The organism is Alteromonas sp. BMJM2, assembly GCF_027257845.1.
Taxonomy (GTDB): domain Bacteria; phylum Pseudomonadota; class Gammaproteobacteria; order Enterobacterales; family Alteromonadaceae; genus Alteromonas.
Genome location: NZ_JAPVOT010000001.1, coordinates 461,373 through 519,043, shown reverse-complemented (window position 1 = coordinate 519,043; position 57,671 = coordinate 461,373). Strand labels below are relative to the sequence as shown.

General features: G+C 44.0%; 44 protein-coding genes (1 of these 44 only partly in view). 21 read left to right on the top strand and 23 right to left on the bottom strand.

Annotated features, from left to right (window positions below; all coding sequences use genetic code 11):
• Positions 1 to 25: 25 nt before the first annotated feature.
• The 4 genes from O9X84_RS02225 to O9X84_RS02210 all read right to left on the bottom strand — a co-directional run bounded on the left by O9X84_RS02225 (position 26) and on the right by O9X84_RS02210 (position 4,885).
• On the bottom strand, positions 26 to 2,098 hold the full coding sequence (locus tag O9X84_RS02225) for a putative bifunctional diguanylate cyclase/phosphodiesterase (protein WP_269517897.1): 2,073 nt from the start codon (positions 2,096 to 2,098) through the stop codon (positions 26 to 28).
• Between the two features lie 144 nt (positions 2,099 to 2,242).
• Positions 2,243 to 2,692, bottom strand: a complete 450-nt coding sequence (locus tag O9X84_RS02220) for a tellurite resistance TerB family protein (protein ID WP_269517896.1) — start codon at positions 2,690 to 2,692, stop codon at positions 2,243 to 2,245.
• A gap of 85 nt (positions 2,693 to 2,777) precedes the next feature.
• Positions 2,778 to 4,442, bottom strand: a complete 1,665-nt coding sequence (locus O9X84_RS02215) for a fused response regulator/phosphatase (RefSeq protein ID WP_269517895.1) — start codon at positions 4,440 to 4,442, stop codon at positions 2,778 to 2,780.
• 137 nt (positions 4,443 to 4,579) lie between these two features.
• Positions 4,580 to 4,885 (bottom strand): STAS domain-containing protein, encoded by a 306-nt coding sequence (locus O9X84_RS02210; RefSeq protein WP_269517894.1) that lies wholly within the window; start codon positions 4,883 to 4,885, stop codon positions 4,580 to 4,582.
• A gap of 162 nt (positions 4,886 to 5,047) precedes the next feature.
• Between O9X84_RS02210 and yciH the strand changes: the two genes are divergently transcribed.
• From yciH to pheA, 3 genes are all read left to right on the top strand, one after another.
• Entirely contained in the window at positions 5,048 to 5,380 is a 333-nt protein-coding gene (yciH, locus tag O9X84_RS02205; protein WP_269517893.1) for a stress response translation initiation inhibitor YciH, read from the top strand.
• A 49-nt stretch (positions 5,381 to 5,429) separates the two neighbouring features.
• The gene (locus tag O9X84_RS02200) at positions 5,430 to 6,230 is read left to right on the top strand and encodes a response regulator (protein WP_269517892.1); all 801 of its coding nucleotides are present in this window, start codon (positions 5,430 to 5,432) and stop codon (positions 6,228 to 6,230) included.
• A gap of 350 nt (positions 6,231 to 6,580) precedes the next feature.
• The gene (pheA, locus tag O9X84_RS02195) at positions 6,581 to 7,762 is read left to right on the top strand and encodes a prephenate dehydratase (RefSeq protein ID WP_269517891.1); all 1,182 of its coding nucleotides are present in this window, start codon (positions 6,581 to 6,583) and stop codon (positions 7,760 to 7,762) included.
• 127 nt (positions 7,763 to 7,889) lie between these two features.
• On the opposite strand, the gene tyrA is transcribed toward pheA, so the two are convergent.
• Together tyrA and O9X84_RS02185 are read right to left on the bottom strand one after the other, a co-directional pair.
• Positions 7,890 to 9,035: a bifunctional chorismate mutase/prephenate dehydrogenase gene (gene tyrA, locus O9X84_RS02190; RefSeq protein WP_269517890.1), complete on the bottom strand. Its 1,146-nt coding sequence runs from the start codon at positions 9,033 to 9,035 to the stop codon at positions 7,890 to 7,892.
• A 317-nt stretch (positions 9,036 to 9,352) separates the two neighbouring features.
• Positions 9,353 to 10,441 (bottom strand): 3-deoxy-7-phosphoheptulonate synthase, encoded by a 1,089-nt coding sequence (locus tag O9X84_RS02185; protein WP_269517889.1) that lies wholly within the window; start codon positions 10,439 to 10,441, stop codon positions 9,353 to 9,355.
• A 409-nt stretch (positions 10,442 to 10,850) separates the two neighbouring features.
• Here O9X84_RS02185 and O9X84_RS02180 point away from each other — a divergent pair, with 409 nt between their 5' ends.
• Both O9X84_RS02180 and O9X84_RS02175 read left to right on the top strand, forming a co-directional pair.
• Entirely contained in the window at positions 10,851 to 11,885 is a 1,035-nt protein-coding gene (locus O9X84_RS02180; RefSeq protein WP_269517888.1) for a metal-dependent hydrolase, read from the top strand.
• A gap of 237 nt (positions 11,886 to 12,122) precedes the next feature.
• Positions 12,123 to 12,839: an enoyl-CoA hydratase/isomerase family protein gene (locus O9X84_RS02175; protein ID WP_269517886.1), complete on the top strand. Its 717-nt coding sequence runs from the start codon at positions 12,123 to 12,125 to the stop codon at positions 12,837 to 12,839.
• Between the two features lie 130 nt (positions 12,840 to 12,969).
• Here O9X84_RS02175 and rplS read toward each other — a convergent pair whose 3' ends face one another.
• The 6 genes from rplS to O9X84_RS02145 form a co-directional block, all read right to left on the bottom strand.
• Entirely contained in the window at positions 12,970 to 13,329 is a 360-nt protein-coding gene (gene rplS / locus O9X84_RS02170) for a 50S ribosomal protein L19 (RefSeq protein WP_032094606.1), read from the bottom strand.
• An 18-nt stretch (positions 13,330 to 13,347) separates the two neighbouring features.
• Positions 13,348 to 14,064: a tRNA (guanosine(37)-N1)-methyltransferase TrmD gene (gene trmD, locus O9X84_RS02165; RefSeq protein ID WP_052010028.1), complete on the bottom strand. Its 717-nt coding sequence runs from the start codon at positions 14,062 to 14,064 to the stop codon at positions 13,348 to 13,350.
• Positions 14,065 to 14,109: 45 nt separating this feature from the next.
• Positions 14,110 to 14,631 carry a ribosome maturation factor RimM gene (rimM, locus tag O9X84_RS02160; RefSeq protein ID WP_032094546.1) on the bottom strand — a complete coding sequence of 174 codons (522 nt, stop codon included), beginning with the start codon at positions 14,629 to 14,631 and terminating at the stop codon, positions 14,110 to 14,112.
• A 23-nt stretch (positions 14,632 to 14,654) separates the two neighbouring features.
• A complete protein-coding gene (gene rpsP / locus O9X84_RS02155) occupies positions 14,655 to 14,906 on the bottom strand; it encodes a 30S ribosomal protein S16 (RefSeq protein ID WP_032094545.1) in 252 nt (83 codons plus the stop codon).
• Between the two features lie 254 nt (positions 14,907 to 15,160).
• Positions 15,161 to 16,540 (bottom strand): M20/M25/M40 family metallo-hydrolase, encoded by a 1,380-nt coding sequence (locus tag O9X84_RS02150; protein WP_269517885.1) that lies wholly within the window; start codon positions 16,538 to 16,540, stop codon positions 15,161 to 15,163.
• An 89-nt stretch (positions 16,541 to 16,629) separates the two neighbouring features.
• Positions 16,630 to 17,502, bottom strand: a complete 873-nt coding sequence (locus O9X84_RS02145; protein ID WP_269517884.1) for a mechanosensitive ion channel family protein — start codon at positions 17,500 to 17,502, stop codon at positions 16,630 to 16,632.
• A gap of 428 nt (positions 17,503 to 17,930) precedes the next feature.
• Between O9X84_RS02145 and O9X84_RS02140 the strand changes: the two genes are divergently transcribed.
• The 3 genes from O9X84_RS02140 (at position 17,931) to O9X84_RS02130 (ending at position 23,960) form a co-directional block, all read left to right on the top strand.
• Positions 17,931 to 19,706 (top strand): ABC transporter transmembrane domain-containing protein, encoded by a 1,776-nt coding sequence (locus tag O9X84_RS02140; RefSeq protein ID WP_269517883.1) that lies wholly within the window; start codon positions 17,931 to 17,933, stop codon positions 19,704 to 19,706.
• 86 nt (positions 19,707 to 19,792) lie between these two features.
• On the top strand, positions 19,793 to 20,848 hold the full coding sequence (locus O9X84_RS02135; protein WP_269517882.1) for an efflux RND transporter periplasmic adaptor subunit: 1,056 nt from the start codon (positions 19,793 to 19,795) through the stop codon (positions 20,846 to 20,848).
• Entirely contained in the window at positions 20,841 to 23,960 is a 3,120-nt protein-coding gene (locus tag O9X84_RS02130; RefSeq protein WP_269517881.1) for an efflux RND transporter permease subunit, read from the top strand. The genes O9X84_RS02135 and O9X84_RS02130 overlap by 8 nt, the downstream gene beginning before the upstream one ends.
• A gap of 210 nt (positions 23,961 to 24,170) precedes the next feature.
• Here O9X84_RS02130 and O9X84_RS02125 read toward each other — a convergent pair whose 3' ends face one another.
• The 6 genes from O9X84_RS02125 to ffh all read right to left on the bottom strand — a co-directional run bounded on the left by O9X84_RS02125 (position 24,171) and on the right by ffh (position 33,223).
• On the bottom strand, positions 24,171 to 25,442 hold the full coding sequence (locus O9X84_RS02125; protein ID WP_269517880.1) for an alpha/beta hydrolase: 1,272 nt from the start codon (positions 25,440 to 25,442) through the stop codon (positions 24,171 to 24,173).
• Between the two features lie 77 nt (positions 25,443 to 25,519).
• Positions 25,520 to 25,912: a TerB family tellurite resistance protein gene (locus O9X84_RS02120; protein ID WP_269517878.1), complete on the bottom strand. Its 393-nt coding sequence runs from the start codon at positions 25,910 to 25,912 to the stop codon at positions 25,520 to 25,522.
• A 266-nt stretch (positions 25,913 to 26,178) separates the two neighbouring features.
• Positions 26,179 to 27,396, bottom strand: a complete 1,218-nt coding sequence (locus tag O9X84_RS02115) for a phosphoenolpyruvate carboxylase (protein WP_269517877.1) — start codon at positions 27,394 to 27,396, stop codon at positions 26,179 to 26,181.
• Positions 27,393 to 28,028: a hypothetical protein gene (locus tag O9X84_RS02110; RefSeq protein WP_269517876.1), complete on the bottom strand. Its 636-nt coding sequence runs from the start codon at positions 28,026 to 28,028 to the stop codon at positions 27,393 to 27,395. The genes O9X84_RS02115 and O9X84_RS02110 overlap by 4 nt, the downstream gene beginning before the upstream one ends.
• Positions 28,025 to 31,723: an ATP-binding protein gene (locus tag O9X84_RS02105; protein ID WP_269517875.1), complete on the bottom strand. Its 3,699-nt coding sequence runs from the start codon at positions 31,721 to 31,723 to the stop codon at positions 28,025 to 28,027. The genes O9X84_RS02110 and O9X84_RS02105 overlap by 4 nt, the downstream gene beginning before the upstream one ends.
• Positions 31,724 to 31,807: 84 nt before the next feature.
• A complete protein-coding gene (gene ffh / locus O9X84_RS02100; RefSeq protein WP_269517873.1) occupies positions 31,808 to 33,223 on the bottom strand; it encodes a signal recognition particle protein in 1,416 nt (471 codons plus the stop codon).
• A gap of 300 nt (positions 33,224 to 33,523) precedes the next feature.
• Between ffh and O9X84_RS02095 the strand changes: the two genes are divergently transcribed.
• Together O9X84_RS02095 and O9X84_RS02090 are read left to right on the top strand one after the other, a co-directional pair.
• Complete coding sequence (locus tag O9X84_RS02095) at positions 33,524 to 34,315, top strand: cytochrome C assembly family protein (protein WP_269517870.1); 792 nt, start codon at positions 33,524 to 33,526, stop codon at positions 34,313 to 34,315.
• A 140-nt stretch (positions 34,316 to 34,455) separates the two neighbouring features.
• The gene (locus O9X84_RS02090) at positions 34,456 to 35,748 is read left to right on the top strand and encodes an HlyC/CorC family transporter (protein ID WP_269517869.1); all 1,293 of its coding nucleotides are present in this window, start codon (positions 34,456 to 34,458) and stop codon (positions 35,746 to 35,748) included.
• Positions 35,749 to 35,846: 98 nt separating this feature from the next.
• Here the strand turns inward: O9X84_RS02090 and O9X84_RS02085 are convergent, their stop codons facing one another.
• On the bottom strand, positions 35,847 to 36,059 hold the full coding sequence (locus O9X84_RS02085) for a hypothetical protein (RefSeq protein WP_269517867.1): 213 nt from the start codon (positions 36,057 to 36,059) through the stop codon (positions 35,847 to 35,849).
• 168 nt (positions 36,060 to 36,227) lie between these two features.
• Positions 36,228 to 36,743, bottom strand: a complete 516-nt coding sequence (gene sixA / locus O9X84_RS02080) for a phosphohistidine phosphatase SixA (RefSeq protein WP_269517866.1) — start codon at positions 36,741 to 36,743, stop codon at positions 36,228 to 36,230.
• Between the two features lie 167 nt (positions 36,744 to 36,910).
• Here sixA and O9X84_RS02075 point away from each other — a divergent pair, with 167 nt between their 5' ends.
• The 3 genes from O9X84_RS02075 (at position 36,911) to O9X84_RS02065 (ending at position 44,872) form a co-directional block, all read left to right on the top strand.
• Positions 36,911 to 39,658: an insulinase family protein gene (locus tag O9X84_RS02075; protein WP_269517865.1), complete on the top strand. Its 2,748-nt coding sequence runs from the start codon at positions 36,911 to 36,913 to the stop codon at positions 39,656 to 39,658.
• A gap of 204 nt (positions 39,659 to 39,862) precedes the next feature.
• A complete protein-coding gene (locus O9X84_RS02070; RefSeq protein WP_269517864.1) occupies positions 39,863 to 44,419 on the top strand; it encodes an EAL domain-containing protein in 4,557 nt (1,518 codons plus the stop codon).
• Positions 44,420 to 44,704: 285 nt separating this feature from the next.
• Complete coding sequence (locus O9X84_RS02065; RefSeq protein WP_269517862.1) at positions 44,705 to 44,872, top strand: hypothetical protein; 168 nt, start codon at positions 44,705 to 44,707, stop codon at positions 44,870 to 44,872.
• A 145-nt stretch (positions 44,873 to 45,017) separates the two neighbouring features.
• On the opposite strand, the gene O9X84_RS02060 is transcribed toward O9X84_RS02065, so the two are convergent.
• Entirely contained in the window at positions 45,018 to 45,215 is a 198-nt protein-coding gene (locus O9X84_RS02060) for a hypothetical protein (RefSeq protein ID WP_269517860.1), read from the bottom strand.
• Positions 45,216 to 45,939: 724 nt separating this feature from the next.
• Here O9X84_RS02060 and O9X84_RS02055 point away from each other — a divergent pair.
• A complete protein-coding gene (locus O9X84_RS02055) occupies positions 45,940 to 46,098 on the top strand; it encodes a class IIb bacteriocin, lactobin A/cerein 7B family (protein ID WP_269517859.1) in 159 nt (52 codons plus the stop codon).
• A 287-nt stretch (positions 46,099 to 46,385) separates the two neighbouring features.
• Here the strand turns inward: O9X84_RS02055 and fadJ are convergent, their stop codons facing one another.
• On the bottom strand, positions 46,386 to 48,557 hold the full coding sequence (gene fadJ / locus O9X84_RS02050; protein ID WP_442864485.1) for a fatty acid oxidation complex subunit alpha FadJ: 2,172 nt from the start codon (positions 48,555 to 48,557) through the stop codon (positions 46,386 to 46,388).
• 1 nt (position 48,558) lies between these two features.
• Complete coding sequence (fadI, locus tag O9X84_RS02045; RefSeq protein WP_269517858.1) at positions 48,559 to 49,869, bottom strand: acetyl-CoA C-acyltransferase FadI; 1,311 nt, start codon at positions 49,867 to 49,869, stop codon at positions 48,559 to 48,561.
• A 420-nt stretch (positions 49,870 to 50,289) separates the two neighbouring features.
• On the opposite strand from fadI, the gene O9X84_RS02040 reads away from it, so the two are divergent.
• The 7 genes from O9X84_RS02040 to O9X84_RS02010 all read left to right on the top strand — a co-directional run.
• The gene (locus O9X84_RS02040; protein ID WP_269517856.1) at positions 50,290 to 51,246 is read left to right on the top strand and encodes an AAA family ATPase; all 957 of its coding nucleotides are present in this window, start codon (positions 50,290 to 50,292) and stop codon (positions 51,244 to 51,246) included.
• A gap of 3 nt (positions 51,247 to 51,249) precedes the next feature.
• A complete protein-coding gene (locus O9X84_RS02035) occupies positions 51,250 to 52,212 on the top strand; it encodes a DUF58 domain-containing protein (RefSeq protein WP_269517855.1) in 963 nt (320 codons plus the stop codon).
• On the top strand, positions 52,212 to 52,733 hold the full coding sequence (locus O9X84_RS02030; RefSeq protein WP_269517853.1) for a DUF4381 domain-containing protein: 522 nt from the start codon (positions 52,212 to 52,214) through the stop codon (positions 52,731 to 52,733). The genes O9X84_RS02035 and O9X84_RS02030 overlap by 1 nt, the downstream gene beginning before the upstream one ends.
• Positions 52,733 to 53,767: a vWA domain-containing protein gene (locus tag O9X84_RS02025; RefSeq protein ID WP_269517852.1), complete on the top strand. Its 1,035-nt coding sequence runs from the start codon at positions 52,733 to 52,735 to the stop codon at positions 53,765 to 53,767. The genes O9X84_RS02030 and O9X84_RS02025 overlap by 1 nt, the downstream gene beginning before the upstream one ends.
• On the top strand, positions 53,764 to 55,746 hold the full coding sequence (locus O9X84_RS02020) for a vWA domain-containing protein (protein WP_332108307.1): 1,983 nt from the start codon (positions 53,764 to 53,766) through the stop codon (positions 55,744 to 55,746). The genes O9X84_RS02025 and O9X84_RS02020 overlap by 4 nt, the downstream gene beginning before the upstream one ends.
• Positions 55,747 to 57,537, top strand: a complete 1,791-nt coding sequence (locus tag O9X84_RS02015; protein ID WP_269517850.1) for a BatD family protein — start codon at positions 55,747 to 55,749, stop codon at positions 57,535 to 57,537.
• A gap of 125 nt (positions 57,538 to 57,662) precedes the next feature.
• A protein-coding gene (locus O9X84_RS02010; RefSeq protein WP_269517849.1) for a DUF885 domain-containing protein crosses the window boundary here: on the top strand, positions 57,663 to 57,671 show its beginning. 1,845 nt of this gene lie beyond the right edge of the window; only the first 9 of its 1,854 coding nucleotides appear in the window; the start codon lies at positions 57,663 to 57,665; its stop codon lies beyond the right edge, outside the window.

Genomic DNA, 57,671 nt, shown 5'->3' with positions numbered 1-57,671 from the left:
TTAGAAACACTTTTATTACACGATTCTACGACTTAAATTGATTTTCATCGTAGAAAGGCGCCAAGCTGAGTAACGTTTTCAACGGAACCGGTTTACTAAACATAAAGCCTTGTACGTTATCGCAACCATGATGTCGTAGGTAGTCCCACTGCTCATAGGTCTCAATTCCTTCGGCACACACGGTCAGAGACAAACGTTTTGCTAAATCGATAATCGCACCGGTTACTAACCTGCTGCGCTCAGAGGTTTGCAGCTCCATAACAAATTGCCGATCAACTTTCAGTGTGTCGATAGTAATTTGTGTTAAATAACTCAATGAAGAATATCCCGTTCCAAAGTCATCTAGGGCAATGGAGCACCCCATATTACTCATTCGCCTAAAAAACTTATTAGACAGCTGGAAGTTCTCAAGATAGGCGCTCTCTGTTACCTCAAACTCCATATTTTCAGGATTTACATCGTAAACATTTAACGTGTTGTATATGTAGTCAAAAAGCTGTGCGTTTCTGAGATCGTGCCCGGATAAATTAACCGACACTTTAAAATTCTGAGGAGCCCAGTGTTTAATATCGGGAAGGTCTATGCATACACGCTTAATTATCCACTGTGTAATGGCAGTAATCTTGCCTCCCTGCTCGGCAATTGGAATAAACTCATTGGGCATGACAAACCCAAATTCCGGATGTTGCCAGCGAATAAGGGCTTCAGCGCCAACAATATGACCGTTATTGTCTACCTTCACTTGGTAATAAACGATAAACTCGTCTTCGCGCAACCCCTGTTCTATGCCATTTGCAATCTGAAGCTTACGTTTATGAGATTCCACCATGTCTGGCGTAAAGAGCGTGTAACTTCCTCGTCCCCTTGCCTTAGACCTATACATTGCTAAATCGGCGTTACTCATGAGGTCACTAAGCTCAAAACCTGCATCACTCGCTTTTGCCACCCCAACGCTTATTCCTACGGTTAAAGAAAGGCCCTGCATTTCAAAAGGCTCGTCAAATGCAGCAAGTAGACGTATTGCTAACTGCTCAGCGGCATAATCGTTTACTTCTCTATCTGGAAGAACGATAAACTCGTCACCGCCTAAACGGGCAAATAAATCGTCATTGCGCAATAGGCGCTGAACTCTGTCAGCAACTTCAATCAAAATCAGATCACCCGTTTCATGACCTAATGAATCGTTAATGCCTTTGAATCCATCTAGGTCAAAGAACAACAGCATTATGTCTTCGTCGTTCCGCTTTGCACGGGCTAACTCAAGTCTCAAATTATCAAGCACGTATTGTCTGTTAGGAAGCCCCGTTAAGCTGTCGTAGTTAGCTAGCCTCGCCATGGTTTCTTGTTGATCAAACAGCGTCTGCTTTTGTTCAAAATTTATCAATAGCTCAACCTCAATAGTATCAAGCAAACTATTGATATTTGACCCCAGTTGACCAAACTCGTTTTGCGAAGAAATAGAGCTTCGCAGTGCATAATCTTTTGTTTCAAAAAGATCCTGCGTAAACCGCTTAAGCTCAAACAATGGCGTAATAAGCCGATGGGTAACCAACAGACAAATCCCAACACACAACAAACCAATGGCAAAAATAAGAAAACCTTGGCGCACTAGTGCTCTTGAACTTTGTACGGGTACAGCAGCGCGAGCGTCAGCATGAATAACTACATGACCAAGAGGATAAGTACTCGTTCCCACAAGGTTGTGCGTAGTAATCACGTCGGTGGAGTGAAATGTTACGCCATAGGGAATGTCGCGAGGCGAAGAAGGAATGGAAGAACCAAAATCAGACTCCTTTCTCAGCACTACTGACGTAATTGAATCGTAGTTAGTATCGTAAAGCGTAGCTGATATGAGGTAGTCATGCTCTCTTACTGATTTAAATATTAACTCATATCTGTCTACATTATCTGACCCGGTGTCGGCAAGTACGCTCAATTGTGACGCCAAACTATTGCTAAGTGCGCTGATATTGTTTTCTACTACCTGTTCCACCTGTGAATTGTGTTCAACCTTGTTGATCACAAATACAGCGGTAGCAAGCGCAGACATCGATATTGCTATTACAATACCCATGGTTAATTTTATCGATTTAAACACCAACACAACCTTGTTAGACGAAACAGTAACGTAATGGACGGCAGATGAGTTTACCCGCTAAAGGGGTAAAATAATATGTGAAGAAGCGTAAAAGACAACTCTTTTAACGCCATATTTGGCGCAATATTCACTAATAGACAAGGCTCAATCGTCTGCCTGGCGCTCCTTTACATCCAATTTTGTTTTGATAAATTGACTGTGAGGCACATAAAGTAAATCTGCGATTTGCCTTATTGTACTCTCCTCAAGAGGCGCCAAAGTTTTGTCTGCATATGCTATGGTCCATAGGCTGCGAATGATGTTTGCTTTTTCTTCACTCCCACAGTGTTCGTTAACTACTCTGGTAAACTGAACCACATCAATAGCATCTTCAGATGTTTGATTCCCTTCTTCTAGTAAGAGGGCCAGCGCTTCATCGTCAATATTTACATGCTTTTTGAGTTGCTGTTGATACGCTTTTCGCTCGTCTTCTGTGACTTCGTTATCGGCATTCACTATTTCGCTCAATAGCGCTGCCGTTGCCAGTTCAAAAGAATATGCCGGTTTCTGTTCTTTTGTTGCATCTTCAAACAAGGTTAAGAATTGTTTAAGCATCGTAGCTCCTGTTGCGATTTTTGTACTTTTAACCTTAACTGCATAACAACGAAAGAAGTTATCGTTTAGTGGTCTAAAATTAGCGCTAACAAGGGCCTGTTTCGAGCACACAAGTTACTTTGCGCCCTCCGTCTTCAAAACCCACTTTTGAGCACAAAGCATGCACCATTGCTAAACCTCGACCAAATGACTCGTCATTATTCACATTTTTTAAGCTGTCCCAGTCAAATCCATTCCCACTGTCTACCACTGAAACTTGTATTTTTTGTTCACTAGGTAAAGACTTAATTCGTATTATTATATTAGCCTCATCAAGCTTTTTCAGTGCTGCTTCTCGCAATTCATAATAAGCATGAAAGCCTTCGCTAGTGCTTTTCATTTCTGAATTGAGTTTTAGGACACCATGCTCTAAAGCGTTATTGAATAATTCGGACAGAACAGTATATAAAACTGAACGTATACTTTGAACTCCTTCACACTGCCCTGCTATCTGTAATACTCGTTGCAATACATCGGGCTGCTTTAATAAATCAGCAGTCAGCGCGACTTCATGGGTAGATGGCAAGCCAAGCTGACTTTTCACAGTTGGTAGGAGTTGGATTGGCTGGGCAGAAAAAATGACAGCAGAGACATCATCGTCAAATGAATCATTTACATTAAATAATAAAGCACTCTCGTATAACGCCTGTGCAGTTATGACTTCATTATTAATGAGTTTTGTCTTAATAACATCATTAATACCATCCTCTAACAGCATGTTTTTCTTGCTATCCATCACTTCTATCAAGCCGTCGCTCACAATAATTAACTGCTCATTATGAGCTAAGTGAACCGTATCACATGCCATGTCAAATTCGTCATCATCTAAGATACCAAGTGCCATATGCCGAGAGGGCCGCTGTCGTAACTCAGATGCCGCTTTTCCAGTAAGCATTACGGCAGGCATGCCACCTTGCCATAGCGTTATATGCGAGCCTGTCGAGTCAATCTCTCCAATTACCGCTGCCATAAACATATCGTGGGGAAGAAACTTTAGTAAAATATTGTTCAGCTCTCTAGCAACTTCAGCCACAGTTACGCCTTGCTGAGACATTTCCTGAAACGCTCTAGTGACCGGTAATGCACCCACAGCAGACGCCAAGCCGTGCCCTGTAAAATCTCCAACGACGAAATAAATGCCGCCGCTTGGGCTTTTCTCGCACAAAAACAAATCGCCATTGAAGCTATCTGCTGGTTTTATGCAGTAATCAAAATAGGAAAGCACCCGGGGATCGTTGACTATTGCATTACTGAAAATATGCTCAACAATAGCGTGTTCGCGAGCGACCCTTTGGTTGAATAGTAATAGCGCCTTATTTTGCTGCTCTATGCGCTGACTCAACGCTCTGATTTTTAAGTGTGCTCGAATTTTGGCAATAAGAATGTGTCTATCGAAGGGCTTAGTCGCAAAATCATTACCGCCAACTTCTAAGCACTTAACAAGGCTGGCTTTATCTTCTAGTGCGGTGATAAAGAGAATAGGGAGATATTCCTTCGACGTATGCTTGCGTAGCTGAGGCACTACATCAAAGCCGCTCATATCTGGCATAATAACGTCGAGTAAAATGAGATCTGGCGATTCTGATTTGAATTTTTCAATGGCCTGTGAGCCATTTTCAGCCTCAATACAATCTTCATAGCCCTCTGCGTTAAGCATATTTAAGAGCAAAATACGATTGATTGGCTCATCATCGACAATAAGAATTTTCATAGTACCTATCCTTAACACTAGAGAGTTCACCGACATTTATTCATGCGCTGAAACACTTTATTTCCTAATGCAGCAGTACTCTAATTGTCTAATTCAGTAGTACTCTACCTTCTAGTACTTAAATTTTTTGTGCCTTCCTAGCGAAGTTTAAACTTTTTGTCGAAACGTGAAATTTCTAGAATTTTACTCACCTGTGGGCGAGCATTTTCTATGCTATACGCGTAGTTGCCACTCTTGAGCGACTTCTGCATGTTTAACAACATACCTAACGCTGAGCTATCCATATACTCTGTAATTGATAAATCCACAGCGATTTCTTTCGTTTTATCAGGCAGGTCGCTATAGGCATTTCTAAATTCCTCAACGTTACTAAAGTCGAACTTTTCTCCCACCCTTATAACTAAAACCTCGCCGTCTTGGCGATACTGCGATGTGATTGTCATTGAGTCTCCAATGTCATTTGTTAAGAAAAATTTCATCATATGTCATCAATTTTGCTATCCTTGATGGTAGTACAAGATTGCAATAATTTCGCAGACATTCTGGCATTCAGCATGACAGTTTTTCTGGGAAATAAAAGGTTAAGTTTAAAGTTAGAGGCAAATATGCAAGATTGGCAAGATGCACTTTTGGTTTACAGTACTGAAAGCGGTAAAGTCAAACCGGAACAGAAGCCCCATTCTCGCTCAGTGTCAGAAGATGGTATCGTTCGTATTCACCGAGAAACAAAGGGCCGTAAGGGTAAAGGTGTGTCTCTTATCAAAGGGTTAGACATGCCACCTGCAGACCTAAAAAAATTAGGTTCAGAACTCAAAAAGAAGTGTGGCTGCGGCGGAGCGGTTAAAGACGGCGTTATTGAAGTTCAAACCGATGATCGGGAAAAACTTCGCCAGTTGTTAGAAGAAAAAAATTATAAGGTAAAACTTGCAGGAGGATAATGTACATCCCTCCTCCTTTTTCATAAACACATAACAAAAAGAGTCTGAAATGGAAAAGCTGTCAATTTCTGATTTACATATTATTTTGGTAGAGCCTTCTGATACACAGAGGAAGATAATCACTACCTTATTGCTTAAAGAAAGTGTTAAGGAAATTGATCCTGTTAGTACATTCGGTGAAGCAAAATCAGCCATCCGCGCACACGGCGCCGACTTGGTCGTTAGCTCAATGTACTTTGAGGACGGAACCGCCCTGGAACTGCTTAAATTCATAAAAGAGAGTGATGAGTTTAACACTATCCCATTCATGTTAGTTTCAAGCGAAAATCGAATGAGTAAGTTAGAAGAATTTAAACAGGCCGGCGTTGCAGCTATTCTGCCTAAACCATTTGAACCGCTTCACCTTTCTAGAGCACTAAATGCAAGCCTTGACCTTATCAATCACGATGAGCTTGACTTAGACCTGTTTGATGTACATGACGTGAGAGTATTATTGGTAGACGATAGTAAACTGGCACGCAACCATATTCGTAGAGTGTTAGAAGGTATGGGATTACAACGAATTAAAGAGGCCGAAAACGGTGCTATGGCGTTGACATTTATCAAAGATGAAGCTTTCGATTTGGTAGTAACCGATTACAACATGCCGGAAATGGATGGAAGAGAACTATCTGAATTCATCAGGTTCAACCCAGAGACAACGCATATCCCAATTATAATGGTTACATCAGAATCTGCTGACAGTATGCACATGGCAAACATTCAGCAAACTGGCGTGAATGCCCTATGCGATAAGCCCTTTGAGCCTACAGAAGTAAGGCAGATGCTTTCGGCCCTATTAAGTCACTAAACTAATAGGTTTTTATCACTATATTGAGCTATTGAATGAGGCGATAGCTCAATTATTGCTGGTAAAGCTGTGGTTTCTAGCTACTCCGCCTCCCGAATCTAACCTTTAAAATTTATTTCAACTTTTGCGAAGAAATAATTTACGTAGCTTGTAAAAAAGAATTGACAGATATAGGTAATACACTTACATTCGCAATATGAAAACGAATAAAAAGCACGTAGCCATCTTATTTTTTGCGTTTACATCCTTTAACTAGGGGGGCGCAGCTACATGCATAAGAACCTCCCTTCAGGGAGGTTTTTTTTTACAACTTTTAAAGTCACAGATTTAGATTTTTATACGGGAATATTATGTCAGACAATGCACTAGATGCTGTTAGGAAGCGTATTACTGCGCTTGACAGTGAATTATTAAACTTATTGGCTGAAAGAAGAAAACTCACCAACGAAGTAGCCGAAACAAAAATCAAACATCACATCCCCGTACGAGATCAAAAACGTGAAGAGCAGCTTCTCGTACGTTTAATTAAGGAGGGACAGCGAGTAAACTTAGACCCTCACTATGTAACGCAACTCTTTCATGTGATCATTGAAGACTCAGTGCTTAATCAACAGGCTATGCTTGCTGAACGGGCAAACCCAGGCAGTACCTTACCCCTCAATCGAGTCGCTTTTTTAGGTGATAAAGGGTCATATTCCTACCTTGCTACCCAAAAGTATTTTTCTCGCCGCCCTGGTGAGTTATTAGAGATTGGGTGCCAGAGCTTTGCTGAAATCATCCACAAGGTAGAAAATACTGAAGCTGATTACGCCGTATTACCTATTGAAAACACTACCTCAGGCAGTATCAACGAAGTTTACGACCAACTCCAACACACTCAATTGAGTATTATTGGTGAACTCACGCACCCTATTCGCCATACTCTATTGGTAGGTACTAACACTTCAATTGAAAAAATTAAGACACTGTATGCTCACCCTCAAGTTTTTACACAGTGCAGTCACTTTTTAGCGGAGTTGGGCAACGTGGAAGTAAAAACCATGGACAGTACCTCTTCTGCAATGCTTACGGTGAGTGATTTAGCGCGTGATGACGTGGCCGCCATTGGTAGCGAAGCAGGTGGAAACCTTTATGGTCTTACAGCGATAAAAAGTAATTTAGCCAATCAAAAAGAAAACCACAGCCGCTTTATTGTTGTGGCAAGAAACGCAGTGACTGTACCGCTGCAAGTTCCGGCAAAAACCACACTTGTTATGTCAACAATTCAAAAGCCGGGTGCGCTCGTTGAAGCACTACTTGTATTGCGAGAAAATAAGATAAATATGACGAAGCTAGAGTCTCGCCCCATTCCAGGGAACCCTTGGGAGGAAATGTTTTACATTGATGTTGAAGGCAACGTGGAAGATGGCCCTGTGCAGATCGCGTTTGCTTCGCTACAAAGCATTACTCGTTATATTAAAGTACTTGGTTGCTATCCTAGCGAGGAAATAAGCCCTACTAAGGTGGCTGCGGCAAGCGCTCTTGCGCAGTAACTAAAAACCGCCGTGACAATCATAAGGTTATTGATTTCGCGAAGACCAAAAAAGCGAGGCATCAAACGATACCTCGCTTTTTTATATTGATTAACTCAAAAACCTTTTATGCCTACTGAGCGAGATTTTATTTGTCTCTCAATAGCTGCCCATCGTCAGCTTTCAGCAATAACTGTTTACTATCCACTAAACATTTTTTTGCATAATCGCCAAACCAGCCGCCAACTTTCATAAACTGCTCAACAAACCCTTTCTTATCACCACTTTCTAACAGTGATAACGCTAATCCAAAGCGCTCGTAAAATCTTCGCAATAGTGCAAAATTATCGGGGTTATTAAAAATAATGTCGGCGTATAACTGAGGAGACTGAGCAAACAATCGTCCAACCATAGCCAATTCTAAGCGATAGATAGGCGAGCTGAACATGGTCAGTGAGTCTAAATTGGGGTTTTCACCTTTAAGATGTTGGCCATACACAAACGTGTTGAAGTGGCGCATAACCTGTATATATGCCATAGCCTCATCGTGCTCTTTTGCGCTAGAGTTGTGAACAGTCGCGCCCCAGATTCGCATTTGCTCTATTAACCACTCATACTTATCACTGCCGCGACCTTTACACACCACCACCACCTGCTTAATCATACCCGGGGCGTCAGGCCCAAACATGGGATGTAATCCCACCACAGGCCCTTTGTGAACACCAAGCATGGCGTTTAGCGGCATTGCTTTTATACTGGTAATGTCTGCAAGAATACAGTTATCAGGTAGCATGGTTAAGCGCTTTATAACCGCTTCGGTTAAATTGATAGGTACTGCCACAATAACTAGTGAAGCGTTTGACAACAGTGTATGCGCGCTTCCATTTTCCCAGTCGTCTTTTTCAACAACGCCCACGTTGTATTTACTGCGCTGAAACAAACTAACAAACACTCGTCCGAGTGCACCCCCACCACCAATAACAACCACATTGTCAATATCTGGTTTCACGCAGCGGTATTCATTGTTTTGGGTATGATAAGATTCGCGCATAACGCGGCGAAGAAGATCTTCGGTTAAATCAGCAGAAACGCCCATTTCTTCAGCTTGTTGTCGCCTTGAAGCAATAAGGGCTTTCTCCCGTTCGGGAACGTAAACAGGCATTCCCGCTTGCGCTTTAATCTTCCCTACTTTGGTGGTGATTTCATTGCGCTTTGAAAGCAGTTCAACGAGCTGGGTATCCAGCTCGTCGATGCCTTCGCGCAGTGATGCCAATTGCTGTGAAAAATCGGCCATTGTGGTTTATCCTTGAATCAAATGGCACTAGGGCGTGTTGATCTTTGTTGTACGAGTTTTGGGCTAAATGGAAGCATTTTAATCGCGAAACAGTCCTGTAGGCCTAGTGGGCTAAGTCAAAGGGCCCAAATAAAAAAGCGGCGACAAAGAGTGAAATGCTTCCATAACGCCCCCTTCGGGCAGCGCCTGTGAGCTATTTACTCTGCGTTGAATGGTTTCGATTTAGCCTGCTAGACCTTCAACCATTCGCCTTGTCTAAATAGCTCACAGACCGCTGCAAAAATGTACAGCAAAGATCAACACGCCCTAGCAATTTGTTATGCTACTGTGCGCTTATTTTGACGTAAGGGTAGCACAGTTATCAATTTATCTCTGGTTTGAGATATGAGGTTTTCAGTGCTTTCCCAATCAATACAGCCATCGGTAATTGAAACACCATAGTCTAACTCCTCGTATTTCTTACCTTCTGCTTTTTGATTGCCAGGCTTTAAGTGACTCTCGAGCATAATGCCGATAATAGATTGATTACCCTCCAAAATTTGATTGACCACATTTTGCGCAACTAAAGGCTGACGACGGTAATCTTTTGAAGAGTTAGCGTGGCTGCAATCAACCACTAAACCTGCCGTAAGATTCGCATCTTGCATCTCAAGTTCGCACTCAGAAACGCACACTGAATCGTAATTAGGCTGCTTCCCGCCACGAAGAATAATATGCCCATCTGGATTCCCGCTAGTACCAATGATACTCACTTGGCCTTGCTTATTAATTCCCATAAAACGATGGCCTGACGCAGCTGACTTAAGCGCATTGATAGCAATACCTAAACCGCCGTCTGTGCCATTTTTGAAACCCACTGGCATGGATAGGCCACTTGCCATTTCTCGGTGAGTTTGCGACTCTGAGGTACGCGCACCAATAGCTGACCAGCTAAATAACTCAGCGAGGTACTGGGGGCTGATAGGATCGAGTGCTTCGGTTGCAACCGGAAGCTCTAATTCTGCTAACCAAATTAAAAGTTCTCGGGCTTTGCGTAAGCCAGCTTCAATATCGAACGTGCCATCGAGATGCGGGTCGTTAATTAAGCCTTTCCAGCCTGTCGTAGTACGAGGCTTTTCAAAATAAACGCGCATCACAATAAATAGCGTGTCTTTACATGACTCATGAAGTTCTTTTAGCTTCAACGCATACTCTTTGGCCGCTTCCACATCATGGATTGAGCATGGACCACAAACCACAAGCATACGGTGGTCACGGCGATGAATGATATCTGAAATAATTTGGCGTGAATCTGAGATAGCCGCTAACGCTTTGTCTGAAACAGGCAGTTCAGCACTTAACGCATCAGGAGTAATAAGCACATCTTCTGCACTTACGTGAACATTATTAACAGTGTCCTTGATCATGGAAAGCTCTCTTAACTAAAAAATGAAAAAAATTATTAAACGCCAAAAGAGTATGCAACCTGCATGTAAACCTTATTGTACAACCAGCTTTTTCTATATTTCTTTAACGTCGTTGACTTTTTAACAATTAACCACTAGTGAAGCAAGCAATAACGCATAATACTTTGATCTAGGTTAGATGCGAAGATAATGAATGGCCATAATGGGGTTTTGTCATCCACTGCGAGCATTTATTGACCAGTTGTGAGCTTATGGGTTTTCTGTGTTTTGGGATGCTTTTGAGATATAAAGCATGGCGCTTTAGAGAGATGTGATGCTTTCTCAAACAGTATGGGTTGCTTTACGAGGAAATTGGCCTGATGAAGGGCTCCCGTCGTATGAGTATAAATTCAAAAACTAAGTAGACTATATGGACTCCCTCACACAAGCGGCATTAGGTGGCGCAGTTGGTTATGCGGTACTTGGAAACAAAATGGGTAGAAAAGCGGCTTTATGGGGCGCAATACTTGGCACCGTTCCGGACTTAGATGTTTTTTTACCCTACGAGGGTGCCGTTGAAGCATTTACCTACCACCGCAGCTTTAGCCACTCGCTGTTAGTTCATTTGCTTGTTAGCCCATTAATTGTGTGGTTACTCACACACATTCACAAAGGCACATCGACATTCAAATACCGTTGGTTTTGGTTGGTATTTTTGTGTTTATCTACCCACGCAATTTTAGATAGCTGTACGGTTTATGGTACTCAGTTGTTGTGGCCCATAACCGAATACCCCTTTGCCATATCGAACATATTCATTATCGACCCATTGGTCACTATTCCGTTACTTGTTGGCTTGATAATGGTTTTATTGCCCAAGATTCAAAACATAACAAAAGCGCGAGCCAATGCATTCGGTATACTTGTAAGTTGCATCTATTTAGGTTGGTCACTTATAGGCAAACTTATTATTGATAACAACGTTGAATCGGCGTTAGCCAAACAAGGTATTCAGTCACAGCACTACATGAGTACACCTGCGCCGTTCACTACACTGTTATGGCGTATCGTGGTAGTCGCTGAAGACAAATATTATGAAATCTATACCTCTGTTTTTGATTCACCCGATGATGTGAGTGTTAGCGCCTACCCTACCGCCCCTGAACTGCTCAGGCCCGTTCAATCCGAGTGGAGCATAAAACGCTTACAATGGTTTACTAAAGGATTATATTCTGTGCGATTACAAGATGATGACATCATTCTCTCAGACTTAAGAATGGGCGTAGAATGTGCTTATGCGTTTAACTTTAAGGTCGCCGAACAAACGGATTCAGGCGTTGAGGTGGGTTCATTTGAAAAATTCAGTGAACGGCCCGACTTAAGCGACATACAGTCTATTTGGCAGCGTATTTGGGACCCGTCGATTTCATTAGCACCAAGTGCAGACCAGCAACCGTCTTGCTAGTAATTCGTGCCCGTAACATGAGCCCATAACATGAGCCCATAACATGAGCCCGTAACGTGAGCACGTAACGTAAGTTCGCTCTTCTGCGTGGTGGTTGCCTAGCGCCCCGTAGTGCAAATTTACAATAAGACTGCAATGGTTTGCATGCATCAATGAATAAATATCATTAGGTTAAATTTCTCATTTGCTTTTATTTGTAGAAGAATACGGTTAACAATAAAGTAAAAGAGACCGCCAATGGAAAATATAGCGTTAACTTACGATGGTGACGTGGCTATTCTAACGATGCAAAACGGTGAAAATCGACACAACCCCGACTTTGCTCAGGACATGTTAAACAGCTTACAGTGCGTTATCGAGAACACCTCGTGTAAAGCGCTGGTGATCACATCAAGTGATGAAAAGTGCTTTAGTTTAGGTATTGATACCGCTTGGTTAATGCCTGCAATGAAGGCGCAGCAGTTTGATGAAATTAAAGCGTTTATGCATAGTATGGATGACGTATTTAAAACCCTACTGTTGTTTCCCCTACCGGTGATCGCCGCCATTAACGGTCATGCTTTTGGCAACGGAGCTATTCTTGCTTGTGCATGTGATTTTCGTTTTATGCGTTCAGACAAAGGGTTCTTTTGTTTTCCTGAAGTCGATTTATCTATCCCCTTTTTACCCGGCATGATTGAATTTGTAAAAAAAGCCATGCCTTATTATCGTTTTAACGAGATGAAACTGTCAGGCCGGCGCGTGTCGGGTATTGAACTCGAGCAAGACCATGTCATAGCAAAAGCCTATGACAGCCGAGAAGCGTTAATGCTTGGTGCAGTTAAATACGCCAAAACATTTGATAAAAAGCGGGCTATCTTTGGTGAACATAAAAAACGCCTTCACAAGCATATTATTCGCGTTATCGACACAGAGAACAACGCGCTTATAGATTCGCTATCACTTATAGTGTAGGGCGCTCATCTCCAATACACCCTCGGTAATACGTGTTTCTCGTTATTTTCGGTGGGGTTTATTCAGACACAAAAAAACCCGCACATGGCGGGTTTTTTCGAAGTTAACAATAACGCAAGAATTAATAATCTTAGTTAAGCTTCTCTTTGATACGTGCAGATTTACCTGAACGCTCACGTAGATAATAAAGCTTAGCACGACGAACCGCACCGCGACGTTTAACTTCAACAGAAGCGATTTGCGGGCTGTGTGTTTGGAACACACGCTCAACGCCTTCGCCGCTAGAAATCTTACGTACGGTAAAAGACGAGTGCAGACCACGGTTACGCTTAGCGATAACAACACCTTCATAAGCCTGAAGACGCTCTTTGTCACCTTCGGTAACGCGAACTTTAACAATTACTGTGTCACCTGGACCAAATTCAGGTACATCAGTTTTAAGCTGTGCTTGCTCAATTTTTTTGATGATATCTTGACTGACTTTGCTCATCATATCCTCTCGTCCTAGTTAACTGTCATCTCGCCGCAGCTGCGCTTGGAATAATTCAAGCAAACGCATCTGCTCCTCAGTCAGAGCTAGGTGATTTAACAAATCAGGGCGACGTTGCATAGTTCTACCTAAAGACTGCATCAGTCGCCACTGCCTAATTTTTTCGTGATCACCACTTAATAACACCTCGGGCACCTTTTGACCTTCTAGTACTTCTGGCCGCGTATAATGCGGGCAATCCAAAAGACCGTCTGTGAAGGAATCTTCTACTGCTGAGGCTTTATGCCCTAGCACGCCGGGAACTAATCGAGCAACTGCGTCCATTAAGACCATCGCCGGAAGCTCTCCACCGCTTAACACATAATCACCAATGGAGACTTCTTCATCTACATGGCTTTCGATTACGCGTTCGTCGATTCCTTCGTATCGACCGCAAATTAAAATTGTGCGTTCGATACTGGCCAAGCGTTTAACGCCAGCCTGATCAAGGGGTTTTCCTTGGGGTGATAAGTAGATCACCTTACTGTTTTCACCGCCAATATTCTTGGCAGCGTGTATCGCGTCAGTTAGCGGTTTTACCATCATAAGCATACCGGGTCCGCCTCCGTAGGGGCGATCGTCTACTGTACGATGGCGATCATGAGTAAAGTCACGGGGGTTGAAGGTATCAACCGATAATTTACCAGATTTAACTGCCCTACCTATTACACCCTGTTGGGTAAATGGGGAAAACATATCTGGAAAAAGGCTAATAACTCCGAACCACTTTTCCGGTGTCACTTAAAACCCCGGGTCCCAGTCAACTTTAATGACCTTCGCTTCCTTATCTACCTCGTGTACGACTTCGTCGAATACAAAAGGCACAAGTCTTTCTTTTTGACCAAAGGCATCGCCTACATTAGCTTTAACGTGAATAACGTCGTTAGCACCTGTGTTAAATACCTCTTTCACCACACCTAAGTCGTAACCTTGCGTAGTTACCACTTTCATGCCGGTGAGCTCTCGCCAGTAAATGCCATCGTCGCCCAAGTCGGGAAGTTGCGAAGCGTTAATGTAAATATCCAAGTTTTTGACGCGTTCAGCATCATCTCGGTTCTCTACACCCTCAATCTTTGCAACTAGGCTTTTGCCGTGCGTTCGCCATTGATCAATCGAACATTCTTTTTCTTCACCAAGAAACCAAGGCGTGTACTCGAAAATGCCCTCTGGCTTTTCTGTATAGCTGTTGATTTTGACCCAACCTTTAACGCCGTAGGGCGCTCCAATTTTGCCAACAATCACTTTGTCAGACGCTAGACTCATCTATACTCACCAGTTAAAACAGCTTACGCTGCAGATTTTTTCGCTTCTTTTACCAAGCTAGATACGCGATCTGATAAGCCCGCGCCTACGCCAACCCAGTAATCTACACGTTCAAGATCGATGCGAAGACGTTCCGCTTGACCTTGTGCAGTTGGGTTGAAGAAACCGATGTTTTCAATGAAACGACCGTTTCTTGCACGGCTGCTATCAGCAACCACTAGTTGATAAAATGGACGCTTTTTCGCGCCACCACGCTGTAAACGAATAGTAACCATAAAATGCCTCGAACTCGTTGTAGCGTTACCGTTAACTTAACCCCTCTTGTCACGCGCAAAAAGTAAGCGCCTGATAGAAGGCTGGCGAATTATACGGATGTGGTGTTCGAATGCAAGTAATAATGCGGGATAAATGGGATTTAGCGGGCCTGACATGCCGGTCTTGCGGCCCGCTTGAATTTGGGGTCAAACTTACACGTTAAGTAATGTGGTGCACTAAAGGTCTACACTCACTTTTGAAAAAGATACGCGATCTATTTTGGGGTGCCTTGTTTTGGGGGGCCTTGTTTTGGGGTGTCTTGTTTTGGCGGTCCTTGTTCGCTTAATCGATATATGAGCACAGCTGCCTTGTGAATGTTTTGAGCAAATGTAGACATGTCAGCAACTTCATCTTTCGTGTGGCCGCCATCTCCCATCAATCCTAAGCCATCTATAGCCATGTCGACATGGTCTGCGGCAAATGAAATATCAGCCGCCCCTGCATTGCGGGGGTTTACTGGCGCAATCGGTCCGTAGCCTAACGACTCACTCACGTCGCTATACATTTTTAAAAGGGCGTAATTTTGTTCGGTTGGCGCCATTGGTGGATAGCCTTCAGCGAAGGTAAGCGTTGCCGACGTGCGCGCTAAATTGTTAGTCACTATGTCTTGCATCACACGCTTTGCTTTAGTGAGCTCAGCTTGGGTCAGTGTGCGAATTCCACCTTTTACAGTCACCTCTTTGGCTACCACATTTGTTTTTCCAAAGCCTTGGACAATAGAATTTTCGGCATGAACCTCCACTTCGGTTCCTCCCGCAATTAACCCTGGGTTAAAGGTAATGTTACCAACACCGGCTAGTTCTTCTCGAAATGTGTTTAAGATACGCGCAGTTTCAAAAATAGCCCCATAACCTATGCTGTCGGTAAATATTTGAGAAGAATGAGCAGGTTTACCCGCTACATCCAACTGCCACCCTATTGAACCCCTCCGAGCAACTACTGCGGTTTTAATATCGCCATCAGCATCTTCAAAACCCAATGCGACGTCTGCCCAAACAGCTGCATCAATTAGTGCTTTTTTCGATAATGAAAGTGGACGCCCACTACTTTCTTCATCGCCAGTCATTACTACTTTTATGCTCACCTTATCTAGCAGGTCGAGTGCTTTGAGCGCCTGCAGGGCGGCAATAATTATCACATCGCCACCCTTCATATCTGTAATACCAGGGCCGGCAATATGAGTCTCATCTAAATGGCGGTACGTCTGAAATGCATCATCTTTTGCAAATACCGTGTCTAAATGACCAATCATCAGTATTTTCGGCCCTGTATTGCCGTAGCTGGCTACCAAGTGCCCTGCTCGATTAAACTCGGCGCCATCAACCCACTGGGTGTCAAAGCCCATTGCATCAAATTCAGAGCGATAAATAGCGCCAACTTTTTTAACACCGTCAAAATTCATCGTGCCGCTATTAATATTCACCGTCTTTTCTAACGTTGTCATTGACTGCTCAAGAGATTGGTCGATGTACTGCGTGATTTTTTTCTCAGTTGCAGTATCTGCCATACTGGTATAGCTAATTACGCACAAAAAACTTGTAGCGATTGTTAGGCTAGCCACCTTTTTTATTTTTCTATTCATCTTTGGTGTCATCTTTTGGCATCCTTACGGTTAGGTGAAACAGTCAACCCACCTTTTTAATATAAGCGATTAAATAGGGTGAGTAATAGCATTTACTGTCATCATACACCTTCATTATCATTGTGATTGCTAAGCGGCAACGGCTCCTTAAACGTAAGCGTGCGATAAGGGAATGGAATTTCAATACCGGCTTCGTCTAAGGCTTTCTTAATTGCTGTTACAACAAGGTCCCTACTTTTGTGCATATCGAGGGGTCGTGAGTTTGCCCACCAGCGAACGGTGAAATCAAGAGACGATGAATTGAATTCACGGGCGTAAACTTCAACACCTCGCTGTTGATTTATGTCGTCGAGGCCTTCTAATGCACTACGAATAACTTCACGGGCACTATCGACATCTTCACCATAGGCAACGCCAACAACAAGATCAAAGCGACGAAGTGACAGGTCAGTGAGTACATAGACGGGGTTTTTAAACAGAAAGCTATTGGGAACGATGATGAGCTGATCATCCGTTTTGCGAAGATAGGTTTCTCTAACCGTTATTTTTTCAACTTTCCCTTTAATGCTCTCGCATTCAACAAAATCCCCGATGCGCATGGGCTTGCGCAACATGATTAATATGCCCGCAAAGAAATTCTCGAAAATATCTTTAAACGCAAGGCCTACTGCTACAGAGCCCAACCCTAATACAGTGAGTAACTTCGCTGGTGTGAGGCTAGGAAAAATGATGGTAATGGCAATAAGAAAACCTACAGTCCATATGGTTACTTTAATAAGACTGGCAAATAATTCGCACAATGAACGGCGGATTTTCGAATTTTTTAAAGACCGCTTTAAAAAGGCAGTGAGCATTCGAGCCAGCAGCCATGTGATGATGAGAACCACGAGTGCAATAGCAAGTAGCGGAAGTAACTCTACAAACCCCACCCACATTCGCTGAACTTTTTGAAATAGTGGCTCAATAAAATTCACCAAGATGCTCCATAAATGAAAGGTTTAACACAGAAGTGACTGAAACCTTATTAGTTTTTTGTAGCATAAACTAAACACTTGCAACACCCAAGATTGTTTTAGCGCGGGTTATATTCAACATGTATGCGAACCTGAGACAACGCTGACAGCAGCAAACAAGTCCTTTGATCCTAAAAGCGGCGCAACGAAAAATTAGCTTATCGAAAAGTGGCTTATCTACTAGGGCGTGTTGATCTTTGCTGCAAAAACGTACAGCAAAGTTCAACACGCCCTAGGGGCTAACTCCCATCCAACTGATTTACTGCAAATGTAGTCGCATGTACAAATCAACTGGAGCCATTAACACGTATACTCAATTCTAATGCGCCGCATGTGGCGATTGCAGAGCACCTTAAACAAACCCCCGAAGTATTGATAAAGAGGCTATTTTGACGACTCCACTTGATGAAGTGTCCACTAAACAGGTTTTGCATTGGATTGGCTCTCACTTAAGCCATTACAAAAAAAGAGTAGCGGGTGCAATTGTCGCCCTGCTCACGGCCGCTATTGCTTGGCTAATGCTTGGCCAAGGGATCAAATATGCTATCGACAACGGGTTTGTGGACAACGCCTCTGACACGCTGAATCAAGCAACCGTTGTTGTACTAGGTATAACCTTGTTAGCCTGTATTGCTACCTATGCTCGTTTCTATTTAATGACATGGCTAGGTGAGAGAGTAAGCGCGGATATAAGAAACCAAGTTTATTCTCATTTGCTGTCATTGCCCCCGTCGTTTTTTGCCGAATTGAGAACCGGTGAGGTTATCTCTCGATTTACCAGTGATACCACGGTTATCCAGACAGTCGTTGGTATGAGCCTGTCAATGACTCTGCGTTCTGTGATTACATTCATGGGAGCTCTGATTTTAATGGGTATATCGAGCCCCTTGTTAACGCTGTGCGTTATTGTGGCAGTACCTGCGGTATTAGTACCTATTAAAGTACTTGCTCCACAAGTCAGGAAGTTTGCCAAAATTAGTCAAGACAAAGTGGCAGACTTAGGCTCACACATAGATGAGAGTCTTCATGAAATCATGACAGTGCAGGCTTATACGGCAGAAAATAAAGAACGCTCTCATTTTGCCTCAAGAGTAGAAGCTGCCATGGGTGCCGCTGAACACCGAATACATTATCGCTCGCTGCTTATTGGCTGCATAATGTGTTTAAGCATGACGGCGATTATTTTTATCGCATGGGTTGGCGCACGCCAAGTGCTAGAAGGGCAAATGTCCGTCGGTGAACTATCCGCCTTTTTGTTCTATGCGGTAATGGCTGGTGGCAGCGTCGCTACAATAAGTGAAGTTATAGGAGAAGTGCAGCGCGGCGTGGGCGCCAGCGAGCGTCTTTATCAACTTATCCAAGCTGAATCAGATATTCAGCCCCCTTCAAGTCATACAGACAATGAAAAAACGGTTGCCACATTCGCGGAAAATGCGTCTCCTGCAATAAACATCAACAATGTCAGTTTTAGCTACCCTAGCAGTAAAGCACTGTTTACTAACCTCAACCTCAATATCCGCGCTGGAGAAAAACTGGCGCTGGTTGGCCCTAGCGGCGCAGGCAAGACGACATTATTTCAGCTTCTTATGCGTTTTTATGAGCCATCATCGGGCAGCATTGAGTTTAACGAAACCAACATCAACAACCTGCCATTAGCGCAATTACGTAATCAAATAGCGGTAGTCACTCAAGAGCCTGTGGTATTTGCTCGTTCTGTGATGGACAACATCCGCTATGGAAAACCCGAGGCTACTGATGAGGATGTGGTTAAAGCGGCAAAACTTGCTTTTGCCCACGAGTTTATTGATGCCCTCGATAACCGATACGACACCCAGCTTGGTGAACGCGGAATTAAATTATCGGGTGGGCAAAAACAACGCATCGCCATCGCCCGAGCTATTTTAGCCGACCGACCTATTTTACTGCTTGATGAGGCAACCAGTGCCCTCGATGCCATGAGTGAGCGAATGGTTCAACAGGCAATTAACCGCTTAATGGAAGGGAAAACCAGCATTGTGATTGCTCATCGACTAGCAACGGTTCAACACGCCGACCGCATTGTTGTAATGGATGAAGGAAGCATAGTGGCCACTGGGGATCATGCCTCTTTGATGAAAAGCGATACCTTGTATAGGGAATACGCTGAACTGCAATTGCTTAGCTGAACCGCCTATGGTGCTATACGGTATGAATCTGTACTAGCCAAAAGTCTAATTAATAGACAAAAAACTTATAACTAATGGGTTACAAAATGAACAAGTCAGTGGTTCGCACAATGAAGACATGGATTGGTCTTTTTTCTTTATTTTTGTTTATGCCGTTCGCACACGGTCAATACATGGGTGACCGACAAGCCAAGTTGGTTGTAACAAAACCTATCGAATTCATGAACGAGACTCGCAAGGTTGAGGCGGTAGGTAGCGCTGAAGCAGTGCAGTCTATCGTGCTTTATTCCGCTGTAGCCGACGAGGTTACTGAGATTAACTTTGTGCCTGGTCAAAATGTGGAGGAAGGTAAAGTACTTGTTCGCCTTGACGACCGCAGACAAAAAACCGCAGTAAAGCGCGCTGAACTTACCCTAGATGACGCCCAGCGTACCGTCGAACGTCTCGCATCGAGTTACAAAAAAGGTGCAATTCCGGTTAACGAACTTGACCTTGCCAAGACACAGCGTGACTTGGCCCAAGTAGCCCTCGAAGATGCTAAAACAGATTTAGAAGACCGTCGAATTGTAGCGCCTTTTGATGGTGTCGTTGGCTTTACTGACGTGGAAGTGGGCGACCGTATTAATGAGCAGACGATGATCACCACGCTGGACAATCGTAGCAAACTGTTTGTTAACTTTAAGGCCCCTGAAGCAGCCCTAGCAGTATTGCTAGACGGTCCGCAGGTTACCTTGGAGCCGTGGAGTGATAAAGAAAAAAGCGTGAAAGCAGAGATTGCGCAGGTAGATTCGCGTATCAATGAAACCGACAGAACACTACGAGCACGAGCTCTTTTGGACAATTCATCCGACCAATTCAGACCAGGCATGAGTTTTCGAGTAAATCTTTCCATTGAGGGCGACCGATTTGCCGCAGTTCCAGAATCAGCTTTATTATGGGGTGCCACTGGTGCTTACATTTGGCTTGCGGTAGATGGCAAAGCACAAAAATTAGACGTAAGTGTTCATCAACGCCTTCGTGGCATCATTTTGGTATCGGGTGATATCACTAATGGTGACACACTCATTGCTGAAGGTGTACAGCGCTTGAGAACTGGCCAATCTATCACTACCGAAATAGCTGGGGGACCAGCCGGTGAGTGATAAACAACTGTCTTCACAGGCAAACGACCTTCCATCGCTAGCGATAAGACGTCCAGTACTTATTGTTGTTTTAAATTTGCTTATCGCTATTGCTGGATTTGCAGCGTTAAGCGGTCTTGAGGTTCGCGAACTTCCCGATGTAGATACGCCGCGAGTAACAGTAACGGCAACATTTCCTGGTGCATCACCTGAAACGGTAGACGCAGAAGTAACCAGCCGCCTTGAAGGTGCGGTAGCGCGGGTAAGTGGTGTAAAAAATATTTCAGCGCAAAGCGAAGAAAACTCGGCCCGTATTCGTGTTGAGTTTCGTCCTGGTGTTAACTTGGAAGATGCAGCTAACGAAACCCGTGAGTCAGTAAGTCGCGTACAACGACAGCTTCCCGAAGATGTTGAGCAAGTTGCCATTATTCGCGCTGACAACGACGCTCAAGCTGTTGTGAGCTTGGCCATATCGAGTAAAACCCTTGATATGGAAACACTCACCGAACGCGTAAATACCGATGTCGCCCCCTTATTTTTGAGTATTCCAGGGGTTGCTGATGTCAATATGCGTGGAGAACGAGAACGGGTACTCCGAGTGTCTGTCGATCCACTGCGATTAACCAGCTTTGGACTGTCGATGAGAGACGTGTCCGACGCGCTTGTTTTAGCTCCGTTTGACGTACCTGCTGGCAGTATTCAATCATCAGAACAGGCTCTTATTGTTCGAGCTGACGCAACATCAGTATCAGCGCAGGATGTGGGCGATATCGTTATATCGGGCGACATTCGGGTTAACGATGTAGCAAGCGTATATTTTGGCCCAGCAGATTCAACCAGTATGGTGCGATTAGACGGCATGCCGGTTATTGGCTTGGGAGTTATTCGTCAAGCCAGCTCTAACACCATTGAAATTTCTGATGAAGTGCTTGAAATGGTGAGTGATTTAGACAAGCGCTTTACCGATATGGACATTGTAGTTACGGCTGACGATGCCGAATTTATCCGAGACTCGGTGAAAGAAGTGATAGTGTCGCTAAGCCTCACCGTAGCGCTGGTTATTGTTACGTTACTTGTCTTTATTGGCTCGTGGCGCGCAACGCTCGTCCCCGCCCTATCGATACCAGTATCATTAGCTGGGGCACTTGCCATCATTTGGGTAATGGGCTTTTCCATTAATATTTTGACCTTGCTGGCACTTGTACTTGCTACCGGTATGATTGTTGATGATGCTATTGTCGTGTCAGAGAATATTCAGCGCCGTCGCAGCATGGGCCTTGGCGCAAGAGCAGCCGCGGTAATTGGTACGCGAGAAGTGTTTTTTGCAGTAGTGGCAACAACCGCAGTGCTAGCATCTGTGTTTATTCCCATTGCATTTTTGCCATCAACAGCAGGTAAACTCTTTAGAGAGTTTGGCGGTGTATTAGCAGGTGCCGTTATTATTTCGTCGTTCGTTGCCCTTTCATTGGTGCCTGCGCTTACTGCCCGTCTTGCAGTCAAAAAGCCTAAGGAAAACGGCAAAAGCTTTTTTAACGCCACCTTTGGCCGATTTGGTAACGCGTGTCTTTCGCTGTATCAATCATCGCTATTAAAAGCGCTGAAATATGGTTGGGTTGTGGGTGTATTAAGTCTAGCAGCCGGCGGTGGCGCCTATATATTATCGGGTAATATCGATAATGAGCTACTGCCTAGTGAAGATCGTGGAACTATCCGTATTTTTGCTCGTGGACCTGACGGTGCCGGACTTAACTTTATGGATAGACAAGCCGAGAAGATGGAAGAGATGCTCCTTCCTTATGTGGAAAAAGGCACAATAGATTCTATGTATACCGTGGTTGGGCAATGGGATCCGAATATCGTCTTTATTACCGCGCCCCTGAAGCATTGGGACGACCGCGATATGTCGCTACAAGATGTGGTCAATGAGATTCGCCCAGGCCTGCAGGCTATTCCTGGCGCACCTGGAAACGCATTTGGTGGCAATAGTTTGAATCTTCGCGGACAAGGCGGCGGTTTGGAAATGGCGCTAACCGGTGATACCTATGAAAATATTTATCAGGCAGCCCAGGCTTTTGCCACTGAAATAGAAACTAAACTACCCTATTTAGGCCGTCCACGGGTGAGCTATGACCCTACTCAGCCACAACTACGTGTGAATATCGACAGACGACGTGCTGAAGAGCTTGGCGTGCCGTTAAATGATATTTCTAGTGCACTACGCGCCGCGGTAAATGGCGATGACATTGCCGATTTGAACGTAGGCGACCAATCTATTCCTATTATGCTTCAAACCAGCAATAGAAATACAATGGCGCCTTCAGATCTGACTAACCTTTACGTGAAAAGTACTGATGGCAACCTAGTTCCGCTATCGAGCGTAGCCTACATAAGTGAAGAAGGTGTGGCAGCGGAATTGGAGCGTCAGGCCCAACGCAGAGCCATTGAGCTTGAAGTTGAACTGCCGGAAGATAAAGCACTGAGTGATGTGGTTGAAGAAATACGAGCTATTTCTCAAAATGCATTACCAGACGGTATTGGCCTTATCTTTTTAGGTGAAGCTCAAACCTTTGAAGAAACATCTAAGCAAGTTGCGCTTACCTACGTTCTGGCATTTGTTATTGTGCTACTGGTATTAGCTGCACAGTTTGAGAGTGTTAACAGTGCAGTAGTGGTTATGCTTACCGTTCCCTTTGGTATTGCAGCGGCGGTTTATGCATTGTTCTTAACCAGCACGTCAATAAACGTTTACTCACAGATTGGCCTAGTCATGCTCATTGGCCTTTTGGCGAAAAACGCCATCTTACTTATTGAGTTTGCCGACCAGCTTCGGGATAAAGGGTATTCTGTTTACGATGCTATTGTGGAAGCAGGCACGGTACGTTTAAGACCTATTATGATGACGCTGGTATCTACCATTCTAGGCGGACTACCGTTAATCTTGTCCACTGGCGCTGGTGCGGAAGCACGAAATGCTATTGGCTGGGTGGTATTTGGCGGCCTAGGTATTGCGGTTGTTTTCACGCTATACCTCACTCCTGTGCTGTATCTTGCTCTAGCCCGATTTACTAAGCCGAGAGCTGATGCCAGTGACCAGCTTGAAAGGGAATTAGAGGAAGCTCAGCCACATACGTAAGTGCCAATAGCGTAAAAACAGCAAATAAAGCTTAGCTAATTGAAAGGCCGTTCTTGAAGAACGGCCTTTTTGCATTCATAGGTTTTACTTAAGCGAATATCGGCTGACCCACTGGCCTATATATTCACCGCTATGTTAGCGGATACATTAGCTAATACACCTACTAATACATTAACGTATATTCTAGCTACCGTGTGCTAGCACTGAGTACTAAAGGCTGCAAAAATCGCCAGCAGACACGTCGCTGGTAAATGCCACTATGCTATCTATCATCGCATCAAAGTAAGGGTTGTAGGTAAGCCTAGCGTAAACACGGTTGGCATCGTCATCTTCATAACCCCAAGGTCCATACCATACGTCTTTACCTTTTTTGCCTTCTTTACCTTCTTTACAGAGCGCTTCTGATTCACTCCCTTGGCCGTTATCACAAATTCTAAATGTGCTTTGCGTGCCGTACAGCGAGTTTCTATCTGAAAACAACGAACTCATATGTGAAGCAGCGCTTATACGCTTCTCTGGCAGACGCATAGACTGCATAAGCAGCTGCCCGGACATCGATGGATTATCGACAAAAACGTCTGGGGCTTCCTCGCCCTGCCAAAGTAGACACTTTCTATCATTGGTAAAGTTTTCTTTAAAGCGTTGGCCAACATGTTGTGTATCTACAACACTGTCTTTTTCTGCCACAACCATTAATACGGGGACGTCTAATGATGTTGTTTCCCCATCGCGGCCATCAAATCGGCGCGCAAGTGCGTTTACGCTTTCTTGATAGGCAGCGAACCCTGGCATGGCGGTAGAATTGTAGCGACTTGGATTGTCTTCCTTCACTACATTCGGCCAAGGGTAAAGCGTATCAATATAAGGAGCTAGTTTAGATACGAAAAAACGAGATTTAAACGCTGGGGAAAAGTGAATCATCCCATTAATATCATTTCTATCAAAGGCGCTAATAGTGGTGAGGTTAGCCCCTGTTGAAAATCCACCCACATAAAGCTGCTCAACCGTAGAGGCAAACTGCTCAAGCTGAAAATCAGTTTCTGCTTGCCATTGCGCGTAACTTACCGAAAGCATGTCGCCAGGTTTTGAACCATGCCCAGGTAATAGCATCACGCGCACTCTCACCCCTTTTTCACATAGGGTGGCGGCTAGCTCTCTAAAAAAATACGGCGAGTCGCCTAAACCATGTACGAGAAACAGGCCTTTATCATTAACTGAAGTGCCGCACTCAAACGGCATATTCATCGCAATTTCAGCGCCTTTATCTGTTCCAACAAAGCTGCGATTGGCGCTCAAATAGTTAAAGACTTGCTCTTTATAATTATCAAAAGGAGCAACCTTGATGGGGAACGGTTGGTCACTGGCATTAAAGCTGGGGTCAATTTTAGCCTCGTCAAAGGAGTGGCAGCTCGTAAGCAGCACAAACAGAACCAATGCTGATAGGCTATGCCCTATTTTCATTTCGCTAACACGTTGAGGCATAAGCACCACAAAAGAAGGAGTTGTTGTACCGCTGTGCCTTTAATACACAGCGATACGATTTATGCATAGTTTTACTTCTACTGAACAGTCTCATTACCCGAGACAAGGGCTTTTGCGAGCACTTTGTGCGTAAGCAGTGAGAGAAGCTCGGTTTCAGCTTCACTTCGCTCGCCATCAACACCTGTTATGGCCATTGCCACCTCAAGAGTTTTATCAGCGTCAAAGGAAAGCGCATTTTTTAAACTGCGCATATAAGAGACTGCGTCTCCCGTATCTATGGCTTTACGAGTTTGATATATCGTGTCATTGAGAAAAGCTTCTGGACAAATTGGGCTCTCCCAAGAAAGTGAATCCACAATGTCACTGAGGTAATCTTGCTCTGATAATGTCACCACACCATCTACTTGATAGAGCAAAACAGAAAGTTGGATAAGGGCTTGGTTAAAACTTTGTTGCTCTGATAATTGCATAACATCTTCCTCTTCGTACTGTACGCACCAGCACCACAACGATTCTACATCCTGTAGAAATATAATTTAGAACATCACTTGGTCACACTGACCAAGTCAACGTAAGCGCTGCTATCACTGTGAATAAAGCTACAACACTGTGATGACAGCATGATTACGTCTACTTAAATTATATAGCTCACTACGTGAACTTTTTGTAAATATTTTTTTAAAATAGAGACGCCACTGAGTAATATCAAGCGCTTGCCATCAAATATTTTTAGGGTTTAGCGCAAGCCTAATGTGATATCACTAATATAAAAATTACCGGTGTAAATCTTATCGTTCATGCCGTGAGGCTCTAAAGCAAAAAACTGCTTCTCTTCATCATCTAACGCCTGATAACCACCAATCACTTGGTAAAGCCATACTTCAGGGTCGAACTCGAGCTGCTGCTGCTCGTAATAATCTAAGGCTGTCTTTGCTTGCCCAGAGTCAATAACGTCACAAAAATAAGCTTCAACGGCTTTTTGCAAAGGCTCTTTCTCAAGAGATAGGGTAGCTTGTTCGGTAACATCAATATCGGCGGGCTTACCGTCATCTTGCGTTCCGCGTTTTTTGTGGATATGCGTAAGCGTTGCCACCATGTCATGGTAATCACTCTCATGCTCCACGTTGTTTACGTCAGCGGCCGCCTGCGAAATTGTGGCAGCACTGTGATTGAATAACACCGGAACGTTGGTCAGGTTTGCGTAATTGCCTGGAGCGAAATCGGGCTGCTGCTCCATATGCAACAGAAAGCCTTTAAGAAGCCGGGTTCGGCCTTGAAATTCTCTAAATCGGCCCAGTAAATCAAGAAGTCGTGCCTGCACAACCGAGAGTTCTTGGGCTGCTTTCGAAAATCGCTGCTGTAGCGATACCACCAGCAAATGCCTGAGCTCACGATTTGAGCCAGCAATCTCACTCAACTCATCAAATCGGAAACATTCAAGTTGCGCAAGTAAGTCGGTAACTTGTTGTTGTGCTAACTCATTCTCTCGAATTTTCGCGTCTACAGAAGACACGTAGCCAAACTCATTATTAATTCGACTAAACATTACCCTTACACTATTACTCAGCGTTTCCGACAGCTGATAAACGTGCTCTGTCAGGTCGCTCATGTGCGCGGCAGCTTCGTTGAATTTATTGTAATGGAGTGCTTCTTTATAGTGTTCAGTCAGCGTTTTTAAACTCGCGAGTGATGCCCCAACGTTGGCATTTATCGTACGGTTTCTCTCGTCTTGTAAACTGCCCTCTAAAAGAGTGCGTACAGCACTTTTCAATCGCAGTTCACTTTGCGCTTCTGGACGCCACAGCACGCCAAGCTGGACGAGTTGCTCAAGTACTTTGCTGCTGTGATCACGCTCTTTTACAGAACCGTTAATATACGCTTTCATAATAAGGTCGCTGTGGCGACCTAGTGCATTAAGCAACTTAGTTCCGGCTTGAAGTAATACCTGGCTCATATCAGGTTACCTTGAGATACCGCAGCCTCCGCTTGCTCAGACAGGCTCAATGCTTCAGTTTCATCAATAAAGCGTAAAGTTTCATAAAGGTGTTCAATCTTGCCGGTTCCCAAATAAATTTGCTTATCTGGGTTTGGCTTAATTAAATAGCCTAGCTCAGTGAGGCGCTTAAACACCTGCTTAAGCTGGCCGTCCACGTTAACGCTGGTAGAGCCAAACATTCGGTAACGAGATATCTTCTCTAATTGCTCGCCGTAGGCGGGCGTATCTTCAATGCTACCTTGCAATTCGTTAAGTCGAATAGCGCTGCCCATAGTAATGGGCATATCAGATTCATTGGCCTGCTGAACTAATAACAACCACTCGATAAGAGGCACTAAATTAGACGCCGTATCTTGGAACTGCTGCGTAAGCACTTTGCGCTCTTGCTCACCAATAGTGGAATAGCTGGCAAAAAACACTTCGCCTTCTGCTGTCGTAGAAAGAGTGCGATTGAGCAGCGATAAATGCGGCTCTAACTTTGCCGCGTTGTCTCGACTTTTAAGAAATCGCCATGCTTCCTCGTCGGTAACTTGGCAAATAAAGGCCCCTTGCAACAAAGCGCTTAACACGCGTCCTTGTTCTGTCATCATAACGACGGCTCCTGTGTTACTGCATCACTGTGCTTTTTGGCTTTTATACGCGCGGCTATGCTGCTCGCTTTTGGTTGAACCACTTGTAACTGGCGTGTCACTTTATCGATAAGGTATCGGTTCTCAAATAGCGTGAGTACTTCTGACTCTGGATTAGGGAATGCGCCCACTACACTGATATTGTTGTTCTGACACGCATCAAATATCTTTTTCACGTTGCTTTGGTGCAGCGTGCCCAGCTCATCGATTGGCCAATGTACGGTTGCACCCGCGTCTTGACGCAATAAACGAGTAAATGCCAATAAGAACTTACATAAAATAAGGTAAGCCATTCCGTGACTGGACGACTCATTAAGCTGGCGGTCGGTGCGAATAACTAGGTCGCTATTTCCTTCCCGCAAATGCAGCTCAATATCGAGTAATTTGCTGATACCGCCAGACAGTGCGGCTCGCCCTAAAATATCAAGAACCCTGCGCATGCTTTGGCCATACTCTTCTTCAGGCAGTTCATTTGCCCCTTCTTCCATCCAGAATTCATAATGCTTTCTGAATTGCTCAAGCTCTGGCCAGAATTCAAGTTCACTGATACGAGAACGGATTTTAACGGCGGAGTCTGACACGCCATCGAGGAACAGCTCTCCATCCACTTCTTGGGTAATTCGACGACTTTGAGACACGATGCGCTTATCGATATCTGCCAACACAAAGTAGTACTGAGATAAATCGGCGCCAAAGATCCGGCCCTGCTCTCTGAGCCCTTGCAGCTTTTGAGGCACGATAACGTTAAGTAGCTGCGATAGATGAGACACCATGCGTCGATGATCAAAACTTTTCACGCCATGCGCGTTAATCGTGGCGCACTCTTCTCTTGCGCGTTCCCACGTGTCAGAGAGCCCTGTGCCGGCCTGCGCCGCAATAAGCTGGTCAAATCGTTCTACATAAGCGCGAATATCACTAAGTAGATTGTCACGCTCTTGCAGCTGACTTTGCACTTCTGATATGCGCTGGCCAATACTCACTTCGTCGTGCTTAATCTCAGCAGTATCGTCGCTAGCTTGCAGCGTGAGCTTAGCCAACGACTTGCTCAAGTTTTTAACTTGCTCTAGGTGCTCGGTGGTGGTTTTAAGCGTGCTTTCTAGCTGTGTGTGCTGCTCTTTAAGCTGCTCTCTTTTTGTTTTGTACGCACTTTGCTTGCTCGCGAGGCTGCGTTCAGACTCGCCAAGCGCTTTACGTGCTTTAGACAACCCTTCTTGCCACACCACTTTTTGCTTGGTGAACACATTGGTATACCAGCGCTCGTAGTCTGAGACTTTGTGACGGTGAGTTTCTGTACGCGCAATATCGTCTTTTAACTGATTAATCAGCTTTTTAAGCTGGCCAATTTCGTCTACATCTACGCCGCGATTGCTCAGTTCACTTTCCAACCAGTACTGCATATCTTTACGGTCTTGAGCCGCGCTCTCTCTCGCCTTCCGCATGTCGCTGTCTAGTTGAGATAATCGAGCATCTGTATCTGAAATAAGCTGTTGCCAATGAAACTTATGTTCCGTCTCAGCTTCTCTTTGCTGATCGTTAATTTCATCCCGGCTTTCTTCAAACTGAGCTTTAGCTTGCTTCTGGCTTTGTTGATTGGCGTCAAGTTTTGCTTTCGCCTTTTGCTTTCTCTCTGATAAGGCTTGCTGATACTCGCTAAGCACCGTATCTCTGTCTTGTTGTGCACGCTTACGGCTAGCTTCAGCACTTTTAACTACATTGTCTTTTTGCGTAAGTGATAGCTCAGTATTGCGCACATCCTCATTGGCCTTGGCCAATCGTTGCTCACATTCATTTTGTGCAGCCAGTGAAGCTGTCTGGCGAATTTCAGCATCTTTAAGTTGCTGCTTTAACGCTTGCTCGGTGGAGGCATAATCCGGCGTATCTAGCTCATGTAAGGCTAATTTCATTCCCATGAATGTATCAACCTGCTCCTCCATAGCGGGAGCCAAGTCAGTGCGGTCCAATAGTTCAGGGCGAATTACTTTGCCTAATGAAATTTCCCAATCGTCCACATTAGCTCTTAGATACTCAAGTAAAGAGCCTTCACCTGGATACAGCAAACCGTTGATTTTATTAACCGACTTCTCTTCCTGTTGAAAAGATGTCCGGGCTTTATCTAATGCTTGTGAACAGGTTTTACGTTCCTCACACGCTTTAGAATGAACCTGCTGCGACTGTCGAAGTTCTGCTCGAGCGGTGTCTTCATTAATCGACGCTTCTTTTATCGCAGCATCTAAAATATCAAGCTGAGATTGCTCAAACTCGTTATACCCTGCGTTACTCAATGACGCTTTTAACTCTGCTTCATGTACTTTGAGCTCATTAACGTTGTTTAGATACTCACTATTTAGCCTGTTTAATTGTTCGCTGTAGTCATCGCGAATGTTTGCCAATGCCTCACGCTCACTTTGCTGTTGCGAAGACTTATGCTCTGCAGCTTCTTGCCTAGCAAGAGAGAGTTCATCGAGCGTGGCTGATAGCGATTCACCGAGTTCGGCCAATCGCTTATTGTATGCTGATTCTATATCTTGATGCTTTTCTGTAAGTAGTGCGTAACGACTTACACTCAGCTCTTTTTTGCTATACCACTGAGGTAAATTACCCACATCTTCTTTGAGTTGCTCAATGTCTTCTTCTTGCCACTTATCAAATTCGCCTTCAACATTTTCAAGCTCAATCGTATACTTTTCCACGTCAGCACGTGCAGAAGATATGACTTGATTGAGGTGATCCCGGTTATCGCCCCACTCGCTGTCGGTTTGCTTGCGCTGAAAGTTATTTTCATCAAGCTCGTTTTTCGTGGTTTCCACGCGAGCTGACAGGTAAGTCTTATCCAATTCAAAAGTATGTTTCAGGGTTGCCAGCTGTAGTTCGGTGCTACTAAGCGCCATGTCCGCTTGCTCAAGCCTGGAAAACTCTGGCCTTATTTTATCGAACTGCTTAATAAGGTGGCACTCTTTAATCCAGTCATCTACACGATTGCGACTTAGACCTGACGTTGGCGGGGTTACGCCGTCTTCTTCTAATATGGCTGCGATCATTGCTTTGATCGTTTCCATCTTGCCTTCTTTAGAATGCACCGCTTTAGCGAGTTTTTCGATATGACGCATGTGCTTAGATGACTCGCACAAACTAAACAGCTTGGCGTAGCCGAGTACTTCTCGTGCAGTATTACTTTGATTTAGCACGCCATGGTCATTTTGGATAATTGCGCGGAAGTCTTTGGTGTTGAGTAAACTCGTTACCATAACGTTGTTGCGCTTCATCGCACGCGCTAGCTCAGCACTACTGACACTGGCGTGTTTGCCGCTCTTTTGTTCAATCAGATAGTCACTGATTTCAAAGGGCTTACCGATGAGACGATAGTTCACTCCGGTGCCATTTGAACTTAACACCGCTTGGCATAAATCTCCGTCTGCACGGGCGTATTCGTAAATAATAAAACTAGAAAGGCGAGGCAGGTACCAGCGCTCGAAGCTGTCTCTTGTCGCAGGTACAACACGGCTTGGATATTCGCCATAAAACACGGGAATAAGTCGTTGAAGCGTTGTTTTACCTGACGCATTGGTACCACAAATATTTGTGTGTCCATCAAGCTTGAGTTCAACGACACCCGGTAGATGCGTGTCGATAAGAATAATTCGTTTTAAGCCTGCCATAGAATTCCTGTTTCAGTTTTATAGTAAAAAACCTCAATAATTGGCCATTATTGAGGTTTTGTAATTCATCAAACGCGTAAGCCGTTATCGTGGTGGAAATCCGCCAGGACCACCGCCAAAACCGCCTGGTCCTCCCGGACCACCAAAGCCACCACCTGGTGGGACCATACCTTTCATTTGGCGCATCATCTTCTTCATACCACCGCCTGACATTTTTTTCATCATCTTTTGCATTTGCGTAAATTGCTTTAATAGGCGATTCACGTCTTGAATTTGCGTTCCAGAGCCCGCGGCTATCCTGCGTTTTCTGGAGCCTTTGATGATATCAGGGCGAGCGCGTTCCCCCGGTGTCATTGAGTTAATGATGGCTTCCATCTGATTGAACTGTTTGTCATTGGCTTGATCTTTAATTTTTTCAGACATGCCGCCCATGCCAGGAAGCTTATCAAGCATTCCCATCATACCGCCCATGTTCTTCATCTGTTCAAGCTGATCTTTAAAGTCAGCTAGGTCGAAGCCTTTTCCTTTCTGAACTTTTTTAGCTAGCTTTTCAGCTTTGGTCTTATCAACCTTGCGCTCTACTTCCTCAATTAAGCTAAGTACGTCACCCATACCTAAAATACGAGATGCTATGCGCTCAGGGTGGAATGGCTCTAAGGCATCAACCTTTTCACCCATACCAATAAATTTGATTGGTTTGCCGGTAATATGGCGAACAGACAGCGCAGCACCCCCTCGCGCATCACCATCGGCCTTAGTTAAAATAACGCCTGTGAGCGGTAAGGCATCATTGAATGCTTTGGCCGTATTAGCGGCATCTTGACCGGTCATCGCATCGACAACGAACAGGGTTTCGATGGGTTTTACAGAACTATGCAGTTCTTGTATTTCACTCATCATGTCGCTATCGACGTGCAGTCGACCAGCAGTATCCACTAGGAGTACATCGTAAAAGCCCTTCTTGGCTTCATCTATTGCACTTTCTACGATATCGATTGGCTTTTGAAGAATGCTCGACTGGTGGAAGCCCACATTCACTTCGCTAGCTAGCATTTCGAGCTGTTTGATTGCCGCAGGACGATAAACGTCGGCACTCACCACCATCACTTTTTTCTTTTCGCGCTCGGTGAGGAATTTCGCCAGCTTACCAACTGAAGTAGTTTTACCAGCACCTTGCAAACCAGCCATTAAAATAACGGCGGGAGGCTGGGTGGCTAGGTTCAGCTTTTCATTCGCCTCCCCCATAACAGCTTCAAGTTCAGATTGTACAATCTTAATAAAAACCTGACCGGGCTTGAGGCTTTTACTTACCTCGGTACCGACGGCTCTTTCTTTTACTTGAGCAACAAAAGATTTCACTACCGGCAGGGCCACATCTGCTTCTAATAGTGCCATGCGCACTTCGCGCAATGTCTCTTTAATATTGTCTTCTGTAAGACGCCCCTTGCCACTTACATTCCGTAATGTCTGGCCTAGGCGTTCAGATAAATTCTCAAACATAGTATGAAACTTCTTTTGATTTCAGACGCAATGTCCGTATTGTATCGTAAAAGGCACAGCGAACGTACCCGCAAATGCGTTAAAATTTACGCCTTGTTTTTGCTGTATTATTTGAGCGTCTGACCTTTGCAAAAATTGACATCAAAGGTCAACACGCCCTGGCCACTCGCCGCTATTTTATTACTTAATAAGTGGTATTGAAGCAAACAAAATCAAGGAGGTGGTTGAATTTAGCCTAAAGTTGCAGTATCAATAGCGACTTATTCGGTGACGATTCACCCACGTATCACAGGAAGTATAATGAATACGCTTTTCGCCATTTCCGCTGCGCTACTCTATACCTTGGCCGCAGCCGTTTTAATTGGCAAATTTGTACACCACGAAGGCCCTAATAAACGCCTTGCACTCTCTTTAGCCAGTTTAGGGGCTATTGCTCATATTGCTTTTCTTATCAGCGTGATCATCATTGCCCCTGGCCAGAATATGAGCGTAACCAATGTACTGTCTTTGGTATCTTGGCTCATCACCGTTTCAATGCTGCTCTTTGCCCGTTCCATCCCTAACCTCATTTTGTTACCCGTAGTATTTGGGTTTGCCGCCCTTGCTGTGCTGTCTGCGGCTTTTATCCCTGTTTCTTACATCATGCACATAGAATTACAGCCGGGTTTAGTGGTGCACATAAGTTTATCCTTATTTGCCTATTGCACCCTTGTTATTGCGTTTTTATACGCGCTTCAAATGTCATACATCACCTACAGACTAAAGCAAAAGGGGGCTGCGTTATTACACTCTTCGCTCCCTCCCCTCATGCTAGTGGAAAATATTTTATTCAAGCTACTGCTTGCTGGAACATCACTGCTTACCGTCTCATTACTTAGCGGATTTGTTTTTTTAGAGGATATGTTTAGCAAGACTTACGCGCATAAAACGGTGTTATCCGCCGCAGCCCTCGTTGTCTTTTTAGTACTGTTAATTGGACAAAAGTTACGTGGCTGGCGCGGTAAACAAGTCATTTTAATGACAATTACCGGCGTGATATTGCTCACACTAGCTTACTTCGGCAGTAAGCTAGTACGAGAGTTCTTGCTGTAAGCCGTTATCGGGAATACCATTGCGCGGTAATTTTACGAGCGGATTAGCGCCAATAACAGTTTATTGCCCTTTTTTTAGCTTGAAACCCTGTCTTCAACTTATTACATTTGAAGGCTAGCATTAGACAGGAAGCCACTTTTTTGGACGACATATCAACGAGTACGCTGTTTATTGCGCTCGGCGTACTCATATTACTATCTGCATATTTTTCGAGCTCTGAAACCGGGATGATGTCGATAAACCGCTATCGACTCAAGCACCTTCAAAGTGAAGGCAACCGAGCAGCAATGCGAGTACAAAAACTACTCGACAGGCCCGACCGACTCATCGGCCTAATACTCATCGGCAACAACCTAGTAAACATAGCGGCGTCATCATTGGCCACCGTACTGTGCATACGCTTGTTCGGTGACTACTGGGGCATTTTAGCGGCAACCTTTGGTTTAACACTCATATTGCTTATCTTCGCAGAGGTCACACCAAAAACACTAGCCGCGCTTTATCCTGAAAAAATTGCCTTCCCAAGCTCTTTAATTCTTTTGCCGTTATTGACGGTGTTGTACCCCTTCGTTGCAGCCATCAATGGCATCACAAATGGCATACTTGCGCTTCTTCGTATTAGCCCGGCTAACGGCAATGACGATTCGTTGAGCAGAGAAGAACTGCGCACCGTAGTGTTTGAAGCCGGCACGATGATACCTAAGAAACACCAAGATATGTTGGTGAGCATACTCGACCTTGAAAGTGTGACTGCCGAAGACATTATGGTGCCAAGAGCAGAAATATTTGCGATTGATATTAATGATGATTGGAAAAAAATTCAAAAGGCACTAACACATGCGCAGCACACTCGCGTGCTTTTATATCGCGATAGCGTGGATGATGCTGTGGGCTTTGTTCATGTGCGGGATGCGCTTAGGCTGCTTTCAAAAGATCAGTTCACGAAATCAAGTTTGCTACGTGCAGTACGAGAAATCTATTTCACCCCAGAATCTACGCCCCTGCACACCTTAATGTACAAATTCCAAGCAGAAAAAGAGCGCATTGCCTTAGTGGTTGATGAATACGGCGATATCATGGGTTTAGTCACCCTTGAAGATATCCTTGAAGAAATTATCGGCGACTTCACCACCAGCATGGTGCCCGATCATAGTAAAGAAGCGCATGTGCAGCAGGACGGGTCGGTATTAGTGGATGGCAGTGCCAACGTACGCGAGTTGAACAAAGAGATGAATTGGAACTTGCCTACTGAAGGCCCGAAAACATTGAACGGTTTGCTACTAGAGTACTTGGAAGAAATACCGGAAAATAAAGTAAGCGTTAGACTTGCAGGTTACCCGTTGGAAATTGTAGACATCACGGAGAACATGATTAAAACCGTGCGTGTTATGCCAGAGTTTTATAGCGCTGAGAAAAACAACACTTCTATTTAAACCTTCACAACCCGGCTGCTTCTAGTCGGGAATGTGTTTGTCAATGCACTTTTGACAGCCCCCCTTTTGTGATGAGCAACCTTACTGTGAAAAGCCTTTTAATCGGAAAGCTTTTCATCGGCGATTTTTTCAAGCATCAATCGCTGAGCTCTTTTTTCAAGGGCTTTTGCTTTTGCTGCTGCAACTTTATCTGACAATACAGACAACTTTGCAATGATAACCTGCGTCTCCTCATCTTCACGCAAATCAGCCTCAGCCATATGGGACTGAAGTGAACGTTTGAGGAGCTCAGGAATAGACTTACTATCCATTTCCCAACCCTTCGATAAATTACACACTGACACTCTCAAAGTGTTTATCGGCGGTAGCGCGATTAACTTAACTAATCATCAAAGAAAAACTAGCCTGTTGGGCTAAGGTAATGTGGATAAAGCAAATAAAGACTAAATATTTCGCATGAACTCAGAATTGGCTAAAAATTAAAAGCCTTGGTAGTGAGTCACCAGCGTACCTTTTAAGCTACTTAATGAATATTTAACCACCGCTATTGACGCGGTAGCAAAAAGACTTGTGGTGTAAGAGCTGCAAACTTCATCTACCAAGTAACTGACAAAGGGCATATGGCTGACAATTAAGAGCTTTTTGATGGGGCGTTTAGCGTTGACCGAAGCGTGGATTCTAGCGTCAATATAGTCGCTTACAAGCTTTGGCGAGCCTTCTGGAGTGATATCCTCATTAATCTCCAGCTTATCGCTTTTAATTGTTGAAGATACCTTCTCGAATGTTTGCCTAGCACGGCGATAAGGACTCACCAATGCTAAGTCTACCATACCGTCAGAACAGTATTGCTGTGCGAGCCACTGGGCAGCTGACTGACACTGTTTTTGCCCTACTTCCGTGAGTTGGCGACTTTTATCATCTAGCCGAAGCGATTCGGCTTCTCCATGACGCATAATAAAGATATAAATGTCATCGTTGCTACTTTGACCTGACATAACATTGCGCATAGTATTAGTGAAGATAGTGTAAAGATATCAGAGACATGATAATAGGACTAGCGCTAACCGTTGAATAATGGTTATTTTAATCATCTATTCGTATTGCTATGTATATTTAAGCCCTTTCTCCAGCAGTCGGGAGTTAAACAACGCACAGAGATGACATGAAAAACACAATCAAGTTTGAAAATGCTCATCATATAACGCTGCCAAATGGGCTGCGTGTTATGGCTTGCCATACTCCCGATGCCAATGAAGCACATATAGCAATTGCAGTGCGCTCTGGACATTTTTACGATCCACATGATTGCCAAGGGCTCGCTCACTTACTTGAGCATATGTTGTTTATGGGCAGCAGACACTTTCCAAAGCCTAATGCCATTAACGACTATATTGAACAACACGGTGGAGTACTCAATGCGTGGACCGGCACTGAATATGCTAACTATCATTATAGCTGTCGAGCAGGTTCTCTTGCCCAAACTCTTCCCGGTTTTGCCGACATACTTCGCCAGCCATTGTTTGAGGAAACATCCATTAGCAACGAAGTAAAAAATATTCATGCCGAATTCGAGTTTAAGAAGAAGGACGATTTAAGGCGCCTTTATCAAATTCACAAAGAAACCTGTAACCCCGAACATCCCTTTTCAAAGTTTTCAGTAGGAAATAGCGATACGTTTTCAAAACATACCGCCGCCGAGCTTAAGCAACGCCTCAAGGCAATGCACCGTGAGCGTTATTGCGGCAACAATTTGTGTCTTTGCGTAGCTAGCCCTATGCCGATAGAGCAACTCGACGCATTAATACATCAGTGCTTTGGCAGCTTTCGCTCTGGAGCCCTCGCTGGCGATCAATGGCCCGTGCTCTATCGCGAAAGTGAATTGGGCATTCAAATTAATATTCAGCCTTTGCAGTCAGCAAAACGCATGATTGTGACCTTTTCCCTTCCGCCGTTACAAAACGACTATGAGTGCAAGCCGCTTAATTACATAAGCCATTTAATTGGTGATGAAGGTGAAGGCAGCCTCTTAGCCTTTTTAAAAAAGCGTGACTGGGCATTGAACCTCATTGCTGGAGCGGGGATCGAAGGCGACGGTTTCAAAGATTTTAACGTGAGCTTTCAGCTTACTAACGAGGGGCTAGACAACAAATACAAGGTGCTGCAAGCCTTATTTAGTTACATTGAACTGATTAAACAGGCGTCGAGCGATGGGTGGCGATATCAAGAAAAGGCGCAGCTTGACGCGCTTGCATTAGAGTATGAAGAAAATGTAAAACCCTTGAACCTAATTGCCGAGTATGCGCAGCATCAGTTCGTTTTCTCACCTACAGAACTGAACAAGTTGAGGGCAACAATAGGCAACTTCGACCAAAACGTAATCCTAAACGCATTATCGTATTTCAAACCGGCTAACCTTCGCTTAAAACTTATTTCTAAAGATGTCCCTGTCAATCAAACTTGTGCGTTCTACGAGGCAAAGTATAGTGTTGAAAACATACCTTCTGAGGTTATAGCGTCATTAAATTCACCATCGTTACTAGATGAGCTTGAACTTCCCCCGCCAAATCCTTATTTAGGCGATGAATACCAACTTGTGCTTCCAGAGTCAGGTTTTCATATTCCCAATAAGCTTATCGATAAAAAAGGCTATCAATTTTGGTTTGCGCAAGACCAACAGTTTCATAGCCCTAAAGGGGATATTTATATTTCATTTGATGCCAAAAGCTTTTCTGACTCTCTCACCGCAGTGGCTGCCAAACGAATTTGGTTAGGCGCGCTTAACGACCATCTACAAGCAAAGTATTATCGAGCTGAAATTGCGGGGCTACATTATCGTATTTATGGACATCAAGCGGGATTTACACTGCACACCCGAGGCTTTACTAATCAACAACCTTTACTTGCCAATCAATTGATGGATGCAGTGATTAATTTTATTCCCGATGAACGGGCGTTTTTGCACCATAGATACTTACAGGAACAGGCACTTCATAATTCGCTGTTGAATAAACCTACAAACCGCTTATTTTCAAGATTGAGCGTGCTTATTCAGCGTAATACACAAGCGCCAATTGAGCTTTTAGATGTGATGTCAGACGCTAGCTACGAGGATATGCGTTTGGCTAGGGAAAGCGCATTTGAGCATTTTTTCGCTGAAGCTTTTATGCATGGCAATTGGACTCGTTCTGAGGCAAAGCAGTTTGCACAATCAACGTACCATTTATGCAAGCATTCACAGGGTAGCCCGCTGTCTCGTGCTGTATCAAAACTTCCAGTAGGCGAAACGCTTTACCACCAGGTAACGTGTAATCACGACGATGGGGCGGTTGTCCTGTACTTACAAGCCCCTTCAGCCAGTCTATCTGACACTGCCTTGTGTATGGTATTAGAGCAGATGCTGGCCGCACCATTTTTTAACTCTTTACGCACTGAGCAGCAATTAGGCTACATCGTAGGCACAGGCTATGTACCGCATAACCAACATCCCGGTATTGCATTTTATATCCAAAGCCCTGAAAAAGGTCCAAAACCGCTTCTTGAAGCTATGACTACATTTTTATATCAACAGCTACACGAGATAGAGTTCTACCGATTCTATTGGCCTACTATTCAGGAAAACCTCCTAAAGCAGCTTGAAGAACGAGACCTCACCTTATCAATGAAGTCGCAGAGGCTTTGGGTGAGCCTTGGCACGCAAGACTTAGAGTTCAACAGACACTTAAAATTAGCGGAGTGTGTAAAAAAGCTTACGTTTGAACACATTCAAGAGTTTGCCGACCAACTGGCGAAAAGAGAACGTTGTGGTGAAATAGTGCTCTATTCAGACGGCAAATTTGACCCAATGTCTGTCTCTGAAAAACGCTCTATTAATGGTATTGCCGAATTTAAACAAAAAATTCCATATCATTGATAAACAATTCTTTGATCTTGCCGATAACATTGCATACTTTTCGACTGACTGGCTAATAAGTAAGCCATTGTTTTCACTTTGATAAAAAACCCTTGTAGAGAGTACCTTAATTCGGCATATTTATTCTTCTAGTTGTAAGGGATGAAACTAGGACACTGTGAAAATAAAATATAAAAATAATCGGCGTAAGCCAAAGGTGTTTAGGTGCGTTCAACCCTATTTAAAACTGTATCCATTTTTTTGTTGCTGCTCTCAGGGTTATGCTCTTCAGTTCACGCGATAGAAGTATCCGACCTCAAATTTACGGAAATAAGCAAACGCCAAGGCTTATCAGACACTGCGGTGTTAGACATAGTTGAAGACAATAAAGGCTTTATATGGCTAGCTACCTCAAACGGTCTTAACCGCTATTCTGGCTACGAAGTCAAGCAGTACCACCCTTCAGATATCGACGCTAATTCAATTCCATCGGGTTTTATCCAAACTCTATTTTTAGATTCAGACGGCATTCTTTGGCTTGGGACGAATAATGGGCTAGCGAGATACAAGCCCAATACCGATAACTTTGAGGTATTTAACCGTGAAAACTCTATTATTAAGTCGGAATCAATTACCGCAATTAGCGAATCTCAAACAGGTAACATTTTGTTTGCTGATGAGAAGTTTCTTTATCAATTTGATAAAAGCGAGAACAATATCACCTCTGCTATTCAGATATTTGATGAAAGAACTTTTGTCAAAGTCATAATGGACGAGGCCAACCGCACCTGGATTGGATCGAATGAATTTGGTGCAAAAATTCTCGACAAAGAGACCGGGGAATTATCGAGCTTAAACAAAGTAAATCATTGGGGAATTACCGTTGATTCTGCTGCGTTACACGACATAAAGATTATTAACGGTAACTACTGGCTAGCAACTAAACAAGGTATAAATATAGTCAATGCCCGCGGCAAAACAATTCTAGTTAAAAATGGTGCTGACTTAGGTTTTGAAGGTGACCTCAACGTTTTAAATATCACGGTAAATAAAAGCGATATTTGGGTAGGCACTACCTCTGGTCTCTTTGTTTTAAGTGATGCTGCTGTACAAGAAATAACGCCTACTACTGAACTCCAGTCGCTGCATTTGAATTCAGACAACTTTGAATCGACGGGTTTCCCGGCAGCAGTGATTATTCGGGTAGCTGTAGACAGAACGGGGGTAGTGTGGGCAGGTACCTTTCGACAGGGAGCATTCAGATACCACCCTGAATACGCTAGTGTTAATTACCAACCTGTCTACAACTCCTCTCGCCAAACAGATGATAATTTTGCGACAGTATGGGCACTTTCAGAGAATAATACTGACGATCTAGTTTTAGTAACTCAGGAACGAGGGCTTGCAAAATTTAATAAATTATCTGGAAAAGTTAATTACTTAGTTCACTCCGATGAAGACAGCATTCAAACAAATTATTGGGACTTGGCTATCGATGCTCAAGGATACTACTGGGTTGCCACTTCCGATGGGCTAATTGCTTTCAAAGAAGAAAACGGGACTTTTGTAAAAGCTGCACATCTATTCGAAGGCGATATTATTGACCACATTCATTATCATGATGACATGATATGGGTTTGGCATGAAAAGCTCGCTACACAATATATTGACACTAGAGCTTTAACGAATCCAAACAAAGCAGTGTCATCCACTAAATTATCCATTGATGGACTTCCTGCCACTCTCATACCTATATTTACAGATAGCCTAAAACGCCTTTGGTTACGTGACGATAAAGGCATTACTGTAGTATCGCCGTTCTCAAATGAGATTGAAGCCTATATTACGCAGAGTGATGGGTTAAATTCCCAAGTCTATTCTATCTATGAGACTACAGAAGCGTTTTGGTTAACCACTCGTTCGGACGGGGTTCTTATGGTCGACAAGGATTCTTTCGAAATTGTAAAGCGGCAGGTCAGAAATGATAGAAATGGATATATCATCTCTTCTATTGGGGTTCGGCGTAGTATTTGGTATGCCGATGCAGCAGGGGTACATCAGATTGCTCTGCCTTCGCTAACCCAAGAATCTCTTATTCCGTACTCTGAATTGAGTTACAACAGCCTAGGTGAGTCCTCGGTCTTTGTTGCACAAGATGACTCAATATATTTTGGAGGAAGTAAAGGCTATAACAAAATTTCAAAAAAGCTGAGGAGTTTTCAGGGTAATAATCTACGGACTTCAGCGCCACAACTCTCGCAATTACACGTTTTTGGAGCGACAAAGTCAGACGACAAGCAACAAAACTCAACAGGTAATGAATATCATGCTAGTGCTGACCGCCAAGATGTACATTATCGCGAAGAGGTTCTATTAGCTCATGATGAAACACGATTCAGCCTCTCTTTTGCATTAGTAAATCCTGTTTATCCTTCTCAAGTGTCATATCGCTATCGTCTTAGTAATTTAGACGCAAACTGGATTTATATCGACGACGGAAGAGTTGCTCAGTTCAACAATATCAGCTTTGGTCGCTATACCTTTGAAGTCCAGGCGAAAGAACCCGGCAAACAGTGGTCAGAAAGCCGCTCTTTGGACATTGAGATTGAGCGCCCGCCTTGGCTGCACGCCGCAGCGCTAATCTTTTATGGGTTAGTTTTAATAGTCATTATTGGGTTTCTGGCTAGACAGTTTCAGATTCGAAAAGCCAATCAACTGGCGATTAAAGAGTCTGAAGAACGATTGAAATTAACGCTTTGGAGTTCTGGCGATGAATTATGGGATTGGGATGTTTACAGCGGTCAGGTGTATCGTGAAAATAGCTGGGGAACTTTAGACTTTCCTCAAGACGATATACGCACGTCGGGGGCTTATGATGCAAATATACACCCTAACGATTTAAAGCGCGTAAAAGACTCGCTGAGAGAGCACCTCGAGGGTAGAAGCGACTTTTATGAACTCGCCTACAGAGCAAAAACCTTTAAGAACCAGTGGATTTGGATCCTTGATAGAGGAAAAGTTGTAGAGCGAGATCACAATCAACAGCCAATTCGCATGACGGGTACGCTAAAGAATATTCATCACCTCAAGGAAGCTGAAGAACAGTTAAATCTGTTTAAGCGCTCAATTGAGAACATCTCAGAAGGGGTGTTCATTTCAAACACTAAATTTAAATTTATTAGTGTTAATAACGCTTACTGCAGCTATACCGGTGAAACGAGAGATCAAGCGCTAGCCAGCTATATGCACTTTCACCTTTACCCTGATGCTTTTACAGAAGAAATTAAGAAAACGTTAAAGAGTAAAGGCAACTGGAGTGGAGAAGTAGAAAGCGTACGCGTTAATGGTGAGCGCTTTGAAATTGAACTTAATATAGATGCTGTGCACGACGAAGACGGCAAAATCAGCCATTTTGTTGGCGTTTTTAGTGATATAACCTCCCGTAAAAACACCGAAAAAGAATTACTAAAACTCGCTAACATCGACCCGCTGACTGAATTACCGAATAGATCGTTCTTTCAAGCCAGTCATCAAAACTTAGTGCGTAAGGGCGAGCAGCATACACTCCTGTGTCTAGACATGGACAACTTCAAGAAGATAAATGATTCCCTTGGTCATCAGACCGGTGATATTTTAATAAAACAGATCGCTAAACGATTGCAGCGAATAACGGGTAAAGCAGCCACCTGTTATCGCCTTGGCGGCGATGAGTTTAGTATTTTAATGGAAAACAATGCGGATATTCACACCGTAACGCACTATGCGCAAAACGTGTTGGATACGTTATCCCGCCCCTTCATTATCAATAAACAAGAATTTGTACTTGGTGCAAGTATTGGTATAGCCTTTTTCCCCGATGATGGTATGTCCCCTCAAGAAATGCTAAAAAATGCCGATACAGCCATGTATTTTGCCAAAAACAACGGTGGCAACAGTTATCAGTTCTTTAGCGGCGAAATGAATCAAAACGCTGTTCGACAGCTTCAAATTGAAAACCTTATTAGGCAAGGGATCAAAGAGGATCTGTTCACAGTGTACTACCAGCCCAAGGTAGATATTACGTCGGGTAGGCTTGTCAGTATGGAGGCGCTAGTGCGTTTTGAGCATCCTGAAAAAGGCATTGTCAGCCCGGGGCAATTCATTCCACTTGCAGAGCAAACAGGTCAAGTCATTGAAATTGGTGAACAGGTTTTGAGGAAAGCGTGCGCCGATGCCAAACGGTGGGTCAGCCAAGGACTCTTCAGCGGTCGCGTGGCAGTGAATATTTCAGCCAAACAATTTGAATTACCTGACCTAGACGAGCGCATAAATCGAATACTGAGTGATGTAGGTCTATCTCCGCTTCATTTAGAGTGTGAGATAACCGAAGGTACATTGATGCAAAACCCAGAAAATGGCCTTCAAATGATGACCCGATTGCGAGAGCGTGGTATTCACCTAGCCCTTGACGATTTTGGTACTGGCTATTCATCACTTGCATATCTCAAACGCTTTCCATTAAACACGCTTAAAATAGACAAAGCGTTTATCGACGATATCGCAAAAAGCAGCGTTGACAGACACATGGCTGCAGCCATTATCAACATTGCCCACAACCTTGGACTGAAAGTTGTTGCTGAAGGTGTTGAGGAAGAAGCACAACTGAACATTTTGCGCCGGTACGATTGTGAAATGCTTCAAGGTTTTTTGTACAGTAAGCCTCTCAATGCAGATCGTTTTGAAAAACTACTTACTGAAAATCATCAGCTACATACCATCCTTGGCAACGCAAACCTTCAGTAACTAACAGTTAACTATCTACAGCTTTTGAAAAAAGCGCATTGTGGCAGGCTGATGTCTGCCACCTCTACTTCTCCTTTCCGGCAACTTTCAACCTACTAGGCAAAAGTCTAATAGACTTTGGTAGTAAAAAAACGTCAAAAAATCAACACAAAAGCTTTAAGTCGTTGTTTTCAAATGATATTTAAATTTTGGCATAGCTTTAGCTATAACAGAATAGTCGATAATAAAAATGCTAATCGACTTTGTTTGTTCGTTTAAAAAAATTAAAAAATCAGAGGAAAAGACATGTTAAAAGAGTACGCTGTTGCACTAGTACTATCTACCGCTACCCCAGTTGCTGCTGACAAGCAAGACGGCGCGAAACAGGCTCCTGAGACTAAAAAAGAAGTAGCGACAGAAAGTTACATTCCAAAGCCTCGCACTGGTAATGATGGCCGTGGTTTAGGCTGGTAATGCGCACTGACACATATTTTAAAAAGAGAGCTTAGCTCTCTTTTTTTATGCCTGGCTTTTACCGAATTACTCGACCTGTCCGCCCCACCACCATAGATTTCACTGCCCCTTTCGCTGAATTATGTCAAAAGCGCCCTGTAAGCGCTTATGCGGCAATAAAGAGGTTGTTGTAGCCCACAGCGTTGCGCCAATGGATATGACGCGAAATAGAGAACATAGGAAGCACTACAGGGCCTAGTAGTAAACCTGCCGCAGCCCAGCGTCTCGCATTCATACCCCACTTAAACGCCTCTACATAAAAATAAGCGCTAAATATCATGCATACTACGACAAGTGACAACATTCTACATCTCCACAATTTCAACGGTTTTGGTTTAAACCATATCAAGTAACCATTGCCCAATTATTCAAGCGGTAACATCATTCACTTTGAACATTGTATCGCCATAAAAATGATCGCCATCAAAATGGTTGCAGTGATAACGGTCTCGGTTAAGTGAGACGTCATTTTTTTGACATCAAATTTGTTCTTACGATATGTAAGTATCGTTTTGACTGATAAACCGGCAAAATCTTAAGAAAACGGGGGCGATTCTAAACATAAATGTTCAATAAACCAGCATAAATTACAGTTACATGAAAGAAAATCGACGAACGCCCTACATTTAACATTTAAGCAACTTAATAGTAACCAAAACTTATCTTTTGGCGTTGATTAATAACAAAAAGCCTTCCGCATTGGAATGGCGCTATATCAATTCTAGGCGGACGAACAGTTAATAAATTATATTGAATCCATTACCCTTCTTAAACTCATCTCGAGTAAATAAGTTTTAAATTTCAAAAACGACTCTAGGTCGTTTTAACCTATTGATTAAACAAATAAGGAGACTGAATCATGGAAGAAATTTTTTATGAAAATGCTGTAAGTGTGAGCGGTGGCAAATGAGGCTGGTCAGACATATCTGGAAGTTTAGGTTATAACGTCGGATATGCTGCAGGTCGGTATTACGACAACGTTATGATTGGAAATCCGTGGTAATAGAATTAAAAAAGGAGACGGTTAAATGCAAGAGCTAACAATGCATGAGTTAGAGAATATTTCTGGTGGTATCGGACCAAAATTACCGGCCATGCTGTTCACTGCTGGTTACATAGGAGCCCTGCAGGTTGCTGCTGACTTCGGCGCGGGTTTAGGATCAGGTTTATACGATGCAACTCATTAAAGACGTTAGTAAGCTTTATCGATTTGGCCAAGCGTTGATCGTTGTGAATATTGTGTACTGCTGGGTGATGGTAATGTATTTCGCTGCGGCTAAAGGTGAGTATGTATTCACATCGAAATATTTTTTTGCCGCAGCATTATTGACCCTGCTTTATTTTAAGATTCAAACTTACTTGAAGTAGCTAAGGGTATTTTTGCAAAGCCGATGCTTTAATACTCAAAAAGAAAAGCTAGAAAAAACGGGGCATTTAACAAATGCCCCGTTTTTATATCCTAACTCACTAGATGTTAGTAAAACGACTTCTCGCTTTCCGCCATCTTCACTAGGACATCAGCTGGCGCGAACTTATCACCTACAGCTGTAGAGTAATGATTTAGCCTGGCTACAACATGCTTAATCCCAATCGTGTCCATGTATCGGAAAGGACCACCTAAAAACGGCGGGAATCCAATACCGAAGATAGCACCTATATCACCGTCTCGGGCATTGCGAATAACACCTTCATCTAAACAGCGAGCAGCCTCGTTCAGCATCATTAGAACACAGCGCTCGGCCACTTCTTTCTCGCTGAGCTTGCTCGATGGCGATAGTCCTAATAATTCATAAATGCTTTCATCTACTTCTTTACCGGGCTTCTTACCTTCGTAATCGTAAAACCCTTTCTTATTTTTCTTACCTTTACGTCCATCAGACAACACTTTGTCAAATGCAGAAGGCGCGGTGAAACGCTCACCAAACGCTTCCACTAAAAATGGAATAATCTTGGTGCCCACGTCAATACCAACCTCATCAAGCAGCTTGACGGGGCCAACTGGGAACCCAAATTTCACTAAAGACTTGTCAATATGCTCAATTGGCTCGCCATCTAAGATTAAGTTAGCCGCTTCATTCATGTAAGGCGCTAAAATACGATTCACATAAAAGCCTGCGCCGTCTTTAACCACAACCGGTGTCTTACCCTGCTTCTTCGCAAACTCAACCGTAGATGAAATGACATCATCTGAGGTTTTATCATGAGCAATCACTTCCGCCAATGGCATTTTATCTACCGGGGAGAAATAGTGTAGACCAATCACATTTTCTGGACGGGCAGCTTTCTCAGCAATTTGCGTGATAGGAATAGATGACGTATTTGATGCGAAAATTGTTGTTTCTTTACAATTTTCTTCAATGTCAGCCACCATCTTTTGCTTTAAATCCAGATCTTCAAAAACAGCTTCTACAACGATATCAATGTCTTTATACCCGCTGTAGTCCAATGTTCCTGTTAGTAAGGCTAATTGCTTCTGCATTTCACTGTTGCGAATAAAACGCTTCTTCACCTTTTTATTTAAGATGTCGTAGCTGTACTTCATTGCATTAGCAATACCTTCTGCGCGCACGTCTTTAATACGTACAGGCACACCGGCTTTTGTTGATGTAACAAAAGCTATACCGCCGCCCATCAGGCCTCCGCCTAAAACGCCTACTTTCTTCATCTTTGTAGGGGTGACGCCTTCTACACCGTTTTCTTTTTTCATCTCGGTAGTAGCAAAGAATATTTGCCGAAGTTGGAATGACTCTGGCGTCATCACCAATTTGCCAAATGCTTCAGCCTCAGCCTTTAAACCCGCTTTCATTCCATCATTAATGCCCGTTTCGATAACGTCAATAATGTAGCCAGGTGAAGGGTAGTTACCTTTAGTTTTGGCAAATGTGGCTTCACGAGCTTTTTTGAACATCATATTGCGACCAGGACCGGTAGTCTCCAATATCTTATTCATCAGCCCTTTTTGCGGCGCTTCGCGCTCTGGCTTGCGTTTAAGCGCAAATTGCTCAGCCACCTTAAGCAGCACACTTTCAGGCACTACTTCATCAACAATGCCGTACTTTTTAGCTTGCTTCGCTCTGGCTGGTGAACCAGTAAGCATCATTTTCATCGCTTGCTGAATGCCAATTAATCGAGGAAGACGCTGCGTTCCGCCACTTCCAGGTAGCAATCCAAGCTGTACTTCAGGCAAACCAACCTGCGTACTTGGCGCGTCAGTACATACACGATAATGACAAGCAAGCGCCAGTTCCAAACCGCCGCCTAAGGCAGGTCCATGGATGGCAGCGACAAATGTAGCTTTCATATTCTCAATTCGATCGAACACAGCTTGGCCACCAGCGGCAATTGTAGTTGCGTCCTCGGCGGTTTTGCATGCTGCAAGCATAGAGATATCGGCACCAGCAACAAACGAGTTGCGCTTTCCACTAATAACTACCACGCCTTTAACGCTATTATCCTGCTCAATATCATCAAGCATCGCGCTAATTTCATCACCGAACTCGGCTTTTAGCGTATTCATGCTCTCGCCAGGTACATCCATGCTTAAAATAGCAACGCCGTTATCTTGTTTGGTCAGCGTAAACGCACCTGTAGCCGGCGTAGCTTGCTCGTTCACTTCTGTGTTTTGGCTCATATTTTCCTGACTCATATTATTCTGTCTCCACAATCATAGCTGCGCCTAAACCACCGGCTGCGCATGCTGTAAGAAGGCCACTTCCGCCTCCACGACGATTTAGCTCATTTAGCATCTGCGTAATCATACGAGTTCCTGTAGCGGCAAATGGGTGACCATACGCAATCGAGCTTCCCATTACATTGAACTTATCCATATCAATTTCGCCCGTGGCTTTGCTTCGCCCTAGCTTTTCTTTGGCAAATTTATCGCTTGCAAACATTTTCACGTTAGCCAGCGTTTGCGCTGCAAATGCTTCGTGCATTTCAATTAGGGTAAGATCGTTTAGCGTCATTCCGGCTCTATCTAGCGCAATTGGAGTGGCATAGGAAGGCCCCATCAACATGTCTTCCCATACATCGATAGCAGAGAATGCATAGCTCTTAATATAACCAAGTGGGGTGTATCCTAACTCTTTGGCTCGGCTCTCGGTCATCATAATAACGGCAGAAGCACCGTCGGTGAGTGGCGTGGCGTTAGCAGCCGTTACAGAACCATATTTCTTATCAAAAACAGGACGAAGCTTCGCGTAACCTTCTAACGTTGAGTTAAAACGCACATTGTTATCACGCTCAAGAGCGCCTTTGTACGGTTCGGCGTAGGCAGTCATGACTTCATCGGATAATTTGCCTTCTTCCCAGCTTTTCGCTGCAAAACTATGCGAGCGGTGAGCCAATTTGTCTTGCTCTTCACGGGAAATATTATGAGACTTTGCCATTTGCTCTGCGGTTTGCCCCATTGACAGACCTGTTGAATACTCTGCAACAGCAGGTGGAACCGGCGCCAAGTCCTTAAGACCCAAGCGCTTGAAAATATTAAGCTTCTGACCAAGAGTTTTCGTTTTCTGTAAATCAACCAACGCTCTGGCTAGGTTTTTTGAAACACCAATAGGTGATACCGATGTGGAATCTGCGCCGCCTGCGATACCAACCTGTACGTGGCCCGCCATCATACTCTCAGCGATATTCACTGTAGACTGAAAGCTGGTCGCACACGCACGAGACACACTATATGCATCTGTATGCACATTCATGCCAGTACCTAATACAATTTCACGGGCAATATTTGGTGCTTCAGGCATTTGCACTACTTGTCCGTAGACAACCTGATCGACCCACTCTTTTTGTATGCCATGACGAACAAGAAGTTCGTTCACTACCATCTTGCCAAGATCTACAGCGGGAACGCCGTGAAAATATGTCGCCATCTTTGCAAAAGGAGTACGTAACCCCGCGACAATAGCGATACGATCACCCTCTCGGGTAGTAACTGATTGTTTTGTGGACATAATGCACCTAAATTAGTGACCCTTAGCAAGTGTTATTGGCACTCAGCACAAGTGGTCTGACCTGTAATAACACTGATTTTTACAAACTATGAACAAAATAGCAAATAATGCGAGGAATATAACGGTCATCAAGCAAAGAATATGGGCGAACTAACTTTTAGCTAGTTGATTAATGTGGAGCCACGCCAGTATTTCTTTCTATTCAGATACGACAAATCGTGTTTTTCACAAATATAAGAGACTTGAACTAATGCAAAATGAACCTTATATGAGAAACACAGTCTGTTTTGTGTCATTGTTTAGGCAAGTCTAGGCGATGACGCCACAAACTACGCTTTTTTTGTGTTGAGTGGTCAACAATTTCTCCTACTCATCACTTACACTTCCTGATAACTAGAATTTAATTGGAAAAATGGCAATATGGCAGCAGAGCAATTTAAACAATTACATGCTTATCTTGACCAACAAATTATTGGTCAACACGCATTAACAAAAAGTATATTAATAGCGCTACTTGCCGATGGACATCTTCTTGTTGAAGGCCCACCAGGACTTGCTAAAACACGCGCTATTAATGCGCTGGCTAACGGCGTTGATGGCGACTTCCATCGAGTTCAGTTCACACCGGATCTATTGCCTGCTGATTTAACGGGAACAGATATTTATCGCCCGGAGACGGGAGAATTTGTATTTCAGAAAGGTCCACTTTTTCATAACTTAGTACTTGCGGATGAGATAAACCGAGCGCCGGCTAAGGTGCAATCTGCTCTATTAGAAGCCATGGCAGAACGCCAGATTACGGTAGGAAGTAAAACCTACCCTTTGCCCCCTCTATTCTTAGTTATGGCAACGCAGAACCCGCTGGAGCAAGAAGGAACCTACCCACTTCCTGAAGCGCAGCTCGACCGATTTTTAATGCACGTGGACATCGATTATCCAGATGCAGACACGGAATTAGAAATTTTACGACTCACTCGAGGAGAGGCGCTGTCAGAACCGCCGATGACACCGCCAACACTGAGTCAAGACGATATTTTCAGGTCTCGCCAAGAGGCCCTGTCTCTTTACATGGCACCTGAATTAGAAAACTACTTAGTGCAACTGATAATGGCGACTCGCAAGCCTACTCTTTTCGATGACAGCCTTGCACAGTGGATTGCAATGGGAACGAGTCCACGAGCGACTATCGGACTAGATCGTTGTGCTCGTGCTCACGCTTGGCTCAGCGGTCGTGATTTTGTTGGGCCCGATGATATTCAAGCCGTTGTTCATAATGTACTCAGACATCGAATTATTTTATCTTATCAGGCAGAGGCTGAGGGAGTAACGGTTAATGATGTGCTAGATAAAATAGTCGCTGTTGTTGCTGTGCCATAAGTTATGTCCAACATTCACTCGCAATTAGAGAAGTTAAAAAGCGATGGGGTCAATCTGACGACCGCAGAGTTATTGCGCTATCAACAGCTAGCTAAGCTTATGAACTTAACGCCAAAAAAGATGCCACAAGCGCGCTTAAGCGGAAGTTATCTCACTAAGCAGAAAGGCAGAGGCATGGAGTTCGATGAAGCTCGCCACTACCAGCCTGGTGATGATATACGCGCCATTGACTGGCGCGTAACAGCAAGGACTGGAAAAACCCACACCAAAATTTATAGAGAGGAAAGAGAGCGTCCTGTATTTCTTTTCTGCGATTATCTGCCTTCTATGAAGTTTGGCACAAAGCTGCTGACAAAAGCGGTGCAAGCGGCGCATGTATCATCATTGATTAGTTGGTCCGCCGCTGCCCGAGGGGACAAAGTAGGAGCGTTAGTTTTCAACCAAACAAGTCATAAAGAAGTCAAACCGTTAAGTCGAAAGAAGGCAGTGCTGCACGTTTGCCACGAGTTGATTGCATTAAGCCAAGAAGCAAATGGCGAGCAGCCAAATGAAGCTCGCGATCGAATCGCCTTTGCTGATGCTTGTGCTAGAGCAAGACGTTTGGCTAAGCCCGGAAGTTTGGTTTACTTAGTGTCTGATTTTCAAAATATGAGTGCAGCAGCACAGCAACACTTAACTCACCTGACCCGTCATTGCGAAGTAAGAGCCATAATCGTTGATGATCCTTTTGAACATAAACTGCCAGAAACCCATTCTCTGCAAAGCGTAAGCGTGTCTGATGGCGTCGTAAATCAGCGTTGGGTGCTTGGCGACAGCAAGGAAACTATTAGCTACAGTGAATGGCGCGAAGAACAAAACTCGGCAATTAAACAAGCGCTAAAGCAGATGAGTATTGCACGCTATCACGTCTCTAGCGCCTATCCGTTAGACGAGCAACTTCAAAGTATGCAAAGAGAGCGTGTGTAATGGCTTTACCGACATCAGCAGGACAAGATCCACTTTTACAACTACGAGACATTAAAACACCTACAGAGGTGGATTGGTGGCCGCTAGATTGGGGGTGGTGGCTTCTATTCGTAGTAAGTGTATTTGCATTAATTACCCTAATCATTGTGATAAAACGTCGAATTGAATTTAATAAACCTCGCAAGGAGGCGTTGCGCGCAATAGCCGCAATATCAGAGCATGATGACAACTGGCCGGTTCAATTGAACTCATTGTTAAAACGAACTGCCCTTTCTTACTTTCCTAAAGACAACATTAGTAGCCTACATACTCAGCAATGGCGTGACTTCTTATTGGCTTCATGCCATAAAAATTCGCCAGCGATTAGCGATGGCTTGACTGTTCTACACGCAAATCTCTATCGCAATAGTGCACAGCATTCGGATTTTGCTATATCCCATAATGCTGTGAAAATGTGGATTCAAACTGCAAGATTCCGAAAGCAACACCCTACATCGTCGTACTCAGAGGCAACATCATAATGCTGGATTTTAATTGGTGGTGGGCATTTCTTGCGCTGCCTTTGCCCTTGTTAGTGAGGTTTCTAGTTCCTAAGGCGTCAGAACCTTCATTGGCTGCTCTTCGAGTGCCTAGACTGCGTCCCGAGCAACACAATGAAGACAGAACGGTTAAAAAGAGTAAGGTCGCACTGGCGACAGCAACGCTTATATGGCTAGCGCTAGTCACGGCTGCCGCTCAACCCCAATGGCTTGGTGAGCCCGTTAGCATTCCCAACGAAGGCAGAGAAATGATGCTTGCGGTAGATTTATCCGGCAGTATGAAAATAGACGATATGCAGTTAAATGGCCGACAGGTTAACCGATTAGCAATGACAAAATCTGTAGTGTACGACTTTATTCAACGTCGAGTAGGTGACAGGTTAGGGTTAATTTTGTTTGCTGACACAGCCTATGTTCAGGCACCGCTTACTTACGATAGAGAAACCGTATCCACACTTCTCAGTGAGGCCGTCATCGGGTTAGTCGGTGAACAAACTGCTATTGGCGATGCCATAGGCTTGGCGGTAAAACGGTTTGATGCAAAAGATGAATCAAACAATGTGCTAATTCTCCTGACTGATGGTCAAAACACAGCGGGTAACATCACACCAGAGCAAGCAAAAGAACTGGCGATCAATAAAGGCGTAAAAATCTACACCATTGGCGTAGGCGCTGACAAAATGTTAATCCAAAGCTTCTTTGGTAGCCGACAAATCAACCCTTCCCAAGAGCTAGACGAGACAATGCTTTCGGATATTGCCAGCTCTACTGGCGGTCAGTATTTTCGTGCTCGCAATGCTGAAGAGCTCAATTCTATTTATCAACAGCTCGATACACTTGAGCCTATCGAAGGTGAAACTCGCAAAATGCGGCCGCTTACCGCTTTGTTCTTCTTCCCTTTGGCATTCGCTTTACTAGCCTCAATGTTATGGGTGACAGGTGCATTTTTAACATCACTTTTTGGTAATGGGAGTTTAAAAAGACTCATTAGAGAAAGCGTGGAGAAGCAGACGTGATCAACACTGAATTTTTAAACAACCTTCATTTTATTCGGCCTGAGTGGTTTTTCAGCGCGATCCCGTTATTAGTGCTTTATGTCTGGCTAAGAACTCGCACGACGAAGCATACGGGCTGGCAAGCAGTTATTCCCGCACATCTCTACAAACATATGATTGTAGGAAAAGTAGAAAAAGGAAAACGTCCCCCACTTTGGCTTCTACCATTTACGTGGTTTTTCGCTGTTGTAGCCCTTGCAGGTCCAACTTGGGAACGTCTCCCCCAACCGGTTTACCAGCTTAAAATGGGGCATGTGGTGGTTCTTGACATGTCGATGTCAATGCGAGCAACAGATATGACACCAGATAGGCTCACCCGCGCTAAATACAAAGCCATTGATTTAGTAAATAAAATATCTGAGGGTGAAATGGGTCTGGTGGCCTATGCAGGTGACGCCTTTGTCATCAGTCCATTAACTGAAGATGCAGCCAATATAACGAGTTTGCTGCCCAGTTTGTCACCTGAGATCATGCCTGTGCCTGGCAGCGATCCCCTTTTAGGTATAGAGGCGGCTAACGATTTATTAACCAACGCAGGATTTACCAACGGAGCAATATATTGGATTACGGATGGCATTGAATTTGGTCAACAGCAAGAGTTACAAGAATACGTTAGTGGTATTCCATTTAAGGTAAACGCACTGACTGTAGGCACTGCCCAAGGTGCGCCAATTCGCCAGTTAAATGGCGAGCTTCTTAAAGATACATCAGGCAGTATCGTTATTCCTAAGCTGAAAGAAGACGTGGTTCGTGGCGTTATAAAAGCAAGCGGCGGCCAACTTGAATCCTTTACCTCAAATGATGACGATATAGAAGCGCTAAGCGCTACCTCATTGTTAGAGCGAGATACCAACGACAGTACCGAAGGAGAAAGTAATCCAAGTGGCGACCAGTGGAAAGAGGTAGGTCCATATTTGGTGTTGCTCATCTTGCCTTTTGCCGCTTTTGCATTTCGCCGAGGCTTACTCTTTTTTATCGTCGTTGGTGTGCTAGCCCCCTTTGATAATCAGATAGCTCAGGCGCAAACATCTGAGGAACCAGTGCAAAATGAAACCAGAGCCGAGGGCTCACTGTCGTGGTGGCAAACTCCATTTTTAAATGCAGATCAGGAGGGCCTGAATAGCTACCAGCAAGAGCAATTTACAGATGCTGCGGAACAGTTTGAGGACACTAACTGGAAAGCGTCTTCACTGTATAAGGCTGGCCGGTTTGAGGAGGCATTGGCTGCCTATCAAAAGGTTCCGGGCACTGACAGTCTTTACAATCAAGGCAATGCCCTTGCTAAGCTCGGTAAACTTGAGGCAGCTATTGAAAAGTACAGTGAGGTGTTAGAGCGCCAGCCAGACTTTGAAGACGCCAAAGCTAACAGAGCATTGCTTGAAGAGCTAATTAATCAGCAGCAGGAACAAGAGCAACAAAATCAAGAGCAGAAAAACCAAGATAGTGAGCAACAAGACGGTGAGCAGTCTCAAGATAGCCAGTCCCAAGAAAATCAAGCAGAGCAAGGTCAGGAAAAAGGGGAACAATCCCAGGACTCTGAAAGCAAGAACAACTCTGACAATGAAAATGGTGCTGAACAGCAAAGCTCAGAGCAAAATCAAAGCGCTGAACAAAGTCAAAGTTCAGAGCAATCTCAGCAGCAAAACAGGCAACAGCAATCAGATGAGCAAACCGATAGCGAAGAATCTATAGAGACTGGCGAGCAAAGTGAAAACGTTGATCAATCTAAACAAGAACAAACAGGTGCACAGGATGAATCTGGTGGTTTTCAAGCTCAACAAGAACCGCTAACAGATGCAGAAAAAGAAGAAATGCAACGCATGGAAAACCTAATGCGAAGAGTTCCCGATGACCCTGCATTTTTGCTTAAAAGAAAAATGCAGCTAGAAGCTGAGAAACGCAAAAGGCAGCGAATGCCATCAAACCGGAGAGATTGGTAGATGAATGCTTTATCTAAATCTACATTTTTATTGTTAATTTTTACTTTTTTCATCAGTTATCATGTGCAGGCTGATATAGAGTCAGTTGAGGCCACTATCGACCGAAACCCGGTAATGTTAGACGAAGCCATACGGCTGACAGTAACTGCAAATGGAAGCGCAGATCGCGATGCTTTCGACAGCTCCTCATTGTTAAAAGATTTCGTGGTTGGTCGCACTTCGGTAAGCAGTCAGACGTCTATTGTCAACTTCGATGCAAAACGCACCACCACGTGGACCACAACGTTATTTCCTAGAAAGGAAGGTACTTTCACCATTCCATCTCTACGGATTGAAGATAAAACGACTTCACCCATCGAAGTGTCGGTGATCCCGGTACAGGAGCAAACAAACGTAGCGAGAGATTACTTCGTCACGACTGATGTTGATAAGAACGAGGCTTATCTAAATCAGCAATTGCTGTACACCGTAAAACTCCATCTCTCGAGCAATATCGAAAGAGGCAGTTTACAAGCTCCAGAAATGGAAAATGCAGAAATAAGACAACTAGGCGACGACAAGCAGTATGCTGATATCTTAAATGGAAGACGTTATCAAATTATTGAGCGGCAATTTGCTGTGATGCCTCAAGCTTCTGGAGAGTTCACCCTGCGAGGACCTGTGTTTACCGGTGAGGTGATGGCGGCAAATACTAATCAACGCTTTGGTTTTTTTAATCGCACACAACAAATTAATCGTGTGGGGCCAGATATTGTCGTCAATATAAACCCTATTCCTCAAGACATCGATTACGCCTGGCTACCTTCTGAAATGGTGAGAATTGATGAGGAATGGCCGCAAGGTGATAATTTTGTTGTCGGTGAACCCGTTACGCGAATTGTCACTCTCACTGCTCTCGGTGTAGTAGAAGAGCAATTACCCGAAATTCCAGAGTTTTATCCGCCTACATTCAAGCTCTATCCAGATCAATCAAATACAACAACGGTTGAAAAAAATCAGAGTCTCATTGCTCAACGTCAAAGTTCGTTAGCTATCATTCCTACGGAACCTGGGACAATGGTGTTGCCTGAGGTGACTATACCTTGGTTCAATACGCTCACCGAACAAACAGAGTATGCAACTATCCCTCCCCGCTCAATTAACGTTGTCGCAGCCTCAGGGCAAAGCAACAGTGCACCGCAATCAGCAGTTCCAGAAGATAATTCGTCTTCTTTTGAGGAGACGACGTCTAATTCTGAACCGGAAACTAGCTCGGAGAGTGCAAAGGTTTCAGACACAAGTGATACTGCAACGCTTTGGTTGATTATCAGTGTCATGGCGCTGGGTTGGTTAGTGACTCTTGTTGTGCTAATACTATTTATAAAGAGAAGTCGTCAAGGCTCTGTGATGACGGAGTCTAATAGTAGTCTAACTACGCAAGGCTTGTTCAATAGTCAAAGCAACTTAAACAACGAAAAAAAGGCTTATCAGTTCCTTATCAGCAAACTGAAGAACAAAGATATTGCGCAAATTGATAGCGCAATACAATTATGGCTTCGCACCTTAAATGTCGATAATCGAGGACGACCAATGCCGGAGGATTCAAACAATACAGTTGTCATTAGAGGGCCTCTGGATAAGTTACAACAAGCGCGTTTCTCGAAATCTAAAGAAAACAGCAGCACAGAAGGTATTGATACTATTCTGTCTGAACTTATGGCAGCAGTTGATGAGGCGAGGAAAGCTCATTTCAAAAGCGTTCATAATAGAGAGACTGCTCTTGCAAACTTGTATCCTACATCTTCAGTTTGAAATGTTCGCGAGTAAAAACCGCCTATTAGCAAATAATGTTAATGAGTGAATAACTATAAAAAGCAACAATATAATAAAAATAGCCGCACCAACAAAAGTGCGGCCAACCACTACCGGGAGATAACATGAAAACG

Coding starts and splice junctions, on each gene's coding strand:
- O9X84_RS02220 (WP_269517896.1), bottom strand. CDS start 2,692: ATGCTTAAACAATTCTTAACCTTGTTTGAAGATGCAACAAAAGAACAG.
- O9X84_RS02215 (WP_269517895.1), bottom strand. CDS start 4,442: ATGAAAATTCTTATTGTCGATGATGAGCCAATCAATCGTATTTTGCTC.
- O9X84_RS02210 (WP_269517894.1), bottom strand. CDS start 4,885: ATGACAATCACATCGCAGTATCGCCAAGACGGCGAGGTTTTAGTTATA.
- yciH (WP_269517893.1), top strand. CDS start 5,048: ATGCAAGATTGGCAAGATGCACTTTTGGTTTACAGTACTGAAAGCGGT.
- O9X84_RS02200 (WP_269517892.1), top strand. CDS start 5,430: ATGGAAAAGCTGTCAATTTCTGATTTACATATTATTTTGGTAGAGCCT.
- pheA (WP_269517891.1), top strand. CDS start 6,581: ATGTCAGACAATGCACTAGATGCTGTTAGGAAGCGTATTACTGCGCTT.
- tyrA (WP_269517890.1), bottom strand. CDS start 9,035: ATGGCCGATTTTTCACAGCAATTGGCATCACTGCGCGAAGGCATCGAC.
- O9X84_RS02185 (WP_269517889.1), bottom strand. CDS start 10,441: ATGATCAAGGACACTGTTAATAATGTTCACGTAAGTGCAGAAGATGTG.
- O9X84_RS02180 (WP_269517888.1), top strand. CDS start 10,851: ATGGACTCCCTCACACAAGCGGCATTAGGTGGCGCAGTTGGTTATGCG.
- O9X84_RS02175 (WP_269517886.1), top strand. CDS start 12,123: ATGGAAAATATAGCGTTAACTTACGATGGTGACGTGGCTATTCTAACG.
- rplS (WP_032094606.1), bottom strand. CDS start 13,329: ATGAGCAAAGTCAGTCAAGATATCATCAAAAAAATTGAGCAAGCACAG.
- trmD (WP_052010028.1), bottom strand. CDS start 14,064: ATGTTTTCCCCATTTACCCAACAGGGTGTAATAGGTAGGGCAGTTAAA.
- rimM (WP_032094546.1), bottom strand. CDS start 14,631: ATGAGTCTAGCGTCTGACAAAGTGATTGTTGGCAAAATTGGAGCGCCC.
- rpsP (WP_032094545.1), bottom strand. CDS start 14,906: ATGGTTACTATTCGTTTACAGCGTGGTGGCGCGAAAAAGCGTCCATTT.
- O9X84_RS02150 (WP_269517885.1), bottom strand. CDS start 16,540: ATGACACCAAAGATGAATAGAAAAATAAAAAAGGTGGCTAGCCTAACA.
- O9X84_RS02135 (WP_269517882.1), top strand. CDS start 19,793: ATGAACAAGTCAGTGGTTCGCACAATGAAGACATGGATTGGTCTTTTT.
- O9X84_RS02125 (WP_269517880.1), bottom strand. CDS start 25,442: ATGCCTCAACGTGTTAGCGAAATGAAAATAGGGCATAGCCTATCAGCA.
- O9X84_RS02120 (WP_269517878.1), bottom strand. CDS start 25,912: ATGCAATTATCAGAGCAACAAAGTTTTAACCAAGCCCTTATCCAACTT.
- O9X84_RS02115 (WP_269517877.1), bottom strand. CDS start 27,396: ATGAGCCAGGTATTACTTCAAGCCGGAACTAAGTTGCTTAATGCACTA.
- O9X84_RS02110 (WP_269517876.1), bottom strand. CDS start 28,028: ATGATGACAGAACAAGGACGCGTGTTAAGCGCTTTGTTGCAAGGGGCC.
- O9X84_RS02105 (WP_269517875.1), bottom strand. CDS start 31,723: ATGGCAGGCTTAAAACGAATTATTCTTATCGACACGCATCTACCGGGT.
- ffh (WP_269517873.1), bottom strand. CDS start 33,223: ATGTTTGAGAATTTATCTGAACGCCTAGGCCAGACATTACGGAATGTA.
- O9X84_RS02095 (WP_269517870.1), top strand. CDS start 33,524: ATGAATACGCTTTTCGCCATTTCCGCTGCGCTACTCTATACCTTGGCC.
- O9X84_RS02085 (WP_269517867.1), bottom strand. CDS start 36,059: ATGGATAGTAAGTCTATTCCTGAGCTCCTCAAACGTTCACTTCAGTCC.
- sixA (WP_269517866.1), bottom strand. CDS start 36,743: ATGTCAGGTCAAAGTAGCAACGATGACATTTATATCTTTATTATGCGT.
- O9X84_RS02075 (WP_269517865.1), top strand. CDS start 36,911: ATGAAAAACACAATCAAGTTTGAAAATGCTCATCATATAACGCTGCCA.
- O9X84_RS02065 (WP_269517862.1), top strand. CDS start 44,705: ATGTTAAAAGAGTACGCTGTTGCACTAGTACTATCTACCGCTACCCCA.
- O9X84_RS02060 (WP_269517860.1), bottom strand. CDS start 45,215: ATGTTGTCACTTGTCGTAGTATGCATGATATTTAGCGCTTATTTTTAT.
- O9X84_RS02055 (WP_269517859.1), top strand. CDS start 45,940: ATGCAAGAGCTAACAATGCATGAGTTAGAGAATATTTCTGGTGGTATC.
- fadJ (WP_442864485.1), bottom strand. CDS start 48,557: ATGAGTCAGGAAAATATGAGCCAAAACACAGAAGTGAACGAGCAAGCT.
- fadI (WP_269517858.1), bottom strand. CDS start 49,869: ATGTCCACAAAACAATCAGTTACTACCCGAGAGGGTGATCGTATCGCT.
- O9X84_RS02040 (WP_269517856.1), top strand. CDS start 50,290: ATGGCAGCAGAGCAATTTAAACAATTACATGCTTATCTTGACCAACAA.
- O9X84_RS02035 (WP_269517855.1), top strand. CDS start 51,250: ATGTCCAACATTCACTCGCAATTAGAGAAGTTAAAAAGCGATGGGGTC.
- O9X84_RS02030 (WP_269517853.1), top strand. CDS start 52,212: ATGGCTTTACCGACATCAGCAGGACAAGATCCACTTTTACAACTACGA.
- O9X84_RS02025 (WP_269517852.1), top strand. CDS start 52,733: ATGCTGGATTTTAATTGGTGGTGGGCATTTCTTGCGCTGCCTTTGCCC.
- O9X84_RS02015 (WP_269517850.1), top strand. CDS start 55,747: ATGAATGCTTTATCTAAATCTACATTTTTATTGTTAATTTTTACTTTT.